The following is a 57671-nucleotide window of genomic DNA, read 5'->3' on the forward strand; positions in this document are numbered from 1 at the left end:
ACCCTCAGCTGGCCTTCTTTGTTTAATGCGGACGGCTATGAGATCGAATTTGATAAGGAAGTTACCGTCCTTGGCAGTGAACCTGGGTTTACCAAGGGGGGGCTTAGTCCGGGAACTGAGCATTTCTACCGTATCCGGGCAATCAGCGGAGACATCAAAGGGGAGTGGTCGATAGCTTCATCTTATTGGACCTTACCGGCTGCACCGCTGAATATTCAAATGAAGGCAACAAGCCATACCATTACTCTCGAATGGGAGCCGGTAACCGGAGCCTCCAGTTATGAAATAGAGGTTAATAACAGCACGAAGAATATAGGAGCCGTGCTAACTTATCAGGAGACTGATCTGAATCCGAACATGCCTAAGGTATTCCGCATCAGAGCGGTGAACAGCAGCGGAGCAGGGGCATGGAGCGAATTGGTTACGAAGACTACTCTGGTTGGAGTGCCTTCCAAGCTGCAGGGAACGGCAGACGAGCAGTCTGTTCATCTGCACTGGGATGCTGTATCAGGAGCCGCCTCCTATGATTTGGAGGTAGACGGAGTTGTTAGTAATAACATCATGGATAATTCGTATATACATGACAACCTGCAATCTAACAGCAAGCACAGCTATCGTGTACGAGCTAAGAACAATGATGGAATCAGTGAATGGAGCAATACCATCACCGTGCATACTCTGCCTGGAGTTCCGCAGAATCTTACAGCACAAGTGGAAGGAAGCTCTGTACATGTGGCTTGGGACCCGGTTACCGGAGCAACGGGGTATGACATCGAGGTAGATGGAGACGTTCTTGATAATGAATTGAAGCTAGAATTCACACATTCACAGCTAGCATTGAATTCAGAGCATACCTACAGAGTGCGGGCGAGGAATGAAGAGAGAGTCGGAAGCTGGACCCAAACGATGGTTTACTCCACTCATGCGGGTGTTCCTGCTAATATTCAGACTTCGGCGAAAAGCAACGAAATTACAATAACTTGGGACATAGTTGCAGGTGCGTTAAGTTACGATATTGAATTGGATGGGGCAACGATACGTAATATTTCGGATAACCTCTACATCCACAAGAAGCTGGAACCCTTCTCCACCCACAAATATAGGGTAAGAGCTGTAAATGCGGCGGGAGCTGCCGAGTGGAGCAAATACGTATCTGCAACCACTACCTTCGGCAAACCCTCTAATCTGAAGGCCTTAGCCAAGAATACAAGTATTGAACTTACGTGGGATAAGGTAGAGAGTGCGACTGGCTATGATCTCCTGGTAGATGGCGAAGTTCTGAATAATGAAGAATCGTTATCCTATAAGCATACTGGATTAGAACCCTATTCCTGGCATAATTATCGGGTCAGAGCGAAGCAGGGAAGCTTCCTTGGAGAATGGAGCGAACCGCTGACGATTTCAACCGTGCTCGGGATTCCGGGAAACGTAAAGACAGAGACCAAGAGCAATCAAATCCGATTATCCTGGGATTCTGTTAAGGGAGCCACCGGTTATGAAATTGAAGCTGACGGTACAATGATTGACAATGGCAGCAAGATTGCTTTCACACATACCGGTTTGTTGCCTAACACCAAGCACAATTACCGGATACGTGCCAAGAACACTCAGGTCGTCAGTGATTGGAGTGAATGGACTACGATTATCACTGGGGTCACAGCACCGGAGGTACCTAAGAACCTTAGAGGCGATGTTACTGTGAATTCAGTCCAGCTTGTCTGGGATTCAGTGAATGGTGCATCCGGCTATGATTTGGAAGTAGATGGGCAAATAATTTCGAATTTCAATCTGCTGGAATATACACACAGTGGCCTTGAACCCAATACAATGCACGCTTATCGTGTCCGGGCTAAGAATGCAGGAGCCACCAGCGACTGGTCAGAGCTTTTGAAGAAAACAACCACTCCTGCAGTAACGATCAAGCCGGAAAAGGACTCTCCGCTTAATTTTGTAATGATCATCCCTTATAAAAGTGACAAATCCGAGCGCAGAGTTACAGTCACCTATAATGCCAAGGATCTTGAGGTCATGGATCTGCGTGCAGAGACTCCGGAAATGGAGCTTGGGACTGGCAATATTGCAGGGACACCAATCCATGTAATCCAGTTTGAACCAGGAAAAATAGTCTTCAACGTACAAATGAGCAATAAGGCGGCGATGAACACTATTATCTTCACTGCCCTGACTAATCAATTTACTAAAGTAACCTATACCATAGAGTAGATTTAATATCGGTAGGAGAGGAACTATGAAGGATATGCTGAAAAGATGGATATCTATTTTATGTGTTTTTGTAATGGTTACGTTGATTCTATTCCCAGGGGGATCACAGGTTAAAGCAGCAGGGGAGTCTAATATTATCAGCTTTGCCGATCTTCACTTTGATGGTTTCATAAAAACGGCTGGATATGTTCCGGACATGGGGAATATTGCAGAAATTACGTTGGATATGCCGGGAATTACGGTCAAAAACATACGCTTTGATTTATCTTCAAGAAAAATGAGTTACGATATTGCTTTGGATAAGGCGGCCATTATGACCTCAGGTTCCAGAACCTATTGGTACCCTGACATGCAACGTACTAGATATCTGGACATAGCTGTTTATATGAGTAACTCGAGCAGCAGTTCAAGAGCAGGGTCCTATACGCATAAACGCGTAGAAAACTTGACTACGGGTGAGTCAAATAACAAATTCATAACTAATGAAGGTGATTTAGTTGCCTATCCTAGCTATCCTTGGGAGGAGCCGCTGACTGGTGAAATTCCATCAGAGGTGAGTGTTTTGGTCAGTGCAGGAGATAATCAACACGAAGTGAATGACCCCCCTAATGGATGGAGAAACTCACTATCTGAATATCTCCCAGCACAAAATTTAACCTCCAATGCAGCCCCTACAATTACCATACCCACACCCAACGGTCAGCAAATTGGCCCAAGCTCCCTGTTCATTCCTGTAATAGGGGTATCAGATTCGAACGGTGATGCGCTGGAGCTGAAATATTATATAGATTCAGAGGTAGCTGCAAGGGAAAGTAAGACGATAACCAATACAGCTACAACCCAAAACGTATCTTTTAGTCCATTGAACATAGCAGCTTTAGCTGAAGGCAGTCATACCATCCGCTTTACAGCCAATGACGGAAAAGTCACCACCCAGAATTCGGTAACCATCTTTGTAGATAAATCTCCTCCGGTAATTGGAAATATCAATATTATTTCTTCCGACTCACAGGTTCAGATATCGGGAACAGCCACAGATTCCATATCAGGATTGGATAACGTTCCATATCATTACACAGTCGGAAGCCAGTCGAGCGGCTGGACTACACAGCCAAGCTTTACTGCAACAGGATTAATGCCAAATACTGCATTTTATACCAGGATTGAAGCCAGAGATAAAGTAGGGAATAGTGCGGTCCATGAGCAGAATGTCTATACGAAAGCACAAGCTCCGGCCATATCTGTTCAGCAAAATGGTGAAACATCCTTAATCATGCAGCTTCATGATCAGAATGCAGCTTCAACCCAATATTTGATTCAATTGGGTACTGCATATGTTACTCCTGCCGGCACTCTCAGTTCTTCGCCTGTATGGTTTACCCCGTCTAATAAGACGGTAGTAATTAACGGTTTAACAGCGAATACCTCTTACTCCGTCCAGGTAAAAGCAAGAAATAACGAAGGGGTAGAGACAGGGTTCGGAGGGCCGGCAAGCGGAACAACACTAGCCGCTGCACCGGGCGGAATTACTGCAGAAGCTTCACAGCAATGGATTAAGCTTGCATGGCCTTCATCAGCAGGTGCCTTAGGTTATGAGGTAGAGGCAGGTGGAGCGATTATCAATAATGGAACTTATACTTCCTATACTCATAATGGATTATTACCCAATACTCAACACATCTATAGAGTTAGGATTATCAATCCGGGAGGTACGAGTAGCTGGAGTCAGGCTTTTACTCAAATGACACTGCCTGAACCGCCGGTTTCTCCTGTCAATTTATTGACAGTCCCATCGCAGAAGTTCGTTTCATTAACCTGGGATTTGGTTCCTCATGCTACGCGGTATGAAGTGGAAGCCGATGGAGTTGTGACGGATAACGGCACCCTTAACTCCTTCACGCACAAAGACCTGGAACCTTCAACGGATCATACCTATCGTGTAAGAGCCGGTAACACAGGAGGGGTGAGTGAATGGAGCGCGCCCGCCATACAACAGACCTGGCCTAATCCGCCAGAGACCCCTACGAAGATATCTGCAGTGCAGGATATTCATACGGTAACTGTGAAGTGGGAGGAGATGGAACGGGCCAGCGGCTACGAGATAGAAGTGGACGGGCTAATTATCGACAACAAGCAATTGACCAGCTATACACATGAAGGATTAGGTGCACTTAGCGGTCATACCTATAGAATTCGCGCAGTTAATATAGGAGGCAAAAGTAAGTGGAGCTCTCCTCTGGATGTAACCACTCATCCGGAAATACCGGATGTACCCGCGAACATCATGACAACAGCGGATGAAGGACAGATTACAGCATCCTGGCACAATGTTCCTCATACGGATACTTACGATATTGAAGTGGATGGCGGGACTATAACCACTGTGAAGGAGAACCTGTTCGTGCATGACCAGCTCGCGGCAGATTCCAAACATACCTATAGAATCAGAGCCGCTAATATTAGCGGAACAAGTGAATGGTCCAAACCGATAGCCATGACTACCATGCCTGTTGGAATGAATACAGATTCCTTAACTAATGTGGTAGCGGTAGTGACGAATAAGTCTATTACCCTGTCCTGGGATACGGTTGCCGCGAATGCAAGATATGAAATAGAAGTAGACGGCAAATTATTGGATAACGCTGCGGATACGATTTACAATCATACCGGACTGCAAGCAGAAGAATACCATCTCTATAAAATTAGAGTGAAGCAAGGAAATGAACGTGGAGACTGGGTGGCAGTATTAGCACTCTCTACACTTCCCAACCTGCCTGACTCCCCTTCCAAAATAGATGGATTTGCCCAAAACAACTCGATTGAATTGCGCTGGGAGAAGATGGACGGGGCGAATGGCTACCAGCTTGAAGTAGATGGAAAGACGATTGATGTCGGTAACAATATAACCTATCAGCATAACGAGCTTACTTCGGGAACCACTCATACGTACCGTGTAAGAGCAAAAAATACATCAGGAGTGACGGCCTGGAGCCCTTCTCTACAGAAGAGTACTACCAGTCCGGATTACGTGCTTAAAGTCAAGAAGGATAAGGAAGCAAGTCTGACTCTGCTGGCTCAGAATGTACAGGATTTCAGTGAACTGGAATTTGTGGCGACCTATAATCCGGATGAGCTTGAATTAATCGACTTATATGATTTCACTCCAGCCAGAGATCTTTCTGGCGGAAGGATTGCCGGTTCTAATTTAACTGCTTCATATACCCCTGGGAAAATTACTTATTCTGTCGATCAGAATATTGTCCCCGGAACCTCTTGGTCTGGAGAGATTGCTACGCTCACCTTCAAGTCGAAAATAACGGGCGATAGCAGCGTAAAAGTTACGGTAGATTGAATGATATTGAAGGAGAATGTTCATGATCCGCAAGCGAAAATACAGATATATATCCATAGCAATCATAGTGGCGTTGCTGGCTGAAGCAGCCATTGTGACCTTTCCAAGACTTAACCGGGATTCAGCCGTACAAGAGTCCTCCCGGCAACAAGATGAACAGACAGCGGCTGAGCTCTCTAACCTGAGCGGAGTTGCGGCAGTAAAGATTATGGAAATGAAAAAATCAGGTTCGTCATGGAATGAAATTACGGAGACTCTGAAGCAGCAGCTTCCGGCGAACAATGCGGAAGACAAGCAGGGGCGTTCAAATCTGCTTCATGAGGCTGGTCTGGGTGAGGAATTACTTAAGGAACTTCATCAGAAGGGCTTCCAGGATGACGAGATCATGGAAGCTAAAATGCTCACGGAGAGAACGATGCAGCAGTTAAAAGAAGTTGTCAGCAGTGCAGCATCGATTGTGGAAAAGCCGGAAGCATCCTTAGAACGATCCGGCTCGGCTGAAGAGGATTTACAGTCTGCGTACGTAACAATTAACGAGCAATTTAATGAGGGAGAGGCGGTTACACTCCTGCTTACCTTGCAACAGGAGTTCGGTTCCATGGAGGCCGTAATGAATGAATACTTACTGTCGCTTCAGATTGGGCTGACTCTTAAGGAATATATCACTGACCCCAAAGCGTATCAGGAGAATAAAGAGCAGCAGACGATCACACTCAAAGAGAGCGAGATGGTAACACTGGACGCTCTGGAGAAGCGGATGCTGGAGCAATTACAGCAGGGGAAGGCAGCACCCGATCTTGAAGCTGCAGAGAGGAAACCTGACCCCAATAATATTGTAACCGAAGATAAGGAATCGCTGATTCCGGATATTAACCCGCCTACGGTGCAGGACGTGAGGCCGGAAAATCCGGGTGAAGTGCTCAGACAAGAAATTCAGGCAATGAATCCTAATTACAAATAGAGGAGCTAAGAGGAATGAACAAACGCAAGGTCATTCAAGCTTTTGCTTTAATCATCATTCTGGTATTGGTGTTCCAGGCAGGGGTATTGGCCTATGCCAAAGTGGCTGTTACTCCTAAAGCGGAGACCGGGGACAATCATGGAATGAACGCTGGACCTGTGCAGTCTGAAGTGGTTCAAAGTTCATATGATCAGTTCCTGAAAGAATTCAGTGTTCAAGAGACATACCGTAAGCAGATTGAAGAGTTGGTTGCTGATGGTTATAGCCGTGCTGCGGTATTAACCGCTTATGATTTCTTATACCACAATTTCGGTAATGTGAATGATTGGAACGCAATGCTTGCGGCCAGAAGCGCAGGCAAGTCCTGGGAGACGCTTTTCACAGAATATCGTGAGACACATAAAGAGTTTATCCCCAGATCCTTCGAATCAGAAGAACTAGAGCTGCTAATGCAGGTGCAAGGAGCAACCTCTGACGATATTATGATCGCGGACAGGCTATCTTTCGTAACCGGCAAGCTGTTTGGAGATTTATTGAATGAGAAGCTGAAAAGTGGTAAATGGAGTAGCGTTTTTGAACGGGAAAAGGTATTGTACAGCGGAAATCCATTTCCAAGGGTTCAGATAACAGCGGAAGAAGTTCGTGAATATACTGGGGATGATAAGCTTTCCGAGCAGCAGGTTACACATGCTTTTGTACTGGCACAGAAGCTTGGAGAGTCTGCCAAAGTTGTAGTTACTAGAGTTGCGCAAGGTTTTTCAGATGAAATGATCATGGCCCAGACCTATACGGAAAAGTACGGGCAATAACTAACAGGCAGACGGGGGTAGCTTTGTGAAGAAAGCATGTATCCGAATATCATTGGCTTCTTTTATCTTGATGATGTTTTTCTTACCGGCAGCAAGTGCCGAGACCTTACAGGATCAATTGAACAATCTGGTTGGTCCCAAACAAAAGTACAATACTATGCTCTCACCGGCATATTTAAGAACCAATGAAACGATTGACGAAATTAGCCCTCAGAGTGGTTCACTAACCATCACTCAGACAGATTATGTCCTGCCTGGCAAGAACGGATTAGATCTTGAATTCAAACGAATCTATAAGAATGAAACAGCGAATGTGCAAGAGATGGAAGTGAATTATGTAGACGGAGCCTGGGTAGACAGGGCCTTCTCTTATGCCAAAACCTCCTCCTTCTATGAAGACAGATATAACCTCGGCATGGGTATGCGCTTCTCCTTCCCGAGTATTGAAGTGAAGGTGAATTCGGACGGCTCCAGCCATAGGTTTTTGCATACGGACAGCGGGGATGTATACCGTCTTAAGCCTGCGAATCTGGACGGAGCCTATGTATTTTTGCCAGAGGGCCAGACTGTGAAAGATGTAGTAGTCCGTGAGACTGCCGCTTATCAGAATGGACAAGCAGACGGAACCTCCAAGTATGTAATGACAGGCAAGGATGGGAAGAGTACCTATTTTGCCGAAGACGGCCGGATCTTGGGAATCGTGGACCGGTATGGCAACACTATTAATTTTCAGTATGAGTCATTGAATTACTATATGGATGGTCATTCCATTAACAAAAAGCTGATCTCCAAAATTACGGATTCGGTGGGCCGCGATACAACGATTGAATACAAAGAGGACATCAATTACACAGTAGGCCCGATCAGCATTGATTCTCCTGTAAATGCGAACAACTATTATAACGCATCGCAAAGCCCCAATAATACGGATTCCGGAGATCTAAAGGGTAAGTTCCAAGTGATTGTCCATCTTCCGGGCGATAAAAGTATTGTGTACGACAAGTCAGCGGCGCTCGTTAATGATTCCAAGCATGTTATACGGACCCGGCTGCAAAGAGTATATGACACGGATGCGAAACCGAAATTCATGTTCTGGTATGAGCAGCCTGATCTGGGCTTCACCTACTTCAATAAAGATAAATATTCTGCGTATTCACGTTACGAGAATCTTGTACTGGTAGATGAAGTGAAGAGCAACAAGGCGAAGAGCTATGTATATAACACCTACACCAAACGGCTGAACGAAGGCAGTATGCAGTACAGAAAGATTTTTGAGAGTAAGGATCTGATCAAGAAAGGCTTCGATCCTGCCAAACCCAACTTTCTGGATAAACTCTTAACCGATACCTATAACAAGCAGACCTACACCTATACCAATGAAGCTGACGGGTACGGCACGGCAGACTATAAGCAGGATGATAAGGCCTACCTAAAAGATACATACCGTTATTACACAACCATCACAGATGTTAACGGCAGCACGGTCAAATATACATACAACGGTAATCAGGAAATGATTCTCACTGAGAAGCTGGGCAAAAATCACAAGGAGATCGTTACCAGTGAGCATGATGAACTGAAGCTGGTCAAGAAACAGGAGACGCTTATCTATCAAGTGACTGGCGGGCAGGCTACAGGTGAGCCGGTTCATAGCATTGAGAACTACCGTTATGATGAGTACGGCAATATGACCAGTCATACCGGACCCATTGCTGAACGTGACAGCAAGGGTTATCCGGTGAACAATGAACACACCGAACTATTTACCTATGATATTAATAAATATCATATTCTGACCCAGAAGACCTGGAAGCTGGATCAGAATACATCTGCTCAGACCAACTATGAGCTTGACAGTAAAGGCAATGTAATTAAAGAGAGCAAAGCAACGAATGATCCGGCGAATCCCTGGCTAGTCACAGAGTACGCCTATGATTCCTATGGCAATCTGATCCGTAAAACGGCACATGACCGTTCCCAGGATTTCACCACTCACTATGAATATGGTATCGACGCCAATGGTACAAATACCAAAGGGGCTTACCTGACCAAGCAATATCAGCAGGCGGATGGCAAGACTTCTGCCAAAACCTATGCCTATGATATGCAGACCGGCAATATCCTTAGTGAAATCGATGCGAATGGCAACAAGACATCGTATCAATACGATGCAGTGGGCCGTGTACTCAAGAACATCAGACCAGATAATAAGGCACTCCAGTACGATTATCAGGAGAGTCCGTATGCTAACTTCAAGATTCAGTATACGGATGCGGGGAATTACAAGTATCTGAATGAGTATGATATTCAGGGGAATTTGTTGAGCCATAGCATCAATAGCCAAGGTACATGGAAGAGGTTATCCTCCCTGCAATATGATGCTTTTGGCAATCTGACTAAAGAAATTGATAGTAATGGACATAGCACACGCTATGCCTACGACAGTAATCAGCAGATTGTAGAGAAATCCTTCTATGACAATGATAAGGCGCTTAAGGCAGCAGTGAAAATTGATTATCAGATCAACTCTTCTCCCCAGTTTCCTATGCGTATGACGATTACGAATGAAGAAGGTTATGGTAAAAGGTACTACTATGACCTGGAGAGCCAATTGATTAAGCAAGAGGTTACGCCGGATCGTCAGACGTATTACGCCTCAACCTTCACTTATGACTATGTCGGCAACCTCATAACAGACACTGACGAAGGCAAGCATACTACCCGTTACACTTACGACGCCTTGGGAAGAAAGATTAGCGCCACTGATGCGCTGGGTAACACGACAGAATATGGCTATAACGCGATGGAACAACCTGTCTCCGAGAAGGCTCCCGGCGGGAAAACCACAGAGTGGATCTACGATGGATTGGGTAGAAACACCATTCAAAAAATCTATCAGGCGGGAAGTTCGGATTATTTCTATACAAATAGCCAATATGATGCGGTGAATAACAGGATTAAACTTACGCAAGGGCTGTATTCAGCAGGAGCTAACAAGGATTCTTCAGTAACCTCCTTTTCATATGATTCGCTCAACCAAGTGACAGATCAATATGTCAGCCTGGACGCTGCTACCCGTTCTCACACATCTAACGAATATGATGCAAACGGGAACAAAACTAAAACTGTAGAATACGCAGATTCAACTGGGACAAAACAGATTGTACAGAATTATCAATATGATTTTGCCGGAAACATAACGTCAGAGACAGGATCATCCAAAGAAAAAGGGGAGGACGGATCACTTGTAGAAAGAGGGGCCTATGAGACATTAAATGAATATGACCTCGAAGGAAACCTTCTGAAGATGAGGCGATTCAATGGTACGGGTTATGATACTGAGGAGAATACGTACAACTATAGAAATCTTAAGGTATCTACCTCCAAGCCTTTTAATGACAAGGGGCCTAGAATCAGCCGTTATCAATACGACAAGTCCGGCAATCTGATTGCTGAGACGTCAGTAATTGATGGAACAGAGCGGACAACCTCTTATACTTACGATGGATTAGGTTTTGCAATAGGGACAACTGATCCTTTGGGGAATTCAAGCCGTTATCAGTATGATACGATGGGCAATTTGTTAAAAACTGTGGATTCAAGATATTCTGCTCTTGCTATGGAACAGGCTCCTGGCATTGAGAATATGTATGATGCAGAGAACCGGTTAATAAAGACTATTGCCTTTGACGGAACCAATCGTGAGGTCATTGCTTACAAGGAATATGATGGTAGGGACAACCTTGTTAAGGATGTCGATGGAGAAGGGTATAATGCTACTCATCCAGAGCAGTCTATAGGTCTGTTATATCAATATAATGTTATTGATAAGCCTGTTGAGATTATCTCAGCCCAGGCTGCGTATGATAACAAACAACAGGGCATCCGAAAAATCAGCAAACAGCTTATCTATGATGGTTCTGGTAATGTAGTGAGCGAGACTGACGGGCTTGTTCATACTACTTCATATCTCTATGATCTTGGAGGCCGTTTGAAGCAAACAACCTATGCTGACGGCTCACGTACGACAGTTGACTATGATCTTACAGGTAAATGGGTCACTATAAACACAGATAAGTCAGGCCAACAGACCAAAAGCTACAATACTATTTTTGGCTCTCCTTATCTAATAGAATATCCAGACGGCACTTCTGAGTCCTTCCGTTATTCATCGCAAGGCGAATTGCTGGAAAGCACAGACCAGAATGGGAAGTCTATTTACTACGGTTACGATTTAGCGGGTAATCAAATATCCAAAAAAGAATATATTCGTGCGGATCAAACCAATACGTATTACCGGTTTACCCTAATGAAGTATGATGAAGCTGCTAAATTACTCTCGACAGAAACCTTTCAACTCATTGTCTCTAATAAAAATGGAGCCGTAACTCAGACCAGCATGGGGGATCTTACTCAGCAGATCTATGATAAGGGCGGAAGAGTTATTCAGATTACAGGACCGTTTGGCAGAGAGAGTAAACAGGATTACGACCGTGCCGGGAATGTGATTACGACTTATCAAAAGAGTAGCGATAATAACTATGATATTACACGGAACAGCTATGACTCCAGATCACGGCTTACCAAAAGTGCTTTACTGGTTAAGACTGCAGATATCAGTGCAGGTTTTTTACCGGGGGCTGTTTTTGACAATGAATATGTGGATCGTCTGGAGGCAGCAACAACCTATACCTATTCTAAGAATGATCAATTGTTAAGCCAGAGCGATGCCAAGGGGAACACAACTTCATTCGAATATAATTATGATAAGCAGCTGCTGAAGAAGACGGATGCTATGAAAGGTTCAACACTATATCAATATGATGCTGCGGGCAATGTACTAACCGAGACCAATTCCATTGGAATGCAAACCCGCTATGAATATGATGCACTTGATCGTGTGCTGCGTAAAAGTCTGCCCGCTGCAGACGGCGGATTGGCTGTAACACGATACATCTATGACTTAAGTGGTAATCTGATTCGGGAAATCTCACCTAATCAATACAAGAAAGAGCTGGATAGTACCAATCAGGTCTTGAGTATGAAGGGGATGTCGTATACGTACGACAAGATGAACCGCAGACTATCCACAGTATCTCCTGAAGGGACGGTCGTGGAATACCTCGAATATGATGCTAAGGGACAGATGTCCAAAAAAGTGGATGGTCTCAGGTACTCAGGCAATATTGGCTCTTCCAAAGGTACAACCTATTTATATGATGGGCTTGGCCGGCTGATTAAAGAAACCAATGTTCTGGGCGACAGTAAACGGTATGAATATGATGTGCTTGATCATTTGCTGGCTCGAACGGATGAACGGGGCAACACGACTTCATATGAAGTCAATCCTGACGGAACACCTGCTAAAATTATTTATGCAGATGGCGGGTTTTTCGAGTATACCTTTGATAAGCAGGGCAGAAAGACTTCCGAGACCAATCCGCTTGGAGCAGTAACTACTACCAGCTACACTTCATTTGGCAAAGAAAAAGTTGTAAAAGACCCCTACGGGTATACAGTTGAAAACAAATATGATCTTAACGGGAATCTGGTGTCGGTAAAAGATCAAGCAGACAGCATAACCCTGTTCAACTATGATGCCGGAAACAGGCTCATCGAAAAGAAATCACCTCTTGCACTCGATGAGAGCAGAAACGTGATTTACGCTGTAGAGAGCTTCCATTATGATGCAGCAGGAAATATGACTAAGAAGATTGTATCGGGATCCAAAGAAGATTCTGCTAACCGGGAAACTACTTATATCTATTTCGATAACAATCTGCTTAAAGGCGTCATTGACAACAGCGGTGCCAGCTCATCCATGGAGTATGACAAGAATGGTAATCTCATCAAATCAGAAAAGTTGAGAGATTCCGATCTCAAGGATGTGGAGCAGTATGAGTATGATTCCCAGAACCGCATGGTGAAACGGATCGGGTGGCTGGATAAGGCCAGTGTTGAAGGTTATTCAACTCTGCCTAATCTAGCTAATCTAATGGATTCAACCTATCCGGATAGAATCATGCAGATTACAACTTACAGCTATGATGTGCTAGGCAACAAAATTCAAGAAGCAGATCCTAGAGCGAACGGATTTTTGTCCACTGATTCAGCTAACCGCAAGGCATACACTGTAAATTATACCTATGATGCTATGAACCGTGTGGAAAAGGTGATTCGTGCTCAAGGTTCAACAGAGCTCGTAAGACAGTTCGCCTATGATACAGCAGGGAATAGAGTTTCGGATAAGAATGAGAGGGGATTCGTAACACAGTATGCGTATGATCCTGTTAACCGGGTTACTGTAGTTACTGACCCGGAAGGCAACAAATTTACAACAGCTTATGATCTGGCAGGGAATAAAATCGCGGATACCAATGCCAAGGGCTACAGTATGTCATACACCTATGACAAATTAAATAGAGTATCTCTTACCATTGACCCATATGGTACAGTAGTCGGCAAGAAGATTTATGATGCGAAGGGCAATATGGTCAAGAGCATTGATGCTAAAGGCTATGCGGCAGGAGAGACCGATGGCTCCCGGTATGGAATTATTTATCATTATGATTTAGGCAATCGTGTGACTGCTGTTATTGATCCGGTATTAGCAAGTAAAAATGGCACAAGTAACTTCACTACTGTTTATCAGTACAATATTTACGGTAACCTTATTCAAAAAACGGATGCTCTTGGCAACTCTATTCGTTATGAATATGATAATGCTGGACGTTTAACTCAGGTTACTGATGCGCTGGATGTGGAGATCAGCTATAGCTATGACCGTATGGGCAACAAGCAGTCCATGAAAGACGGAAGAGGTAAAGTTACCCAGTACCGCTATGGATCTTTTGGGGTACTGCAATCCGTCACGGATGCTGGCAATGCAACCATCAGTTACACCTATGATCTGGCACTGAACAAGCAGCGTATGATCGACCGTCAGGGAAATAGTACACTATATTTATATAGTAATCAGAATCTGTTAACTGAGATGAGAGTAGCAGAGACTGGGGATAAAATTAACTATAGCTATGACGAAGCTGGAAATCGGACGGGCATGAATGATGAGAGCGGAACGTATAGCTACACTTATAATTCCCAGAATCAGCTGCTCCAGATTAGTAAAGACAGTAAGGTTCAGATCAAATACACTTACGATGTAATTGGAAATGTAGAATCGGTGACAGACACCTTGGGCTACACCACAACTTACCAGTATGACAAGTCCAGCCGGATGGCCTTTGTAGACTATGATGGTAAAGAGACTGCCTATTCCTATGATAAGAATGGCAACCGTACGATGGTACAGTATGAAGATGGTCTCAAGGAGGTCTATACATACGATCTGAACAATCGTCTGCTAACCTTAACAAACAAACGGAACAATGGTTCTGAGATCTCCAGTTACCGTTATACCTATGATGATGCTGGCCGGCAGATTACCAAGACAGATAGTTTTGGATCAACGGCATACAGCTACGATGATGCTGGCCATATTAAGCAGGTAGAAGCACCGGGAAAGACGACTGTCTATGCCTATGACAGGGCAGGAAACCGGCAGTCTATGCTGGAGACCTATACCTCGCTGCAGCCTAGCAGCTATATCTTCCCGGATACCAAGCAAGCACTTCAGTATAAATTGAAGAAGAGTGACTACCTGTATTCTTCAAGTAATCAGTTGATGAAGCTTGAAGAGCGGATGAGCGATACATCAGGGAAGGAGTTGCTGCTCAAAACTGTAGATTATCTTTTTGATAAGAACGGGAATGAGCTTAGCCAACGGACAGCCTATACCCAGCCCCATACAACAGCAATGCACCAGTCTACCGGGGGAGACACTTACGAGGCACAGACTAAAGAAATTAATAGTCTTATCGAAAAAGTAACTCAAGTCTATGACGGGTTCAACCGTTTAACGAAAGCTGTCAAGGTGAAGGCGGGAGATCGCACAACTGTAGATTATGTTTATAATGGAGACGGCTTACGGGTAAAGAAAACGGTAAGCAGTGCTAAAGCAGGGAATATAGCAAAGGAAACGAATTATGTATATGACCGTCAGCATGTGATTCTGGAGCTGGACGGAAGCAGCAAGCTCAGCGTCCGTTACATCCGGGGTATTAACTACATTGCCAGAATGAATCAGGCTAAGGCATATACTTATTATTTGTTCAATGGACACGGAGATGTTGTGCAAACTGTATCATCTGCAGGAGAAGTACAGAACCAATATGACTACGACGTCTTTGGTAATCCTGTGCTAAGCATCGAGTCCTATTCGGAATCCATCCGTTATGCAGGAGAGTATTATGATGGGGAGACAGGGCTGTACTACCTTCGGGCACGTTATTACGATCCGTACATCGGGCGTTTCCTGTCAGAAGACAGCTACTGGGGGGAAGACAATAACCCGCTCAGTCTCAATCTCTACACTTATGCCAATAATGATCCGATTCAGTATATCGATCCGACTGGCCACAAAGCAACGGCAAGCTCCATTCAAAGCCAGATCAACCGAAACGACGCTGCTGCGGACCGCCAAGAGCATCTGTTTCTGGCTAAGCAGAAGGCGTCCACACCGCCTCCAAAACAAGAGCCGCCAGCACCAACGAAGCCTGCACAGAATTTGAAGAAGTCTGCTTCGTCAGCGCCAGCAAATAATAATAAAGCAACTCCACCAGCCACGGTAACAAAGCCGCCGGCAACATCAAAAAGTGGCTCAACTAGTAGCTCACGTCCATCAGCAGCAGGAAGTGCAGCCGCCGCTGCAATATCAAAGTTGCAGCAGCAAAATACAGTTTTGGCAGCAGATCTAAAAAAAGCAAAGAAAGAAGAACAAGTTGTCCAGGCAGCTAAAACATCTGTTAAGAAAGATCCTGTACCTGTTAAGTCTGCTGCAAAGAGCTCGGGCAGCGGCTCTGTATTTAATTCGATTAAAAATGGAGCGAAGAACTTAGTTGTTAATACGTTTAACCTAATGATAGGCGACGATGCTAAGCTTGCTTTCGGGAAGGACAAAACGTTCCTGCAAAGAAGTGCAGGTTCTGCCAACTTGCTCCTTAACGTTGCTACGTTTGGTGAAGCCGCATTTGTTAAGTCTAGCGTTAAAGGTGCTATCCAAGTAACCGAAAAAATAACAGCAAAAATTGCAGGGAAAGCTGCCACAGCAGCTGTGGTAAAGGATGCAGTTGAAATAGCCGGAAGTAAAACGATCCAGAAAGCAGCACAGCAAACTAGTGCAGCAGTAGGGAATCAGACTGTTCAGGAGATGTTGTCGAGTGGCCCTAACGGGCTGTATAGTAAACTGAAAAGATCTGGACAAGTTCTTCAGCAGGAGATGGAGACAGGTACTTCAAGTAGTATCAATAAGCTTGAAAAGAGCATAGGTCCTGTCAATGAAGGTGGAGGGAGAACTGGAGCGTATAATCCTAATTACTCTGGAGCGACGGAAAAAGGATTAGGGAAACTAGAAGGGATGGAAATTAACGTATCACAAAAAGGGCTTGATATCGTGAAAAACCATATTTCTACTTTTGATCCCTATGCTCCTAATCAAGCTATGATACAACGGATAGAAAGTGCTATGGAAAATGGTAAATCATTGGCAGGAGCTGATGCTAGTTTTTACATGCATGAAGTTTCTGAATTTACAAAAATGAAAAAAGGTATGGACTATGATTCTGCTCATGAATTAGTTTTGCAAAAATATAAAGTTTCTCGATTTAGTGTATATCATCCTGATGTTATTAAATCTATGCCTGAAGAATTCAATTCTTCCTGGTATAAATTTTGGGGGTTAGAAAAGTGAAAATATTTAATGATTTAGGTAAATTTAGAAAAATGGTTTTATGGAAGGATGAGTTGCCTTCAATCTCTATTCAAGAGGTCCAAGAGCTAGAAGTTACATTGCAACTATCTGAACCAGTAGTTTCTGAGGATAAGAAAATGGCTTTGGAATTGAAACTTCCTCGTAATAGCTCATACTATGCATTTTTGGGTGTTGAATTCATATCTAATCAAACATCAGAGTTAATAATAAAAACCGTAATAGGGGATAGTTCCAACTCTATGTTCCATTCAGAATTAGAGATGAGGGAAGAGGAGATTTATTTAGGTATTCCTTCTGAATATGCAGAGATTATTCTTAATTCTGCTAAGGAAACTGCTATTAAATCAAATTGGCATTATTCAGGAAGGATTACATTTGCTTGTGGTGCCCACAGTTTGGTTGGTTCTAGCGAAGCAATTTTTTCAAAAGTAACTAAGTTATTGATGGCTTTATTGCAAAATGAACTAACGGCGGATACTTCTTTAAGTGACGTGTCGGTCATTCTTTTAGAAATAGATAAATAACGATTGTTGTGAATTTTTTTAGAGGCATTCATTAAATGGGTTTGATTATAGTCTTCCACTATAATCGACCCGTTATTCTATTTAATTTTCTTTTTCAATTGAAGTACAGTAACAACGTAATCTTTCCACATAATAGCAAGTAACCAGACACCTCCCTCCAAAAGTCCCCGCCGCAATGTTATATTAGTTGTAGTTATATATAGTTGTAATTGCACAAAAGACAAGGAGAACCCATGAACATTAGAGTGTTGATCGTAGAGGATGACCCGATGGTGGCGAAGTTTAACCGGCATTATCTGGAGCAGGTTGCGGGCTTTGAGTATGCGGGCTGGGCCGCTACAGGGGATGAAGCGATGACTATGCTGGAGAAGGAGCAGGTAGATCTGGTGCTGCTGGATATATATATGCCGCGGGTCAGCGGGCTGCAGCTGCTCTCTGCTCTGCGGGAGCAGGGGAGCAAGGTGGATATCATTGTGATTTCCGCCGCCAGTGACAATGCCAGCATCCGCAAGGCGCTGCAGAACGGGGCCGTGGATTATTTGATCAAGCCGTTTGAGTTTGCCCGCTTCCAGGCGGCCTTGTCGGCGTATCGTGAAAATTATAAGCTGATGCACAAGGAGCATCTCAGCCAGGAGCAGCTGGATAAGCTGCTGCGGCATTCGCTCGGGACGGAAGAGGAGAAGAACGCTGCCCTGCCGCTGCCCAAGGGACTTGCCGAAGGCACATTGGAGAGCATTTGGAGCACGATTAACCGGCTGGAGAGCCCGATATTCTCCACGGAGGATATCAGCAGTCATGCGCCCATCTCGCGGATCTCGGTCCGCAAATATCTGGCTTTTCTGACGGAGGCCGGTATTCTGGAAATGGAGCTTAGCTACGGGGCGGTAGGCAGGCCGGTGTATATGTATAAGGTGAGACCTGAAGGGCATGAACTTATCCGTAAATATCTATAAGCTTTCTCTATAAAATAAAACGGAGTCACGGTGTCCCGAGGCTGCCTCAGGCGTTCCATGACTCCATATAGCCGTCACATTAGCTGTGAAGGTTATTAAGCTATGCCATACATAAGCGTGAGCAGAATCAATCGAAGGCCTGCTGCAGAGCCAGCGGACTGAACTCGTTAATGATTTTATAGGCTACCAGGTGCGGGTTGTTCATGTCATTGTCATAGATAATCATGTGATGCTTGCCCTTCAAAATAATGTCGAACCGCTGCTTCCGGTCGGCCTGGACGATGGTAAGGTAATAGCTGTACTTGTTGTCTGTGCTCACATTGCGGGCGGATTTCATCAGGCGGACACCGGAGAAATCATCGTAGATCCGCTTAATCGCTTCCGGCTCGGTGATCACAATATCCTTCTGTTCACCGGGAACAGAAGACAGGCGGGTAATTTCCAGTGCAGCGATATCTTCCAGACGGATGGTTCGGGCAACTACTCTTTTAAATGAAGTATAGCGGCTTGCAGTGTAGCTCATCAGGGAGACACCGGCTACAGCCAGAACAGCACCGGCCAGCCAATATTTTTCGCTTTTTTCCATAGTTTCTGCTCCTCCTAGTGATACGGTTGTATAAGCTCCAATTATAAATCTATAACCACATTCAAGCAAATTCACTACCTTTATTTACTTTATCATTTCTTTAATTACTAAATATTCTAGTCGGGGCTCCTTCAGGTTATGATGATTGTGAAAATATGCACAATGACAATTGGAGGAGAACAGAATGAACAGAAAGAGATGGGGAAGTCTGCTGAGCAAAGGGTTGCTGCTGGCAAGTCTGGTGGTATTGCCTGCCTGTAACAGCACCAAAGGGGAGTCTACGGACATCGTAATTATCGGCGGCGGCGGAGCGGGGATGACTGCAGCGCTTGAAGCACATAGCCAGGGAGCCAAGGTCATTCTGATTGAGAAAATGCCAATGCTTGGCGGCAACACCGTCCGTGCGGAAGGCGGGCTGAATGCGGCAGGAACACCTTATCAGGCAGCGGCTGGTATCACAGACAGTCCGGAGCTGCATTTCGAGGATACTATGAAGGGCGGCAAGAATCTCAATAACCCGGATCTGGTCAGAAGGCTTACGAACGGTGCGGCGGCTTCCGTGGAGTGGCTGAAGGAGAATGGAGCCGAGCTGTCTGAAGTGGGACGCGCAGGCGGGGCAAGCGTGAACCGGATTCACCGTCCGAAGGGCGGCGAGGCGGCCGGGAACTTCATCGTCGTTGCGCTGAAGAAGAAGCTGCAGGATGAGAAGATTGATGTAAGAATGCAAACGACAGCCAAAGAGATCGTCAAGAATGATGAAGGTGTAGTTACCGGAGTGAAGGTGACCGACAAGGAAGGCAAGGAGTACACGATCAATGCCAAATCCGTGATTCTGGCCGCCGGAGGCTTCGGAGCCAATATGGAGATGATCAAGGGCTACCAGCCGAAGCTGGAAGGGTTCTCCACCACTAACCATCCGGGCGCAACCGGCGATGGTACAACGATGGCAGAGAAGATCGGCGCCAAGCTGGTAGACATGAAGGAGATTCAGATTCATCCGACCACTATCCCGGGTCAAGGCGTGCTGATCACCGAAGGCGTGCGCGGAGACGGGGCAATTCTGGTCAACACCGACGGCAAACGGTTCACGAATGAGCTGCTGACCCGCGATGTCGTGTCCCAGAATATTCTGGCCCAGCCGGGCAAGGTGGCTTATCTGATCTTCAATGATGAGCTGCGTGCGAACCTGAAAGCGACCGAAGTCTACTTTGGAATGGATCTGGTCAAAGAAGCGGCGACTCCTGAAGAATTGGCGGCCCAGATTGGGGTAGACGGCAAAGCACTGGCGGATACACTGAATACGTATAATGGCTTCGTTGCTTCCGGCAAGGATACAGAGTTTGAACGGCCGGATCTGGAGCTTTCTTTTGAACAAGGCAAGTACTATGCAATTCAGATAACACCAGGAATTCACCATACAATGGGCGGCGTAGCGATTAATCCGCAGGCTCAGGTGCTGGATACCAAGGATCAGGTCATTGCCGGACTGTATGCAGCAGGCGAAGTTACAGGCGGGGTTCATGGTGCGAACCGTCTGGGTGGTAATGCTTTGGCAGACATCATCACCTTCGGGCGGATTGCTGCAGATGAAGCTGTGAAGGCACTGAAGAAATAGGAACTTTCAGAAGGAGGAATTACTCATGCAGAAGTGGACAAAAACCTTGCTGTTCTCTGCCCTTGCGGCTGCTACAGTACTTACGGCGGGATGCTCTTCATCTTCCGGCAAGTATGTGGACGGGACATATGATGGAACAGGCAAAGGAGTCAAGAGTGATATTAAAGTGGCGGTAGAAATCAAGGATGAGAAGATCGACGCCATTACCGTAGAAGAGCACAAGGAGACGCAGGCGATGATCGATGCGGCTGTGGAGAATACAATTCCTGAAATTATTGAAAAGCAAACCACAGAAGGCGTAGACGCCCTCTCCGGGGCTTCCGGCTCCAGCGGCGGGATTATTGAAGCGGTGACCCAGGCGCTGGAACAGGCCAAGAAGCAGTAGCTATCATCCAATCAGCAAGCCCAGCCCTCCTGTCTCCGGCAGAACGGCTGGGCTTGCTTCATTCGTCTATCCCCTACGAAGCGATCCTGAGGAGTAGCTTTACAAACTCAGGCTCAACTAATATAGTTCGAAGGGAATAGGATACGAAGGGAGGTCATCACGCAAGTGGCCAGGAAAAAAAGCTACAGTCTGCGCACAATGATCGCCGTCATGGTGTCTGCCGTTGTGCTGCTGGTATTGCTGATTTTATATTTTATTTTCCGCAATCAGATTATTCCGCAGACCCGGCAGGCGCTGGAGGATAAGGCGATTACGATTGCCCGTACCATCGCCTTGATTCCGCTGGTCTCTGAGGGACTCAGTGAGGGCAACAGCAAGGAGATTCAGGACTACACCTCAAGAATCGCCCGCCGCAATGATATTATGTTCGTGGTCGTGACAGATATGAAGGGAATCCGCTATTCCCATCCGGATGCTTCGCTGGTCGGTCTGCCCTTTGCGGGAGGCGGTCAGGAGATATCGCTGCGCGGAGGGGAGAGCATCTCCGAAGGGGCCGGTCCGCTGGGCAGATCCCTGCGCGGCTTCGTGCCGGTCTATAACAACCGGGGGCATCAGGTGGGTGTGGTCATTGCCGGTCTGTCCCTGGAGCGGGTCGAGCGGCTGGTCCTGCTGAATGAGTGGACGATCATTGCGATTCTGGTCTCGGGAGCCTTGCTTGGAGCGGGAGGAGCATTCATTCTGGCGGCCCAGATCAAGCGGATGGTGTTCGGGATGGAGCCGGAGGATATCTCCAAGCTGCTCCAGGAACGCAGTGCGATGCTGGAATCCACGCGGGAGGGAATTATTGCCGTAGACCAGCAGGCGCGGATTACCATCCTTAATATGGAGGCGCAGCGGCTTTTGCGGGCAGCGGGGATTGGCGGGAGCGCCATGAACCGGCAGATTGCCGAGTTTTGGCCGGAGCTGGGGCTGGAGCGGGTATTGGCTGAGGGAGAGGGGATACAGGACCAGGAGCTGGAGCTGGGAGACAGTTCTCTTTTGGTGAACAGCCTGCCAGTCCGGGTGAACGGGAATATCGTTGGCGCGATTGCCACCTTCCGGGATGAGACCGAGCTGGCTGTGCTGGCGGAGAAGCTGTCGGGAGTCTCGGTCTATGCAGAAGCGCTGCGCTCCGGTGCCCATGAGTTCATGAACAAGCTGCATGTCATTATGGGCATGACGCATATGGGCCTGTATGATGAGCTGCAGCAATATATTCTGGGGACGGTAAGCAATTACCAGAAGGAGATTGGGGCGATCACGAGACAGATCAAGGACCCGGTGCTGGCCGGATTTCTGCTGGGGAAGCTGAGCCGGGCGCGCGAAGCAGGGATGGAGCTGGTGCTGACTGGAGACAGTTTTTTGCCGGAGCCGGCCGATCCGCAGGTGATTCATGAGCTGATTACGATTGCCGGCAATCTGCTGGATAATGCATTGGAGGCACTGGAGGAGCTCTGCGGGCAACCCGTGAAGCGGGTGGAGCTTGCTTTTCAATATGAAGAGGGGCGGCTGCTATGCGAGGTAAGCGACAACGGTCCGGGAATTCCGGCAGGCCTGGGGGAGAAAATCTTCGCTCAGGGCTACTCCTCCAAGGGGGAACAACGGGGAATCGGCCTATATCTGGTGAAGAAAAGTGTAGACAAACTTGGCGGTCATCTTGAGCTTGCCGCCGGCTGCGGGCCGGGAGCGCATTTTATCGTGGATGTGCCTTATGAGGTGAAGGAGGAGGAGGGTATGTGAACATTTAAGGTCCGCATGCCCGCTTACTTTAGTTACAAAACTCTTTAATAACTTACGGAAGGTTCCATAAACTGCTTCTTTGGCGCTATGATAATTGTGAAAATATGCACAAGGGGGCACAACTCACATGAATAAGAGATTAACAGCGGCGCTGATCCTCATTCTCTCCGTGATGCTGGTCATTGCAGGCTGCGGAAACAACAATGCAGGCGGCAGCAAGAATGAGAGCAAGGAAGCGGGCAGCGCGGCCACAGAGCCGGCAGCAACCGCTGTACCTACAGAGAAGGCAGAGGCCGTGTCGGGAGCATCCGAAGCGAGCTATACTCCGTACGATCAGTTAAAAGATAAATATGATATCGTCATCGTCGGCGCAGGCGGTGCAGGAATGTCTGCTGCCCTGGAAGCCAAAGCGGCCGGCATGAACCCGGTTATCTTAGAGAAAATGCCGGTAGCCGGCGGCAATACAACCAAATCCTCCTCAGGGATGAATGCCTCGCAGACCAAGTTCCAGAAGGAGCAGGGCATCGAAGACAGCAACGAACTGTTCTATGAAGAGACCCTTAAGGGCGGACATGATACGAACAATAAGGAGCTGCTGCACTTCTTCGTGGATCAATCCGCAGGTGCCATTGACTGGCTCGATTCCATCGGAATCCGCCTGAACAATATTACAATTACCGGCGGTATGAAGGAGAAGCGTACCCATCGTCCGGAGGACGGCTCGGCCGTGGGACAATATCTTGTAGCCGGACTTGTCCGCAATGTTCAGGAGCAGGGCATTCCGCTGTTCGTCAATGCGGATGTGAAGGAGCTTACGGTACAGGACGGGAAGGTGAACGGCGTGAAGGTGCTGTTCAACCAGGCCGATGACAAAACGATCAGCGCAGCAGCGGTTATCGTAACCACCGGCGGCTTCGGGGCCAACAAAGAGCTGATTGCCAAGGTTCGCCCGGATCTGCAAGGGCTGGTAACGACCAATCAGATTGGCAGCACCGGCGACGGCATTACCATGATTGAGAAGGTTGGCGGAACTACCGTAGACCTGGACCAGATTCAGGTTCACCCGACTGTACAGCAGGAGAAATCCTACCTGATCGGTGAAGCGGTCCGGGGCGAAGGAGCCATTCTTGTATCTGCTGAGGGCAAGCGCTTCGGCAATGAGATGGATACCCGTGACAAGGTGACGGCTTCCATTAATACACTTCCTGAGAAATCCGCTTATCTCGTGTTCGACGCCGGAGTGAAATCCCGTGTCAAGGCGGTAGATCAATACATCAAGATGGGTGTGGTCAAGACCGCAGATACCATCGAAGCACTGGCGGATCAGATGAAGGTTCCGGCCGCTGCACTTAAGACCACCGTGGATACATGGAACAGTGCGGTGAAGAGTAAGTCGGATGCCGAGTTCGGCAGAGCTACCGGTATGGATAATGATCTGTCCGGTGCTCCATATTATGCGATTCAGATCGGCCCTGGAATTCACTATACGATGGGCGGAGTGGTGATCAACACCAACACTGAGGTCTTGAACAAAGACGGCAAAGCGATTACCGGCCTGTTCGCGGCAGGAGAAGTGGTCGGCGGGCTGCACGGCGAGAACCGCATCGGCGGTAACTCGGTAGCCGAGATTATTATCTTCGGACGGCAGGCAGGGATCAAGTCGGCTGAATTTGTAAAAGCGCAATAAGCTATTATTCCATATTGTTCTTATGTAAAAGGGGATGCTCCGCAGCCATCAGGCTATGCGGGCATCCCTTTCTGTGTTGCAGCTCTCTCTGATGCAGCTGCCTTCCTGAACAAGTTGTCCTTAAGACTGTATCGCCGGGGAGGGCGCAGGCTTCGGCGACCGGGTCAGCGAGAACAGCTCCAGCTCCGGGCGGCTCTTGCCGGCCAGGGTATCTGCAAGCAGCCCGGCGGCAATCATGCTGTAGACCGTGCCGTTACCGCCATAGCCTTCAATGAAGTAGCAGTGCGGGAACTCCGGGTGCGGTCCCATATAAGGCAGTCCGTCATGGGTGGAGCCGAAGACCGCTCCCCATGAATATTCAGCCTTGATTCCCTGCAGTTCCGGGAACAGGGCTGTAACCTCCTCGACCAGACGTTCACACTGGGAGAGGACTCTTACCTCACGCCGCTCCACGCTGGTAAGCTGCTCATCCTTGCCGCCGGCGATGATGCGTCCGTCCGGAGTGGTCCGGAAGTACAGATAAGGCCGTGCCGTTTCCCAGAGCAGGCTCTGCTCATGCCATTTTGGAAGATGAGGCAGAGGCTCGGTCATAATAGCATAGGTGTTGATCAGCTCTGCTCCCCGGTCCTTCTTCATCTCCTGGGTCTCGTATCCCATGGCGAAGACCACATTCTTCGCGAAGATCCGGCCGTTCGCGGTATGACAGATTACGCCGTCTTCATTGTACTCATAATGAAGGGCTTCGGTATGCTCATAGACCCTTACCCCGCCGGAGTGCGCCTTATGAATCAGGCTGTGTACCGTCCGCAGCGGATTCGTCTCTGCATCTCCCCTTGAATACAGTGCACCTGGCTTGGAGAAGGCGTAATGGGCGCGGATCGTCTCTTCCTCCCAGAATTCCGAATCGAAGCCGTGCTTCACCAGATTCTCATTCTCCAGCTTCAGCATAGCAACATCTTCCGGCGTACTGGCATACAGCAGACTGCTGCGCTCAATAATCTGCGGATCGATGTCCAGCTTGCCGGGCAACTCCAGAATCGCGCGCATGGCCTGCTGGCAAAGTCTGTAGAACAGCACGCCGTTCTCTTCCCCGAAGGTATTCATGCAGGCAGTCAGTGATTTGTCATTGGCGATTTGCAGCAGTCCCGTATTGGCATGGGAGCTCCCGGTGCCGACTGTTCTTTTATCGATAAGAACAGTATCTGCTCCACTGAGGGACATGCGGTAGGACATCATCGCTCCGCCCATCCCGCCGCCTATAATCAGGCAGTCACAGGTAATGTCTTCCGCAAGTACCGGATATACCGGAGGTTCAGGCAATGTGTGTTCCCAGGGCAGTTGCCCGCTGACGAGTTTCATAGATCTGTTCGCTCCTTTATGTCATTCAGAGTGGTATTATTTGCGCTATTGCAGAGTCTCATGCGTCAAGACCCTAAGGATTATTCATTAATTGTGAGCTTGCTGAATGTACCTTCCGGCACATAAACAGCCTCCCCCGGAAGCATACTAAGGAACGCTTGAACAACCAGAAGGAGGGACTACCGAACATGCAATCTAACCAGATGCAGGCACTTAGCGGAAAAGAATTGGAATACATTGCCGATTCCATTTCCAATGAGGATTTGCTGATTAAGCAGCTAGCGGCTACAGCCGGAACCACTCAGAATTCAACCGTACAGGGGATCTGCATCCAGCAGATTCAGAGTCATACCCATCACATGGATATGCTGGTCCAGCTGCTCCATCAGCATCAGCAGTACGCACCATCGCAGCCGCAATAACAGCCAGAACCCACAAACTTTAAAGGAGGTTTTACTGTGTACGCACAGAATGGAACGCCGTTTATGGCGGATGAAGATTTACTCTACACGATTTTGGCCGATTTGAAGCGGACAGTCCGCGAGTACACCACAGCAGCTACAGAATCGAATTGTCCGGCCGTTAGACGGGTATTCAATGATTTGACTATGGATACCCTCAGAATTCAGGGAGAACTGTACATGCAGATGTCGCAAATGAACATGTACACCCCTCCGGGCAAAGCGTTGCGCCAGGATCTGGACAAGCAGATTCAGAGTGCCCAGCAGACCCAGCAGAAGCTGCAGCAGTTCGTGCGTGAGAAGACAGGCGGGGCAGGAGCCTATAACCAGCATTCGAATGTTTCACAGCATCAGCCGAATGTACAGCAGCATCATAACGGTTCCTATTATATGTAACCCTGGCGACGGCCCTGTGAAGCATTAGAGCGCTTACCCGGCCATGCAGGAGAAAATACAAAAGGAATGCAGCCAGATAGCCCCGCCCCGGCGGGGTTATTTTGTTTGCAGAACGGTACTTTTCATGTCATATTAATACTAAACTCTTTTTTGCAGGAGGCTCTGAGAATGAATGAATTGAAAAGGAAAGTGCTGGAACTGCTCAAGGAGGACGCGCGTAGCTCCACGGCATTAATGGCGACCCTGCTTGGTGCGGAGGAAGAAGATGTCAAGACCGTGATCGCCGAAATGGAGCAGGACCATGTCATTGTGAAATACGCGACGGTTGTCAATTGGGACAAAGTCGATGATGAACGGGTGACGGCACTGATCGAGGTACAGATTACACCGGAACGGGGCCGCGGCTTCGAGGGGATTGCCGAACGGATCTATCTGTATCCGCAGGTTAAATCCGTCTATCTGATGTCCGGTGCTTACGATCTGCTGGTGGAAGTGGAAGGCCGCAATCTGCGCGAAGTCGCTAACTTTGTGTCTGAGAAGCTGTCGCCGATTGATGCAGTGCTCTCTACGAAGACTAATTTTACGCTCAAAAAATACAAACAGGACGGTATCATCTTTGAAGAGCATGAGGAAGACAACCGTCTGATGATATCTCCGTGAAGGATGTAATGTCATGATCATTAATAACGCACAGCACACAGGAGATAAAGGCAAGTCGATGAACTCTTATTTGGCCCCGCTGGTCCAGCAGATTCAGCCTTCGGGCATCCGCAAGTTTTTTGATCTGGCGGCAGGCAGCAAGGATATTATCTCGCTGGGTGTCGGCGAGCCGGATTTCAAGACACCCTGGCATGTCAGAGAGGCCTGCGTCTATTCACTCGAACGCGGCTTCACCGGCTACACCTCCAATGCCGGAATGCCTGAGCTGCGCGAGGGGATTGCCGAGTACCTGGAGACCCGCTTCGCCGTGAAGTATGATCCGGCGAATCAGATTATCGCCACGGTTGGCGGCAGCGAGGCCATCGATTTGGCTCTGCGTGCCCTGATCTCTCCGGGAGACGAGATTCTGATTCCCGAGCCATGCTACATCTCTTATTCTCCGATTACGGCTATCGGAGGCGGGATTCCCGTAGGCATTGAGACCTTCGGGAAGAACAACTTCAAGCTGACTGCCGAAGATCTGGAGGCCAAGATCACTCCGCGCTCGAAGATTCTGATTCTTTGCTATCCAAGCAATCCGACAGGCGCGATCATGAGCCGTGAGGATTGGGAGCCGATTGCCAAGGTGGTCGAGAAGCATGATCTTATCGTCATCTCCGATGAGATTTATGCCGAGCTTACGTATGGAAGCAATCATGTCAGCTTCGCTTCGCTGCCGGGAATGCTTGACCGGACGATCCTGGTCAGCGGGTTCTCCAAGGCCTTCGCCATGACCGGCTGGCGGATGGGCTATGCCTGCGGCCACCCGGATCTGATCTCTGCCATGCTGAAGATTCACCAGTATACCGTCATGTGCGCGCCTTCGATGGGCCAAGTGGCTGCACTGGAGGCACTTACCAACGGAATGGAAGAGAAGGACCGCATGACAGACTCGTATAACCAGCGCCGCAGGCTGATTGTCAAGGGGCTGCGGGAGGCGGGACTGGAGTGTCATGAGCCGCAGGGTGCCTTCTATGCATTTCCGAGTATCCAGGCCACCGGCCTGACCTCCGACCAGTTCGCCCAGCGTCTGCTGCTTGAATATAAGGTCGCTGCTGTTCCGGGAAGTGTCTTCGGTCTGGGCGGGGAAGGTTATCTGCGCTGCTCCTATGCCACCTCGGTGTCCCAGCTGAATGAAGCGGTTGAGCGAATTGGGGCATTTGTCTCACAGCTGTCCCGGGAAGGGGCCTGACCAGGCCCGACAAAGAAGTAAATCGAACTATAGCCGATCACCTTCTGATATGGTATTATTTTACTCTAAGGACAAGAAACACCTGTAATACACTTACATGGACCTCTTATTCCGGAATAAAGGCGCTTCATATCTGGTCGACGCGCAATACTACATCAGGAAGGGTGATTGTGCTGAGCGCAGATTATTACTTATCCTCCTATGGCGGCAAGTGTGGTTCCGGAAGCGGGCTGCCTCGCGCCTCAGGAGATGCGAATGCACGCAGGCTCTCGCTGGAAGATGAAATTCAGATGCTCCGCAGCAGAATGGAACAGCTCTTTATGCAGGAGAAGTCCTTTACCTCGGATAATGTAATAGCAATCAGCAGCTTGCTGGATCTCAAGATTAATGAGTATATGAGAAGCCGTCACCGCAAGAGCAATTAATACAGCAGAATTATACGAAGCGGATGCCTTCCTTTGGGGAGATGTCCGTTTTTTTGTTCATTAGGAAATTATGAATTTCTTTTGTTATGGATATGTTGTCTATGAAAACCGGACCCAAGGTGCCAAATGTATGTGGAAACCGAACAATTGGTGCTGCTGCGATGAGAGATGGGCCCCATACTCCTAAGCCCGTAACACTGTATAGAAATCCTGCAAAATGTGCAACAATACCGCCTTATAGAAGCGCCCGATGCTGAAATTCTGCATGAAATGCAACAAAGCCAGCGCTAAACAGCACTAAACACCGGAATTCCTGCAAATGATGCAACAATACACCGCAGCTCTTAACACTTTTAGAGAAATACTGCAAAATGTGCAACAATGAGTCTAGCTAATTCTAAAATGATCCTGTGCTTCATGAAGTAAGATTAATAAAAATTCGCCAAGGCGGAAAGGCAGGGGTTTTCTTTGATCAAGGTATTCAAAAGCGAGGCCGGCAAAGAACAGGTTCTAAGGTCCTATAACCAGCTTCTTGACGCGTGGGGGACGGAATTTCAGGAGCTTGATGTGGAGACCCCTTATGGGACAACCCATTGTATAACAGCGGGAGAGCCGGAGTTACCGCCTTTGCTTCTGTTCCATGGGGTAGGCGATAATTCGGCCGTGATGTGGCTGCTGAATATGAAGGAGCTGTCCCGTCATTTCCGCTGCATTGCGGTAGATACGCTGGGAGGACCGGGGAAGAGTGTTCCAGGTGAGAAGTTCCATAAACGGACCTTTGACCAGGTGGATTGGATCAACAAGGTTGCTGACGGGCTGAAGCTTGAACAATTCTGTGTGGCAGGTGTGTCGAATGGAGCGTATATGGCCTTCAATTACACGGTGAACGGGCCGGGAAGAGTGCTCAGGGCTGTCTGTATGGAGGGAGGAATGGTTACGGCTCCAATTAAAAGCATGATACATACGCTGATGATGATGTTCCCGGAGATTCTTATCCCTACACGCAGCAATCTGCTCAGGGCGGCCCGCAAGCTCAGCTCGCCGGCCTCAGGCCTGTTCGACAAGCACCCTGAAGTCGGGGAGCATCTGGTGTTGTTAATGCAGAATCATAACCAGCAGGCGATGTTCGCCCATAAGCTTCAGCCTTACGAACAAGAGAAAGCGGTTACGTTCCGGGATCAGATATACTTCCTGCTGGGAGATTATAAGCTGAAGCAGAAGCGGGAGCTTACTAGTACACTGGACGCTGGCGGGTTCCGCTATACGGTCATCCCGGACGCCGGTCACGGCGTGAATCACGAGCAGCCGGAGCGGGTCAACCGCGAGCTGGTGGCTTTTTTGAAGGGGAGTGAGGGGAGCGAATGATTATATAAAATAACCCCCTGTGTCCAAAGGGACTTATCGGGGGGTTATACATGCATGTTAGTTTACCTTGAACGCGGCCACGGCCTGCTGCAGCCCATCGGCCATCTTCGCCAGCTCGGTAGAGGCTGCGGCTACCTCTTCCATAGAGGCGAGCTGCTCCTCGGAGGCTGCGGCAGCGCTCTGGGAACGCTCTGCGGCCTGCCTGGCCACTTCTGCCATCTCTGCCACTGAAGAGGTCAGCTCCTCGGTTCCGGCCAGTAGCTGCTCGGAGGAGGCAGACATCTCATGAACCTGGGTGTTAATCTCACCGATACCGCCGAGAATATCCGTGAACAGACGCCCGGCCTCGCCAACCATCCGTGAGCCTTCCTGTACAGCACCGGCATTCGCCAGCACCGCGTCTGATGCTGCCCGGTTGCCTTGCTGGATCTCAAGAATCAGGGTGCTGATAGACCCTGCGGCTTCGGCTGTCTGCTCGGACAGCTTCTTGACCTCACCGGCCACCACGGAGAAGCCCCGTCCGTATTCGCCCGCTCTGGCAGCCTCAATCGCCGCGTTTAAGGCCAGCATGCCGGTCTGATCGCTGATGCCTTTGATCAGACCGATAATGTTGCCGATCTGCTGGGACTGTGCGCTAAGAGAGGTAATCATGCTGGAAGCATCTGCGGCGGTCCGCTCCATCTCTTCCATCCGGTCCACGGCCTCCGTAATGATGGAATGCCCGTTCTGAGCCTGGCCTGCCGCCCGCCCGGCCGCTGCGGCGGTGTCCATCGAGGCCTCTGCGATCCGCTGCACACCGGCGGCCATCTCCTCCATCGCTCTTGCAGACTCGCGGGTGGACTGAAGCTGCTGATCCGCTCCGGCTGACAGATCCTGAATATTCTCTACAATAGCCTCTGTGGTGTGATTGGTCTGGTTGGCACTCGACATTAATTCCTCCGAGGTCGAGGCCACCTGAAGCGAGTGATCGGCAATGGTCCCCAGGAGTCTGCTCAGATTGGTAATCATCTGGTTCAAATGCCCGGCCATATTGCCGAATTCATCCTCGCTGTCTACCTCCAGCTTCCCGGTGAAGTCACCGGCAGCCATCTGCTGGGACATCTCATTGACCCGGGTCAGCTTACGGGTAATATAGCGGCTATACAGATATACGGCTGCTACCGTCAGGATAAGACCCGCACAGCTAACCAGCAGAATAGACCTTAGCAGCCCTTTAAGCGGCGCATACAGTTCCTGTTCCGGCATGGCGAGACCCACGGTCCAGCCGGTATCCGGCAGCTTTTCATAATACATCTGGATGGTCACGCCGGAATCGGCATAGGTTACCATCCCCTGATTCTGCTGAAGCATTTCTGCTCCCGCTGCGGACAGACTTGCGTTTTTTTCATCTGTTATTTTCAGCTGCATGTTCTTCCCGGCATCCGGCCCTGCAATGTAATTCCCCTGCTTGTCCAGCAGGAAGGCCCAGCCTGTATTCCCGACCTTGGTCTGCTCGATCCTGCTCTGCAGCGTCTTCAGATCGATATCGCCGGCCATCACCCCCAGCAAGGTATTCGCGGTATCCCGGAAAGGAACAGCAAACGTAGCCATCGTTGTCCCTGTAATGGTGTCGTAGAATGGATCTGTAAACGCTGCATGGTCTCTGCCGATGGTGTACCAGTTCTGCCCGTGATAATTATATTCGGGGTCATTGTACTGCTCGGTTGTCACAATTTTGCCGCCGTCCCGGTGGGCATAGGTGGAGAAGTACTTCAGCTTGCTGTCATACCGTCCGGGTTCAAAATAAATACCCACACCATATGTATCAGGATTAGCCTTCAGCGCACTTGACAGCATCGTACGGTATTGATCCAGTGTGAATTCCGCAGCATGACTTTCCAGCGTACGCGCCAGAACCTCGGGAACCTTGCTGTGCACACTTAAGTTCGCATTAATCTCGTTAGAAATATCCGATATTTGCACATTCATTTTTTGTTTAACCTCGCGCTGGATAATGCTTTTGGAATACATGTACGACAACAGAGCGACCAGCACCAGCGTGATCAGAAAGATGGGCAGGATGAATGCAAATGTTCTCATACGTATGCTTTTGAACCGGAGCCTGGAAATCCCCTTGTGAGCAATATTAGCCATGTTAATCCTCCCCCATTAGATAAGAAGCTATTTTTACTTATATTCAATATCATCGGCTGAAGAGCTGATTTTGTTGTTACTTTTTGTCGAAAAAAATATAAAAATGTCGTAATTTCTAAGTCTCCAGGTTAAGACTAAAGGCGGAGACGGCGGCAGACCCTGGCCTGATGCCCGCTTTCAGCTGTAGGCATATAATGAATATTCACGAACATCACAGCGTACGGGCTGGAACTGTACGATGTCAGGAAAGAGGGAATATACATGCTGCAAGCACAGCTGCTAAGGGACCCGAATACATATGAAGAGCTTAAGCTGGAGGGCACGGGGGCGGTCAATCCGGCGAATGGACGGCAATATCCGTGGAAGCACGGGTATTTGGCTTTTATGGAGGAAGCAGATGCAGCAGAGAGGCTGCCTTTTCAGGACAACAGCTTTGACAGTGTGTACCATGTAGGCGGAATTAATGTTTTCAGTGATCCGCATGCTGCGGTACTGGAGATGATCCGGGTGGCGAAGCCGGGTACCCGGCTGATGATTGCCGATGAGACGCATAAGCTGGTGAAGGGGACGTACGGGAAGGTGCCGGTGGTTAAAGGGTATTTTGCAGAGGGAGCGGACCTGCCGGAGATGCTTGGGCTGATTCCGCCGGAGATGCTGGAGGTAGTGTACAAGGAAGTGTGCAAGGGCCTGATGTATTGCATTACTTTTCGTAAGCCATGAAGCGGGTGGAGCAAGTGACAATTAAGGCTTCCTCTTAAGGGAGTTATTTACATGGCGCAAACTGTGATCTTTGTTTGCCACCCTACCTAAGAACGATTACACTATGAATATGTGATTTTGCAACTTAGGAGGGAAATATCATGGCGATCTATACGCGTACGGGGGATAAGGGCGAGACCTCGGTGATTGGCGGCCGGGTAGGCAAGGACGATGTCCGCGTCGAGGCTTACGGCACCATTGACGAGCTGAACTGCTTCGTTGGACAGGCACGGAGCTTGATGGAGGATGAGCGGTTTCTGGATGTCCGCGAGCAGCTGCTGGAGATTCAGCATGAGCTGTTCGACTGCGGATCGGATCTTGCATTCGTGAAGCTGAGTGAGAACCGCTATAAGGTGAAAAGCGAGATGGCCACGCGCCTGGAAGGCTGGATCGATGCGCTTCAGGCCGAGAATCCGGAGCTGGAGCGCTTCATTCTGCCCGGCGGAAGCCAGCTGTCCTCGGTGCTGCATGTCTGCCGGACGGTCTGCCGCCGGGCCGAGCGCCGGGCAGTGACGCTGGGCCGAAGTGCGGAGATTAACCCTGAGGCGGTAATCTATCTGAACCGGCTGTCCGACTATTTCTTCGCTCTGGCCCGTGCCGCCAACACCCGGCTGGAGATTGCTGAAGTAGAATATCTGCGCAGCAAAAAGGTGTTCCGGAACAAATGACCAGCTATTATCCGCCCATCTCCTATATAGTGCCGCCGCTTGAAGACGGCTGGCTGCTCAAAACCATCCTGCAAAAGCGGATGGATGTCTCCCGCAAGCTGCTCTCCCGGCTCAAAATGACAGACCTCGGCATTACCCTGAACGGAGAGCGGGTCTATATCAGCGTCAAGGTGAGCAGTGGCGATCAGGTCCAGATCCGGATGGAGGAGGAAACGTCCGAGGATATTTTGCCGCAGCCGATTCCCTTCGAGATTCTGTATGAGGACGGGCATCTGCTTGTGGTAAGCAAGGCCGCAGGAATGATTGTCCATCCGACCCACGGCCATTATACCGAGACCCTGGCGAACGGAGTGGTTCATTACTGGGCAGAGAAAGGCGAGCGGGTCCGCTTCCGCCCTGTACACCGGCTGGATCAGGAGACCTCCGGGGTACTGGTGATTGCCAAGAACCCTTACAGCCACCAGCACATCTCCGAGCAGATGATCGCCGGCACGGTGGACAAGCGGTATACCGCGTTCGTGCACGGGGTTCCGCCTCTGCCAAGCGGCGATATCGACGGTCCGATCGACCGCGACCCGCTGGAGCCGCACCGGCGGATTGTGACGCCGGACGGTTATCCCTCCTTGACCCGGTATGAGGTCAAGGAGGTCTATGGCAGCGCCGCTTCACGCGTCGAGCTGAAGCTGGAGAGCGGGCGCACCCACCAGATCCGGGTGCATATGGGGTCTATCGGCTGCCCGCTGATCGGTGACGGGATGTACCGTCACCCGCTGTATGGGCAGGCGGCTGGCGGCCGGGCGGAGGCGTCAGCGCCAGGCGAGGAGCGGCGTGCGGGAGAGCAGGCGGTGACCGCAGGCGGCGAGAAGCAGCAGGCGCTGTCGCCGGGCGAAGCCGCCCGGCTCGCGCAGATCGCGGAGCTGGACGCGGCCATTCCGCGCCAGGCGCTGCATGCGGTGCGGCTGGCCTTCCGGCATCCGGTGACGCATGCCGAGCTGGTCTTCGAAGCTCCGCTGCCGCCGGATATGGCGCTGCTGCAGGAGAAGCTCCGGCAGTCGGCACGGTAAGGAAGTGCCGGACCTATCCGGGACTCAGCTTCCCGTTGCTACAGCATGCAGCTTGCCTGGCTACAATCGGAGGAAGATGCTAAGCAGCATACTGCTTTTACCTGCTCCGACCGCTCACAGAGTAACCTTTCTGCCGCCACTGGAGTACGCCAGCAGGCAAATAAGTGCCAGGCTGCACTTATTTCCAGCTATATGAAGGCTCTGCGGCAAGCAAGTGGAAAAAGTACAACTAAACTTTCCCCACACTCCGCAAAGTAACGATTTTTCCGAATTTAAATGCCGGAAATCCAACTATTTCCTCCCGCGATGCGGATTTGGAAGGAAGAGTTGTACAATTTCCAGCTATTGATGCCGGGCGTAATGCCGGGCGTGATGCCGATCGTAAGGCCGGCCGGGCAAAAGCCGCCGCTATGCAGAATAATCCAACAAAATAAGCAGCAGTGACGATCTGTAAGACTAGCATCACTTCTGCACTTTATAATAGAAGGAGAAGCCGATGAGTAACTTGAAGGTGTATCAATATCCGAAATGCAGCACCTGCCGCAGCGCAGTGAAATGGCTGAAGGAAGCGGGGCACGAGCTGGAGCTGCAGCATATCGCAGAGCAGCCGCCAACCGTGGAGGAGCTGCGTGTGCTGGTGAAGCACAGCGGCCTGTCGCTGAAGAAGTTTTTTAATACGAGTGGTGAGGTCTACCGGGAGCTTGGCCTGAAGGATACCCTTGCAGATTTAAGCGAAGACGAGCAGCTTGCGCTGCTGTCCGCACATGGGATGCTGATTAAGCGTCCGGTAGTCACTGACGGCAAGAAGGTTACCGTAGGCTACAAGGAAGACCAGTACGCCGCAGCTTGGAGCAACGCCTAAATGAAGGAATACAAGGAGAGGTTACACATGAGCACAGCAACAGAAATCAAGGGCCGGGTCATGATTGTCGATGGAATGGCTCTGCTGTTCCGCGCTTTTTATGCTACCTCTTATGGTGGATATATCCGCAAGACCCGCGCCGGGCTGCCGACGAATGCGGTGTATGGATTTTTGCAGTATTTTTTCGACGCGGTGAGTACGTTTGAGCCTTCGCATGTGGTCTGCTGCTGGGATATGGGCAAGGGCACGTTCCGCTCGGAGAAGTACGAAGGCTACAAATCGAACCGGATTGACGCTCCGCTGGAGCTGATCCCGCAGTTCGACCTCGTGAAGGAGGTTGTGGCGGAGCTGGGCGTGCCAAATATCGGGCTGGCCGGGTATGAGGCAGATGACTGCATCGGTACACTGGCTTCGTGCTACAGCGGGGAGTCGGAGGTCTATATTCTGACCGGGGATCATGACATGCTCCAACTGGTGAATGACAGCGTCAAGGTCGTGATTATGAAAAAAGGCCGCTCCAACTATAAAGTGTATGATCCGGCTGAGCTTTTGGCAGAACGTGGCCTCACTCCTGCGCAGGTGATTGACCTGAAGGGCTTCATGGGCGACACCAGCGATAATTATCCCGGGGTGAAGGGCATAGGCGAGAAGACGGCCACCAAGCTGCTGACGGAATACGGCACGGTGGAAGGGGTCATCGAGAACCTGCATCTGCTGCCCAAGGGCGTACGCGCCAAGATTGAAGCGGATCTCGACATGCTGCATCTCTCACGGGAACTGGCGGAGATCCGCTGTGATGTGCCGGTGGTATGCGAGCTGGCCGAATGTCTCTGGGAGCTGCAGCGGGATAACGCCGCACGCAAGTTCAATGAGCTGGAGTTCGGCAGCCTGATGCATCTGATCGGCGGAATCGCCGAGGAGCGGGATGACCGGGGAATCGTGCAGATTGAGCTGGGGGATCTGGGCTGAGGCCGGAATAGACAGTAAAACAAACAAGACAGTAGATGCTCACCTATCGTGAATGTGTACTGTCTTGTTTGCGTGTGAAGAGATAGACCGCATTGTCCTCAGAGGGCGGCACTAGCAGGCGGGATAATTCCTCATTCAGCTCCATGCTGAAATGCTTAGCCTTATCATACGCATCGAAATCACCGGTGATCGCCGGGTCTCTTGTGCCGATTACAATGTACAACTCTACAGAATCTGTATTAAAAACATGCTTCTCATACGGGTTGCCGGGCACCGGCCAAGAACAAAGTACAACCTTTGGAGCATATTTGCTCAAGGCGGCTTTGGCATCGGCTTTTTCCACAAAATCGGGGTAGGTGATATAATGCGCCCAGCTATAATCATCGGTTGCCCGGCAGGCTGTGCCGTTATCGTTAAGGAATCTCGTCAAGGTACCGTCACCTGCTCCAATCTCCAGGCACGCCTTATCTCCGATCAGAGCGGACAAGCGCTTGATTAACGAACGGGAGTAGAAGCAATAGATTCCTTGTTTATTGACCAGCGGCATCAGCACTTTGGGGCGGATAATCAGCTTCCAGCATACCCGGAACAGAGGGAGCGATACGGGCTTGCGGACAAGCTTGTCCTTGAACAGGAGCTTCTGCAGAATATAACCGTCCCAGAGATTGAACCGGACAGGCCCGGAGGCTGATTCGGCGGATACCGCGAGTTGCAGCTGTTCGATCAGATAAATGGCGAAGCGGGCTTTAATTATATTAGGAAGAAAAGCGTTAATGGTCGTTTGATTAAAGCCGCTTTTGACAATTTTACTCTTCGCTATTTTGGCGCTGCTTGTATAGCTGGCGAGCAAATGTTGGATCAGATTGGCGCGTTGACGGCCCGATAGGGCATTGATCTCAAGCAGCACCTCTTCTTTGTACTCCGGATATTCTGACAAAAGCGTGCGGGTATCGGTCTCATTCCTCAGAATTTGCTCAGCGGCCGTCCTGCTGAAGGTTAGCGCTCTCGGGTCCCGGCTCAAATGACAATACCCTCGCAGTGATCCACCTCATGCTGGATAACCTGCGCCGTAAATCCGGTAAAGCTATCCCGGTGCTTTTTAAAATTATAATCGAGGTATTCTACCTCAATGTAGTCGTATCGTTTCGCCGGGCGTACGCCTTCAAGCGACAGGCAGCCTTCCTCCGTGTCATAAGGACGGGCACGCTTAACGATCACCGGATTGATCATCGAAATGGTCAATTGCTGCTCCACGCGGATGGCAATGATACGTTTGTTGACGCCAATCATGTCCGCAGCCATGCCGACGCACCGGTCGGAGTTGGCGTTCAGGGTCTCCACAAGATCCATTAACACGGGCAGATCCTTCTCCGTGGCCGGAGCAGATTTCTGGCTAAGCAGCGATATATCTTTACTGATAGGTCTAATCATCATACTCTCCAATTGTGCTGTATTTGTGTGTCCATAATATCATTTTTGACGGGGAAGTGGAATGCGGGAATGCTAGAGGGGGTGCTTAAGATAAAGATTGACGAACCGGAGGAAGCTTGATTATAATGTTAATATAATTGTTAAATGATTAACAAATATATTAACTTAAAGAGGAGCGTTAACTTCCCATGGCAGAACGCATTGTACTGAACACCGACATCCGCAAAGGTAAGATTGACCGCAACATCTACGGACATTTCGCTGAGCATCTTGGACGCTGTATCTATGAAGGCATCTGGGTGGGCGAAGATTCCCCTATTCCGAACACCAAGGGTATCCGCAACGACGTAGTGGAAGCGCTTAAGGAAATGAAAATTCCGGTATTGCGCTGGCCGGGCGGCTGCTTCGCCGATGAATACCACTGGAAGGACGGCATCGGCCCGAGCGAAGAGCGCAAACGGATGATCAACACACACTGGGGCGGCGCGGTAGAGAACAACCATTTCGGTACGCATGAATTCATGCTGCTCTGCGAGATGCTGGGCTGCGAGCCTTACATCAACGGTAACGTAGGCAGCGGAACGGTTCAAGAGATGTCCGAGTGGGTGGAATATCTGACCTTCAACGGAGTCTCGCCAATGGCTGAGCTGCGTCAGAAGAACGGCCAGGAAGATGCCTGGAGCGTCAAGTATTTCGGCGTGGGCAACGAGAACTGGGGCTGCGGCGGTAACATGCGTCCTGAATTCTATGCTGACCTGTACCGCCAATATCAGACGTATGTACGTAACTATGGAGACAACAAGATCCACCGGATCGCCTGCGGGGCGAATGCGGATGACTATAACTGGACAGAAGTACTGATGCGTGAAGCTACCCGCTTCATGGATTCGATAACCCTGCATTACTACACCCTGCCTACTTCGGACTGGAATCATAAGGGCGCGGCTACAGGCTTTGAGACTAACGAATACTTTACGACTTTGAAGAAGGCCCTGTTCATGGATGAGCTGGTTACCCGCCATATTGCTATCATGGACAAATACGATCCTGAGAAAAGAGTCGGCCTTATCGTTGACGAATGGGGCACCTGGTATGATGTTGAGCCGGGTACGAACCCTGGCTTCCTCTACCAGCAGAACACGATCCGCGATGCGCTGGTGGCCGGCTTGACGCTGAATATTTTCCACAAGCACAGTGATCGTGTACGGATGGCGAACATTGCCCAGACTGTGAACGTGCTGCAGGCTGTTATTCTGACCGAAGGCGAGAAAATGCTCCTGACCCCGACCTACCATGTATTCAACATGTACAAGGTGCATCAGGATGCAGAATTGCTGGAGCTGACTGTGGACAGCCCGGTATACAGCTATGAGGGAGTGGACATTCCTGAAGTATCGGCTTCCGCTTCTGTAACCGCAGATGGCGTGATCCATGTCAGCCTGTGCAACCTGAACCATGCGGCATCCGCAACCCTGCCATTGGAGCTGCGCGGACTGGCTGGTCAAGCATTCGTAAGCGGTACTACTCTGGCTGGTGCTTCCATCGATGCTCATAATACTTTTGAGCAGCCGGAAGCTGTAACACCGCAGGCATTCAGCGCCTTCAAGCTTGAAGGGGATACGCTGACTGTAGAACTGCCTCCGATGTCGGTAACCGTTCTGGAAATTACGCCGAAGGCGTAAGGAACGCAGGATGACAACGACTTCAACCTGCAAGGGATGCCGGGAGGAGTACAAGGTGACGGAAGCGCAGATTGCCCGCATTCTGGCCTCCTCCATGTTCAATCCCGGCAATTCAGCTTCCGACGAGGTCTATGCCGAGCGGCTGGCGATCTGCGGGACCTGCCCGAAGCTGCAGGATGGCGTGACCTGCACCGCCTGTGGCTGCATCATTCCTGTCGTGGCCCGGCTGAAGGCCCGCAGCTGTCCGCTGCCGGGCGGCGGAAAGTGGCAGCCGGTGGTGGAATGACGGCTCATACCTGACGCTTAACGGCAAGGACCGGCTAAATAGATAGGCTAGAAGCCGCTCTTGCCATATGAGGCGGATCGATCAACGAAAGCTCCTCGAACCTGCACAATGTGCGGTTGGAGGGGCTTTTTTGCGTTGTGGAGGTGAGAGGAAAGGGGGGGAGAAGGAAATGTGAGAGGGATAAATCCCTCTAATGCGGCGGGAAGTGGGCTGGGTGAGGAAATGAGAGGGATAAATCCCTCTAATGCGGCAGAAAGTTGGCTGGATGAGGAAATGAGAGGGATAAATCCCTCTAATGCGGCGGGAAGTGGACTGGGTGAGGAAATGAGAGGGATAAATCCCTCTAATGCGGCGGGAAGTGGACTGGGTGAGGAAATGAGAGGGATAAATCCCTCTAATGCGGCGGGAAGTGGACTGGGTGAGGAAATGAGAGGGATAAATCCCTCTAATGCGGCGGGAAGTGGACTGGGTGAGGAAATGAGAGGGATAAATCCCTCTAATGCGGCGGGAAATGGACTGGGTGAGGAAATGAGAGGGATAAATCCCTCTAATGCGGCGGGAAGTGGGCTGGGTGAGGAAATGAGAGGGATAAATCCCTCTAATGCGGCGGGAAGTGGGCTGGGTGAGGAAATGAGAGGGATAAATCCCTCTGATGCGGCGCGGGAAGTGGACTGGGTGAGGAAATGAGAGGGATAAATCCCTCTAATGGGGTGGAAAGTGTGCTGGAGGAGGAAATGAGAGGGATAAATCCCATAGGTGGGGGAGAAGTTAGCTGGTTGGCTAATGGGTGGTACACTAATGCACCTGAATCAGCCGAAAGTGGGCGATGAGCGGAAATGAGGAGTATTGGCTCCAAAAGTAGCTGAAACAAAAACCAACCTAATTAGTCTAACTAATCAATCTCCCCTACCTACCTACCTACCTACCTACCTACCTACCTACCTACCTACCTACCTACCTACCTACCTACCTACCTACCTACCTACCTACCTACCTACCTACCTACCTACCTACCTACCTACCTACCTACCTACCTACCTACCTACCTACCTTCTAAACACCCTAAGCAAGCCTTTATATAGAACCCGGCAAATCTGCCACACCATCCGTATAAAACAGCTCAAACACCAGGTCCTCATTGTAATTACCGAAGCCTTTTCCGAACAGGGTGAGACCGCCGATGTGCTCGGCATCCTCCTCGACAGAGAGCCGGAAGGTCCATTGTTTGTTGCGGATGCCAACCTGATCGAGGGTGACCTCCGACAGCTTTTGCCCGTCCATGTAGGTACCCGTCTGCGTAATCCGCAGCTGCTTGAGCAGGCCGTATTGATTGGTGAGTGCGGGCCACCAGGCCGGAGTGTATTTTCCCGGATTATCTCCGTAGTCACCGGGGCTGGTCCAGAAGCCGAGCGATTGTCCGTTCAGCGTGAAGGTAATATCCGACGGCCAGTTGTTGTTGATCGACGGGGCCTCCGAGGCAATCTCCATCGTGATGGCAAGCTCCTCCGGCTGCTGGCTGGACAGCAGGAAATTCGGGATTTTATACTCAACGAACCCCTTGCCGAACCAGAGAATCCCGGCATTCACCCGCTCCTGGTCCCAGAAATAACGGGGATCGTCAAAGTGCCCGATGACCCTCTCCGTCGTAGACAGTCCGCAGGTAGGCTCAATCTGGAAGTCGGAATAATGCCCCACCGGGATATCCTTGCGGTATCCCCTGCGCGGAGTCCGGGCCTGCCTTGGAAAAATAATCTCTGCCCCGTCGGCAGCCAGTGTACAGATCTTCTGCAGTCCGCTTTTGCCTGGAGCCATGTGGCTGCGGATCAGCCCGGCAGCTTCGAGCTTGCGCACATGCATGGTCATAATTGCACTGCTGAGCTTGAGGGCTGCAGCCAGCTCCTTCACGTTCATGGGCTTATCGGACAGCAGCCGCAGCATATGCAGGCGCACGGTACTGGACAAGGCCTCGTACACGGGCAGGGATTGTTCGGTTAGATCGAGTTTCATCGGATGCCTCCACGTTCAGATTGTATAGTTAATAATTATATTACTCAAATAAAATTTCTACAAGCCAAGTTTGTCCGCAGGACAGCTTTTCCAATTTATATCACAGACACGCTGAGCCGGGTCCGTTATGATGTGAGATGAATTAGCGGTGAAACAAGGTGCTCTTGCCGGATGCGGCAAGAGATAACAGGGAATCGGGTGCAAATCCCGAGCGGTCCCGCCACTGTATGGAAGAGCTGCACTTCATGAGGTCACTCGGGAAGCCCCGGGGAAGACGAAGCCTGCGGCGTTTGCATTCCAAGCCAGGAGACCTACCTTGTCTACGCACACCACGACTCTACGCGGATAGGAGCGGTGTACGGATAGGTTAATGAGAAGAGGCGTTCTGCCCTGATGGACCGGAGGAATCTTGAGTGTAGAGAGGATCACCGGTTTATAGCTGCTGGATACAAGGATTCGTCCCATAGTGATGGTACGATGAGAAGCGCCTTGTATCGTTTGGCAGCGGCTGCGCGTTCTATCGAACTTGCCTGCGTACATACACTCCCACCCTTTAGGGTGGGTTTTTTAGTTTTATTATTTTTAACGGAAATCAACAAACATGGAGGGTGACAAATGAAAAAACACAGAGGGTGGAGCTTTGCGGCTCTGGTTGCCGGATTTACGGTGTATTTTATGCTGAATGAACCGGGTACGGCCCGCGCGATGCACATTATGGAAGGGTTCCTGCCGGTTGGCTGGGCGGTGTTCTGGTGGGCGGCGTTTATCCCGTTCTTTGTGCTGGGAATCTTCAAGCTGAGAGCCATGACCCGGGAGAATCCGGAGCTGAAGCTGCTGCTGGGTCTGGCCGGTGCGTTTACCTTCGTTCTGTCTGCGCTCAAAATGCCTTCCGTGACCGGAAGCAGCTCCCACCCTACCGGAACCGGACTTGGTGCGGTAATGCTGGGACCGATGCCCATGAGCGTGATCGGCTCGATTGTGCTGCTGTTTCAGGCGCTGCTGCTGGCGCACGGCGGGATCACTACGCTTGGAGCCAATGCGTTCTCGATGGCGGTGGCGGGTCCTTTTGCCGGATATGCAGTGTATAAGCTGATGATGAATATGCCGGACCGCGAAAAGCTGGCCCTATTCTGTGCGGCTGCGGCGGCTGATCTGAGTACGTATGTAGTGACTTCCGTTCAACTGGCGGTGGCTTTTCCGGCGGCGGATGGCGGTGTAATGGCTTCTTTTCTTAAATTCGGGGGAATCTTTGCCGTGACGCAAATCCCGCTGGCCATCAGTGAAGGGCTGTTGACGGTACTGCTGTGGAACTGGCTGAAATCGTATAGCCCGAATGAATTGTCGCTGCTGAAACGCAAGGTGAACGGAGGAAGAGCCTAATGAGCAATAAATGGAAAAATGGATTGATGCTGCTGGTCGTTATTCTGCTTGTCATTCTGCCGCTGCTGCTGGTTAACGGGGAATTCGGCGGGGCCGATGATGCGGCTGAAGGTGCGATTACTGAGATTAATCCTGACTATGAGCCGTGGTTCAAGCCGCTGACTGAGCTCCCGGGGGAGACGGAGAGTATGCTGTTTGCATTGCAGGCAGCGATTGGTGCCGGTGTGATCGGCTATACCCTGGGGCTGCTCAAGGGCAAGCAAGGCGGGACGAAGCAGCATAGCAGCAAGTGATCCGGCGGATTGATGTTCTCTCTTACAATAATGCTCTGCGCCAGTTATCCCCGATGTGGAAAAGCTCGTTCGCAGCCCTGATGTTCCTGCTCTCTTACACCGTACATCCGGTACTGCAGGCTGCAATCACCCTATGGATGATGTACTGGTGTGTATTACAGGCCCGTATTCCCTTCCGTGCTTATGGCATGCTGCTCGGCACAGCGCTGCTGTTCTACGCGCTTAGCGTACCGGCGCTGCTCGTGGAATTCGGGCATCCGGCAGCGGGAGAGGCAGGAATATTCCCGCTTCCTGGACTGAACCTGCCGGTATATGTTACAGCGGCCGGGCTTCAGCGGGCCGGAGAGCTGCTGGCCAGAATCTCTGCCTGCATGAGCTGTTTCTTTTTCCTGATGTTCACTACTCCGTTCAGTGAGCTGCTGCAGGTGCTGCGCAGGCTGCGGATGCCGCAGATTGTTCTGGAGCTGATGCTGATTATGTACCGCTTCTTATTCCTGCTGAGTGATGCAGCGCATGGCCTGCTGCTGGCCCGCAGGCTGCGCGGAGGCCGGCGGGGCTACATGGCCAGACTTCGGGAGACTGCGGCTATGGCAGGAGCGCTGTTCGGCAACACGATGCACCGTTATTACGGATTGTCGCAGGGGCTGCTGGCCCGCGGATTCACAGACGAGATTATTCTCCCGCCTTATACGGCGCGTCCTGTGCCGCGGCGGTATACAATCCAGGCTTATGCCGGTATTGCTGTGCTGCTGCTGACTGAAGCGTACTTTATCACTAACACATGAAAGGAGCCGGCCATGGATCAGGAATATAGCTTGGCTTGTGACGGAGTGGTGTTCCATTACCCGGATACGAAGGAGCCTGCGCTGCATGAACTTACGTTCTCCATCCCCGCAGGCAGCAAGACGGCGGTACTCGGTCATAACGGTTCGGGCAAATCGACGCTGTTCCTGCATGCCGTCGGCATCCTGCGCCCGCAGCAGGGTACGGTTCTGCAAGGAGGGAAGGCATTATCCTACTCCAAAAAAGAGCTGGCCGCTCTGCGGCGGAGAGTGGGCCTGGTTTTCCAGGACCCTGAGCAGCAGCTGATCCTCAGCACACCGCTGGAGGATGTATCGTTCGGGCTGCGCGGCAGCGGCATGGCTGAACCGGCTATTGCCGCGCGCTGCCGGGAGGTCATGGAGCTGCTGAATCTGACCGGTCTGGGCGATAAACCGATTCACCAGCTAAGCCTGGGCCAAAAAAAACGCACGGCACTCGCCGGTGTGCTGGCTATGGAGCCGGAGCTGATTCTGCTGGATGAGCCGACCTCGTATCTGGACCCGTTATCGGAAACGCAGATGCTGAAGGGTCTTGAAGCTATACATGATAAAGGAACAACCGTAGTTATGGCTACGCATGATATGGACCTGGCCTACCGTTGGGCGGACTGGATTATTGTGCTGGAGCATGGAAGATGCCGGGCGGCGGGGACGCCGGAGGAGATTTTTGCGGGACGGGAGGAGCTATTGTCCATTGGTCTGGGATTGCCGCTGCTGGCTGATTTATGGTTCAGCCTGCCAGCCGGCCTGACCGCAGGGCAGAGTGCTCCCCGCACCGCCGGCGAATTCAAAGTGAAGCTACATAAGCTGCTTGCGCTTGAAATATAAAAATCTATATGTTTCACATGATGAACGGGGGAAGAGGAATGAACAAACAAGGGAAACTGCTGATTATCGGCTTCGGCCCCGGAGCGCTGGAGCATATTACCGGCCGCGCACTGGCTGCGCTGGATGAGAGCGAGGCGGTCATCGGCTATACCACTTATGTAGATCTGATCCGGCCGCTGCTGCGGCATCAGGAGATTGTCGGCACGGGGATGACCGAGGAGGTCAGCCGGGCCCAGGAGGCCGTCCGCAGAGCAGAAGCGGGTCAGAACATTGCGGTAATCTCCAGCGGCGATGCCGGTGTCTACGGAATGGCCGGTCTGGTCTACGAGGTGCTGATCGAACGCGGCTGGAGCCGCTCAGAGGGGGTGCAGGTGGAGGTGATCCCGGGAATCTCGGCGATCCAGTCCTGTTCCTCACTGCTTGGGGCGCCGATTATGCATGACTCCTGCACGATCAGTCTGAGCGATCATCTTACGCCCTGGGAGAGCATTGCTGCGCGTGTGGAAGCGGCGGGGGCGGCGGATTTCGTCATTGCGTTCTATAATCCGCGCAGCGGCAGACGGACGCGCCAGATTGAAGAAGCGCGCACCATTCTGCTGCGTTACCGTGATCCGGCTACACCGGTAGGCATTGTCAAAAGCGCCTACCGTGACCGCCAGCAGACAGTCGTAACCACACTGCAGGATATGCTGGAGCATGAGATCGGCATGCTCTCAACCGTGGTGGTCGGCAACTCTGCTACCATTGTCTATGAGGACCTTATGATTACGCCGCGCGGATATGAGCGCAAGTACAGTCTCGGGGCACAGACGCAGACGCTGAAGCCGCACGAGCGGCTGCGTACAGCCGCAGAGCCGTGGTCGCTGGCTGCGGCGGAGTCCGGGCAGGCAGAGGGGGCCGCTTGCGCCGGAGCGGCAAAAACTGTCGATGCAGGGAGAGAAGCTGCTGTTGCGGGAAGCGAGGCAGAGCCTGGACAGCGGGAAGCAGCAGATTCTGTCCGGATAGAACGGGCGGTAGCCTGTAGTGAAGCAGGATCAGGGCGGGCGGAAGAGGCGGCTGAGCAGAGCCTGGCTGCTGCTCCGCAGATGGAGCGTCTGCGGAGCTTGTCCGATCACCTGACGGCATCCACCGATTCATCCTTCGAGCTGGAGATTGCTCCCGCAGCCGGCAGCCGCAGCTTCAGCGGCGATCAGATGAAGCTGTTGGCTGAGCTGGCAGGCAGCGAGGGGCAACTGGTCTATACGAAGGACGGGTATTTCCTGCTGCGCGGCAGCCGGAGCGAAGGAACAGAGGCAGGAGCAAGGCTGCTGGAGGCCGGACTGAATGTAAGCACGCCTGGAGATTACGTGAAGGTGAAAACCTGCGGATTCTGTGAGCTGCGCAGAAGCGGAGCGTTAAGTGCTGCTGTTCATCTCCACACCCTGCTGCATGGGATGGCTGTGCCCAGAGAGCTGCACATCAGCGTAGCCGGCTGCGGGATGGCTTGCAGCTCCGCTGTGCTGGATGACATCGGGCTGGTAATGTCGCGCGGCAGCTATGAGCTGTATCTCGGCGGCAAGAAGTCCGGGCGGGGCGCCCATGCAGGGATTTTGGTGCGTGAAGGGATGGACGAAGAGCAAGCGGTAGCCGCTGTAGCTGCGGCAGTTGAGGAATATAGGATTAATGGCCGGGAGCAGGAGCGGTATCATGCGTTCCGGGAACGGATGGACAGTGCATCAGGAAGCGCAGCCCATACTTCCGACAACAATAACAACATAGAAGGAGTACAGACGATGAGAACGGTATTACTGGTGGGACACGGGAGCCGGGTTCAAGCGGGCAATGAGGAGCTGCTGGAATTCACCCGCCTGCTCGCGGCCCGTAAGCCGGAGCTGAAGGTCGAGACCTGCTTCATCGAGCTGGCGTCGCCTTCCATCGCTGGCGGCATTGCCAGATGTATTGAGGGCGGTGCAGCAGAGATATACGTTGTGCCGATTATTTTGTTCGCGGCGGGACATTCCAAGCTCGATATTCCCATGGCCATTGACGAGGCCAAGCAGAGATATCCCGGGGTGAAGTTTATCTACGGACGCCCGCTGGGGGTGCAGGACCGTGCCGTCGATATTCTGCTGGAGCGGATTCAGGAAGCAGAACGCCTTCCGGTGGCGCAGGAGAAGGCGGCTGGCGGAATGGACCTGGAGCTGCGCGGGAACGCTGCATCTACGATAGAGGATAAGGACACCATCGTGCTGCTGATGGGACGCGGGGGCAGTGACCCGGATGCTAACAGCGATCTGTACAAGATAAGCCGGCTGCTCTGGGAGAGAACAGGCTACCGCAGCGTGGAAAGCTGCTTCATTGCCATCGCCAAGCCGTCGCTGCCGGACGGGCTTGAGCGCTGCCTGGCGCTGGGTGCGCGCAGAATTATCGTTCTCCCGTACCTGCTGTTCACCGGAGTGCTAATGCAGCAGTTTGCCGAGAGGGTCGCGCAATTCGCAGCTGAGCATCCCGAACTTGAAGTGCAGATCGGCGGCACACTGGGCGCACATCCGCTGCTGGCGGATATGCTGACAGAGCGGATTGAAGAGACGCTGGAAGGCCATGCCTTCAGCAACTGCGATAACTGCAAATACCGTGATGCAGCTTCTTTGCATCACCACCATCACCATCATGGTGAAGAGGGGCATGGGGAGCATGGGCATGGGCATCACGGGCATGGGCATCACAGTCATGAGGGGCATGGACACGGGCATCACGGGCATCGGGAACATGGGCACGTGCATGAGCACCGCCATGGGAACCATGAGCATGGTCACCATGAGTGTGCGCATCAAGGACATGATGAACATGGGCACACGCATGAGCATCAGCATCACTGCCAAGGGCAGCATGTTCACCACGAGTGCGCGCATCACGGGCATGAGGAACATACGCATGGGAGGCATGGGCAGCATGGGCAGCATGATGTAACGGAGGCGGCGAATCCGGCAGACGGCTTGGCGCTTCGGCAGCCGCGATGATCTTCATGCTATGCGGCACCAGCGACGCCCGCGAGCTGGCACAGAGTCTTACGCGCCAAGGCCTGCCGCTGCAGGCCAGCGTAGTGACGCCCAGCGGGGCAGAACGCCTTACAGCCGCAGGCATCCGCACCAGCATCGGCAGACTGGACCGCGCGGCAATGATCTCTTTGCTGCAAGCGGGCGGGTACCGTGCCGTGGTGGACGGCAGCCATCCATTTGCGCTGGAGGCTCATGCCAATGCGATGGAAGCTGCTGCTGCGCTGGGACTGCCTTACTTCCGCTACGAGCGGCAGAGTCTTATCTATAACAGCCATCCCCGGCTGTTGCTTGTGCATTCCTATGAGGAGGCTGCGCGCAAGGCTAAGGAGCTGAAGGGCTCTGTGATGCTGACTACCGGAGGCAAAACGCTGGAGATTTTTGCGGAGAAGCTGCTGGGAGATCCGGACATCCGTCTGACCGTAAGGCTGCTGCCTTGTCTGGAGAATCTGGAGAAGTGCCAAGCCCTTGGGATTGAGCAGCGGAACATTATTGCGCTTCAGGGCCCTTTTAGCAGAGAACTGAATGAGGCCTTATACAGGCAGTATGGCACCCGGGTGATGATTACCAAGGAGAGCGGAGCCGAAGGCTCGGTGGATGAGAAACTGCATGCTGCGCTGGACATGGGGTTATATGTGATTCTGATTATGCGGCCGGGGCTGCCCTACGGGGATGGCGCAACGGTGTTTGATTCTTTTGACGAGATTACAGCTGCTGTGAAGAATGCGCTGCTGATGACGAGGGAAGAGGGATGAATGTGGATTTCGGGACAGAGTTCAAGCCGGTGACCGTACAGCCGCAGGAGATAGAGGGTTTAAGCTTTCAGATGATTACGGAGGAGCTGGGTGAGCATTCGTTCAGTAGCCTGGAGTACCCGATTGTGCAGCGGATTATTCATGCTTCGGCTGATTTTGAGCTGGGACGCAGTCTTGTGTTTCATCCCGGGGCGATTGAGGCGGGGATTCACGCTATTCTGCAGGGCAAGCCGATTATAGCGGATGTGCGGATGGTGGAGGCAGGCATTGCCAAGGAACGGATTCAACGGTACGGCGGCGAGGTCCGGGTACATATTTCAGATCCTGATGTGGTGGATGAGGCGAAGGCGCTGGGAACCACAAGGGCAATCATCGCAACGCGCAAGGCCTGCGCCCAGGCACCGGGAGGAATCTATGTCATCGGCAACGCGCCGACTGCCCTGCTGGAGCTCATCCGTCTGGTAAAAGCAGGCGAAGCCCAGCCCGGCCTTGTTATCGGCATGCCCGTTGGCTTCGTCTCGGCGGCGGAATCCAAGGATGAGCTGCGCAAGCTGGATATTCCCTACATCACCAATATCGGCCGCAAAGGCGGCAGTACGATCGTGGTCGCCGCAGTGAATGCCCTAAGTCTTCTGGCCGTCCGCCGGGCGGCGGGTGAGCTGGGTTAGCGGATTAGAGAATCACGTAGCTGAAGTGCAGGACTGGTGAGTTGTCTTACTCAGATAAGGTGTAAGCGGTAAGTGAGGGTATGCTTAATCGCACTCTGTACAACTAAAAGCTCTGATTTAGGATCAAATATTTCTTTAGTTGTAAAACGTGCAATTAAACTATTCTATAATGAGTGTACTGCCTTATTTGGGCAGATATAGTTGTACAGATTGCAGTTAGATGAGGAAAACCTCCCTTTTTACGGATTTTAGATGTACGGAATACAACTATCTCAAATTATTAATTCTTTAGTTCTAATTGTATTCTGTGCAACAGAATTCGTGATTTTATAGTTGAAATCCGGTTCTGTTGTAGTTCATACACTTGATTTCTGGATAAAGTCTCCACAACCTCTCCCTTACCAAATTCTAATGTACAAAATGCAGCAGACTCACGGTTTTGGCGGATATGGGGTTCAACTGATGTACAAAGTGCAATGGAGCCAGAAAGACTAGAAAAATTTGTATGTAAATCTCCTGATTTGCTTAGAAGCAGCAGTATAATCAGGTTATATAGAGAGTAAGACAGGTTACCTGCCCAGGGCAAACGCTCAGAGGATAGGCTTCAGTTATGTGCAGATTGTTCAGTTTGGGAGGATGTATTCTTAGACCATCAGCAAAGAGGGATTGCCATGACCAAGGAAATACCCGGTCAAGCCGTCAGGCAGAACCGGCGCCAAGAAAGCAGAGCAGGGGCGGGGAAAGCAGAGCAGGTAGAGGACGCAGCCGATACTGAATACGATCAGGCAGCTGAGCGGTTGGAGCCAGTAGGCGGCCCCGAATCCACTGAGGCAGCTGAGCGGCTGGAGCAAGCAAGCAGACCCGAGATCGGGCAGATGGCTGTGCAGATACAGCAGGCTACCGAACCCGGATTGCCCGGATTCGCACAGGCAACTGAAGTGTTCGCACATGCACCGGGCCCCGGATTGCCCATTCCCAAATCGGCAGAGGCAACGCCAACTCCCCCGCTGCGCAGAGGCTACACGACAGGGGCTTGTGCCGCAGCGGCAGCCGCAGGTGCGGCAACCCTGCTCCTTACAGGGGAGCGACTGCCTGCGGTAGAGATCGATCTGCCAGCCGGATTCCGGCATACCTTTGAGCTGACCGGCTGGCAGCGTACAGGATCACACTCGGCAAGCTGTGCCACGGTCAAGGATGCCGGAGACGACCCGGATGCGACACATCTGGCGCGGATCGAGGCGGCGGTGAGCTGGCGGGATCAGCCGGGCGTGGAGATTGACGGGGGCCACGGTGTCGGCCGGGTAACAAAGCCGGGCCTGCCAGTTGGCGTGGGAGAGGCGGCAATTAATCCTGTGCCCCGGAGGATGATTCAGGAGGCGGTAACCGCCGTGCTGGACGAGCATGGTGCAGCGCGGGGGGTGAGGGTAGTCATCAGCGTGCCGGAAGGCGAGAGCATTGCGCTTAAGACGCTGAATCCCCGGCTGGGTATTCTGGGCGGCATTTCGATCCTGGGCACGCGTGGGGTGGTGACGCCGTTCTCCACCGAAGCCTATAAAGCGAGCGTGGTTCAGGCCATCTCGGTGGCGGCTGCGGCGGGGAACCGGCAGGTTGTGCTCACTACAGGCGGCAGCAGCGAGAAATACGCCATCGCGATGTTCGCGGAGCTTCCGGAGGAAGCTTTTATCCAGATGGGGGAATATGTAGGCTTCTCGCTGGAGCATGCCAAGAGTTACGGGATTCGGAAGGTTACCTTCGTCGGAATGGCCGGCAAATTCTCTAAGGTGGCTCAGGGGGCCATGCTGATTCACTCCAAGAACGCGCCCGTCGATTTCGGATTCCTGGCCTCCGTAGCAAGCCGTGCGGGAGCGTCTCCGGAGCAGGTGCGGGAGATTGCCGCCGCCAATACAGCCTCACAGGTCGTGGATATGATGACTGAGGCGGGGAATCACATTTTTTTTGAGCAGCTGTGCAGGCATGCCTGTGAACAGAGCCTGGCGCATATGAACGGAGGCATGATTGTAGAAATGGTGCTTATTACAATGAAGGGCCGGGTGCTGGGAAGGGCGGAGATTCATGGATAACCTGATTTATGTAATCGGGATCGGTGAGGATGGCGCCGGCGGCCTGACACCGGATAGCTTAAGTATTGTGAACAACAGTGAGGTGCTGCTGGGCGGCGAGCGGCAATTGAATTTTTTCGGCCGGTATAGAGGGGAGAAAATCGTGCTGCAAGGCGGGCTGAAGCCTTTTACAGACAAGCTGGAGGAGCTGTGGCGCGAGCGGCGGACGGTGGTGCTGGCCTCGGGGGACCCGTTCTTTTTTGGGATTGCCGGGTATCTCGTCCGCAGGTTCGGGCCGGAGCATGTGGAGGTAATCCCCCATTACAGCAGCGTGCAGCTTGCGTTTGCGAGGCTGGGAGACAGCTGGCAGGATGCGGAGCTGATCAGTCTGCACGGGCGTCCCATTCAGGGACTGGCCCAGCGGATCGACGGCAAGCACAAAATCGCCCTGCTGACAGACGGGAACAACACCCCTGCGGTCATTGCTGCTTATTTGCAGGAGTTTGGGATGACGGAATATGAGGCGTTTATCTGTGAGCGGCTTGGCGGGGCGGAGGAAGTCTGCCGGTTCTGGACGCTGGAGGAGATGGTGAAGAGGGAGTTCGCACCGCTTAATGTCGTGATTCTGCGCCATAAGCAGGAGGTTTCTGCTCCTGTACGGCGCGGATTCGCTTACCCGGACGAGGCGTTCCGGCAGCGTAAGCCGGAGAAAGGCCTGATTACGAAGCGCGAGGTCCGCGCTCTGGTGCTGTCGGAGCTGAACCTGTCCGAGGATGCAGTCGTGTGGGATATCGGCTCCGGCTCGGGTGCGGTGGCTGCGGAATGTGCGCGGATTGCCAGACTCGGGAAGGTCTACGCACTGGAGAAAAGTGCCGAGAACCTGCCGAACATGGCAGCGAACCGTCTCAAGTTTCGGGCGGATTTCCAGATCATACAGGAGAAGGCACCGCTTGGCTTAGCGGCTCTGCCTGACCCGGATGCCGTCTTCATCGGCGGCAGCGGCGGGGAATTAGCGGACATTATTGCGCACAGCGCCGCCAGACTGCGGCCGGAGGGGCGGATTGTGGTTGGGGCGATTACGGTAGAGACGCTGCATGGCAGCATGGAGGCGCTTAAAGCCGCCGGACTGGCCTGTGAGGTCACGATGCTTCAGGCATCGCGCGGCAAGCCGATTCTCGGCATGACCCGGTTCGAAGGAATGAATCCCGTCTATGTGGTCAGCGGCCGGAGGCTTCATTAATCATCAGACAATAACGAAGGAGGAACCCGCAATGAAGACCGATGTAACTGAGCCGCGTGGGCAGGCTGCGGACGGACAGGAAATATCCTCAGGAGAAGCGGCCGGGACGCTGTGGACCGAAGCAGCGATGCAGGCGGCCAGTGCGTTATTTGACCCGCTGGATAGTGAAGAGCTGGAGCTGGAGGAAAGACTGACTCCCCGGGCTATCGGAACGTTATACGGCGTAGGCGTCGGCCCCGGCGACCCGGAGCTGATCACGCTTAAGGCTTGCCGTCTGCTGCGGGAATGTCCGGTGATTGCTTATCCGGCTACCAAGAAGGGCGGCAATTCCTACGCCTACGAAATCATCGAGCTGCATGTAGACCCGCAGGACAAAATCATGCTCGGACTGGTCTTTCCGATGACCAAGGACCCGGAGCTGCTGGCTGGCGGCTGGACCCGCACGGTAGAGCTGTGCTGGGCAGAGCTGAGACAGGGGCGGGATGTGGCTTTTGTGACTGAAGGCGATCCTAATCTCTTCAGCACGTTCATCCATCTGTCCCGGCTGATGCAGGAGCTGCATCCCGGTGTGCCGGTCGTCTCGGTTCCGGGAATTTCCTCCGTGCTGGGCGCGGCGGCTGCGCTGGAGCAGCCCCTGGCAGACGGCAATCAGCGGGTGGGGATCATCCCGGCAACGGACGACAGGGAGGCGCTTCGGGAAGCGCTGCTGCATCATGATACGGTGGTGTTCCTTAAGGTGGCCAAGGTGCTGGATCTGGTGCTGGAGGTGGTGGATGAGCTGGGCTTGTCCGGCCGCGCCTCGGTAGTAACTAAGGTCACCTCCCCCTATGAGACCGTCTGGCGTGATGCACGGGACCTGCGGGGCAAGGAAGTCGAGTACCTGAGTCTGATGGTGGTGAGCAAATGACGAAGCTTGTGCCAAAGGTATACATTGTAGGTGCCGGACCTGGCGACCCTGAGCTTATTACGGTAAAAGGCAGCCGGATTCTGCGCTCGGCAGATCTGGTGCTCTATGCGGATTCGCTGGTCAGCGAGGAGCTGATCCGCAGCGCTAAGCCCGGTGCTCAGGTGCTTCAGAGCTCGGGCATGGATCTGGAGCAGCAGGTGGAGCTGATGACGCTTGCCGTGCAGTCCGGTAAAAGCGTAGCCCGCGTCCACACCGGCGACCCCGCCATGTACGGTGCGATTCTGGAGCAAATGTCGCTGCTGAAGCTCTGCGGCGTCGCTTGCGAGATTGTGCCGGGCGTCAGCTCGGTTTTTGCCTCTGCGGCGGCGGTTGGCGCAGAGCTGACCGTGCCGGATCTGACGCAGACGGTCATTCTGACCCGTGCGGAAGGGCGCACGCCCGTACCGGAACGTGAGCAGCTGCGCAAGCTGGCGGAGCATCACTGCACGGTGGCGCTGTTTCTAAGTGCGTCACTGGCCGGTCATGTGAGCCGTGAATTCCTGGCCGCAGGCTGGAGCCCGGAGACCCCGGTGGCTGTCGTGAAGCGGGCCACCTGGCCGGATCAGCAGATTTTGCGGACAACGGTTGAGAAGCTGGAAGGAGACCTGCGTGATGCAGGCATCACTATGCATGCCATGATCCTGGCCGGCTGGGCGCTGGACCCCGGGCTGACGGACCGAGATCAGCACCGCTCCAAGCTGTACGACAAGAATTTTACCCATGGCTGCCGGGAAGGGATTGGCTCCGGTGAGTAAGCGGTATGCGGCTGTTGCGATTACACGCAGCGGGATAGAGCTGGCTGTGAAGCTTGGTGCGCAGCTTGGCGGGACTGAGGTCTTTGTCTATGGTAAGTATAGCGGCGGGCTGGAGACGCGGAGCGGAGAGATCACTGTTTTTGACGGACCGGTCAGAGAGTTGCTTCCTGAGCTCTTCGGGAGCTATGAGGCGGTCATTCTGTTCTTCTCGCTGGGGGCGGCTGTCCGGCTGAGCGCTCCGCTGCTGCGGGATAAAAGAACCGACCCTGCTGTCATCGTCATCGATGAGCGCGGGGAGCATGTCATCAGCATGCTCTCCGGCCATCTCGGCGGAGCGAACAGGCTGACACTGGAGATTGCGGGGCTGCTGGGGAGCCATCCGGTGATCACCACAGCTTCGGATGTGCAGGGCACCTTCGCTGTCGATCTGCTGGGCCGGGAGTACGGCTGGCACGCTGACAGCTTCACCCCCATGAAGGGGGTTAGTGCTGCACTCGTTAACGGGGAGCCGGTGGCTTTTGTACAGGAGAGCGGGGAACGTGACTGGCTGCCGCCGGGTGCTGAGGTGCCGGAGCATGTCTCTATGTTCGTAAGCAGGGCGGAGCTTCGGCATAGCGGACGCAGCTTCAGCGCAGCGATTGTGGTAAGCGACCGGCTTGAGGAGGAACCGGGGGAGGGCGTACCGGCAAGTCCTGCTCTGGCCGAATACACTGTAGTGTATCGCCCGCGCAGTCTGGTGCTTGGACTCGGCTGCAACCGCGGGACGTCTGCGGAAGAGCTGGAAGCCGTGATCCTGCACATGCTGAATGAGCTTCATCTGTCGCTCCATAGTGTGCGGAATGTGGCGACAGCCGGAATCAAGGGGGATGAAGCCGGGCTGCTGGCCTTGTGCGCCAAATACAGCTGGGAGCTGGTTCTGTACACCCCGGAGCAGCTAAATACAGTTAAGCTGGACCATCCTTCTGAGGTGGTATTCAGGGCAACGGGGGCTTACGGTGTCTGTGAACCTGCTGCGCTGCTGTCTTCAGGTGCGCATTCGCTCCTGCTGCCTAAGCACAAGAGCGGCAATGTGACCATCGCTATAGCCCGGGTTGTCTATCCCGGAGAGAAGGAGGGGAGCGGCGGTGAATGAGCCGATGATTACAGCCGGATATGAACAAGAGCCTGGATCAGCCCCCCGGGAGCGGCAGACGCGTCCCCGTCTGGTTATCGCAGGCACAGGCAGCGGCTCGGGCAAAACCACAGTCACGCTGGGGCTGATGCGCGCTTTTGCCCGGCGGGGCCTCAAGGTCCAGGGCTTCAAATGCGGCCCTGACTACATCGATCCCGCCTATCACACTGCGGTCACAGGCCGTCCCTCACGCAACTTGGACTCCTGGATGACTTCAAGTGATTATCTGCAGGAGTACTTCCTGCAGGCTTCGGCAGAGGCCGACTTGTCCGTCATTGAGGGTGTCATGGGCCTGTATGACGGCAAGGAGGATACGGCACTGACCGGATCAACGGCGGAGATCGCCATCCTGACCGCCAGCCCTGTGCTGCTGGTGGTCGATGTCCGCAGCATGGGCCGCAGTGCTGCGGCGATTGTGCTGGGCTTCCGTCAGCTGGAGCCGCAGGTGCGGATTGCCGCCGTTCTGGTGAACCGCTGCGGCAGCGAGGCTCACTACCGGTTAGTTAAGGCTGCTATTGAAGCGGCCTGCGGGATTCCCGTGATCGGCTGGCTCTCCCGCGACAGCGGGCTGGACATCCCGGAGCGGCATCTGGGCTTGCTGCCCGCTGTGGAGCGCGGGGAGCTTGCGCCCTTGTTCGAGCGTGCCGCCGACATGCTGGAGCAAGGCACGGATCTGGAGCGGCTGCTGGAGCTTGCTGCGGCCGCTCCGGCTCTGAGGGCGCTGCCTGCGGCGGCGGAGCCAGAAGCTTTGCCTGCCTGCGATCAGAAGCCGGAACAGCAAGTTCGCCCGCTTACATATGAGGCTGAACTTTGTAAATCAGCTGCGCCGGCGATACATAAGACACAGATTGGCCGGGCGGAGCCAGGTCCGGTTATTGCCGTAGCCCGGGACGCAGCGTTCAACTTCTACTACGCAGATAATCTGGAGCTGCTCGCACGTGAAGGTGCTGAGCTGGTTTACTTCAGCCCGCTCAGCGGTGAAGGCATCCCGCCGGAAGCGGGCGGCATCTATATCGGCGGCGGCTTCCCGGAGGAATTCGCCGCGGTGATTGCCGCGAATCAGCCGTTCCTCGGCGGACTGAGGTCTGCCGCAGCCGCCGGAATGCCGCTGTATGCGGAGTGCGGCGGCTACATGGTGCTGGCCCGCAGTCTGACCGACCGCAACGGCACGGTGCATAAGATGGCCGGAATCGTTCCGGCACACACCGTGATGCAGGAGCGCCGGGCGGCCCTCGGCTACCGTGAAGTTACGGCACTG

General features: G+C 52.0%; 43 protein-coding genes, 2 pseudogenes and 1 riboswitch (2 of these 46 running past the window's edge). Of the genes and pseudogenes, 39 read left to right on the forward strand and 6 right to left on the reverse strand.

Annotation, left to right across the window (positions count from 1 at the left end; translation table 11 throughout):
- From MKX63_RS21135 to MKX63_RS21165, 7 genes are all read left to right on the forward strand, one after another.
- On the forward strand, window positions 1–2223 hold the 3' portion of the coding sequence (locus tag MKX63_RS21135) for a fibronectin type III domain-containing protein (protein ID WP_341019823.1). Its footprint begins 1254 nt before the window's first position; 2223 of the gene's 3477 nt are visible here — the last part of the coding sequence; the start codon falls outside the window, past its left edge; its stop codon occupies window positions 2221–2223.
- Window positions 2224–2248: 25 nt separating this feature from the next.
- Window positions 2249–5575: a fibronectin type III domain-containing protein gene (locus tag MKX63_RS21140; RefSeq protein WP_341019825.1), complete on the forward strand. Its 3327-nt coding sequence runs from the start codon at window positions 2249–2251 to the stop codon at window positions 5573–5575.
- Window positions 5576–5597: 22 nt separating this feature from the next.
- Window positions 5598–6536, forward strand: a complete 939-nt coding sequence (locus tag MKX63_RS21145; RefSeq protein ID WP_341019826.1) for a hypothetical protein — start codon at window positions 5598–5600, stop codon at window positions 6534–6536.
- 14 nt (window positions 6537–6550) lie between these two features.
- Entirely contained in the window at window positions 6551–7345 is a 795-nt protein-coding gene (locus tag MKX63_RS21150) for a hypothetical protein (RefSeq protein WP_341019828.1), read from the forward strand.
- Between the two features lie 25 nt (window positions 7346–7370).
- The gene (locus tag MKX63_RS21155; RefSeq protein WP_341019830.1) at window positions 7371–17153 is read left to right on the forward strand and encodes an RHS repeat-associated core domain-containing protein; all 9783 of its coding nucleotides are present in this window, start codon (window positions 7371–7373) and stop codon (window positions 17151–17153) included.
- Window positions 17150–17698, forward strand: a complete 549-nt coding sequence (locus MKX63_RS21160) for a hypothetical protein (RefSeq protein WP_341019831.1) — start codon at window positions 17150–17152, stop codon at window positions 17696–17698. Before MKX63_RS21155 ends, MKX63_RS21160 begins: the two co-directional genes overlap by 4 nt.
- A 233-nt stretch (window positions 17699–17931) precedes the next feature.
- Complete coding sequence (locus MKX63_RS21165; RefSeq protein ID WP_341019832.1) at window positions 17932–18651, forward strand: response regulator; 720 nt, start codon at window positions 17932–17934, stop codon at window positions 18649–18651.
- Between the two features lie 127 nt (window positions 18652–18778).
- Here MKX63_RS21165 and MKX63_RS21170 read toward each other — a convergent pair whose 3' ends face one another.
- Complete coding sequence (locus MKX63_RS21170; protein WP_341019836.1) at window positions 18779–19237, reverse strand: hypothetical protein; 459 nt, start codon at window positions 19235–19237, stop codon at window positions 18779–18781.
- A gap of 184 nt (window positions 19238–19421) precedes the next feature.
- On the opposite strand from MKX63_RS21170, the gene MKX63_RS21175 reads away from it, so the two are divergent.
- The 4 genes from MKX63_RS21175 to MKX63_RS21190 all read left to right on the forward strand — a co-directional run bounded on the left by MKX63_RS21175 (window position 19422) and on the right by MKX63_RS21190 (window position 24703).
- A complete protein-coding gene (locus tag MKX63_RS21175; protein ID WP_341019837.1) occupies window positions 19422–20852 on the forward strand; it encodes a flavocytochrome c in 1431 nt (476 codons plus the stop codon).
- Between the two features lie 25 nt (window positions 20853–20877).
- A complete protein-coding gene (locus MKX63_RS21180) occupies window positions 20878–21237 on the forward strand; it encodes an FMN-binding protein (RefSeq protein WP_341019839.1) in 360 nt (119 codons plus the stop codon).
- 165 nt (window positions 21238–21402) lie between these two features.
- Entirely contained in the window at window positions 21403–23016 is a 1614-nt protein-coding gene (gene dcuS, locus MKX63_RS21185; RefSeq protein WP_341019841.1) for a DcuS/MalK family sensor histidine kinase, read from the forward strand.
- Between the two features lie 127 nt (window positions 23017–23143).
- Window positions 23144–24703 carry a flavocytochrome c gene (locus MKX63_RS21190; protein WP_341019842.1) on the forward strand — a complete coding sequence of 520 codons (1560 nt, stop codon included), beginning with the start codon at window positions 23144–23146 and terminating at the stop codon, window positions 24701–24703.
- 120 nt (window positions 24704–24823) lie between these two features.
- Here MKX63_RS21190 and MKX63_RS21195 read toward each other — a convergent pair whose 3' ends face one another.
- Window positions 24824–26062 carry an NAD(P)/FAD-dependent oxidoreductase gene (locus MKX63_RS21195; protein WP_341019843.1) on the reverse strand — a complete coding sequence of 413 codons (1239 nt, stop codon included), beginning with the start codon at window positions 26060–26062 and terminating at the stop codon, window positions 24824–24826.
- A 188-nt stretch (window positions 26063–26250) separates the two neighbouring features.
- Between MKX63_RS21195 and MKX63_RS21200 the strand changes: the two genes are divergently transcribed.
- The 6 genes from MKX63_RS21200 (at window position 26251) to MKX63_RS21225 (ending at window position 30600) form a co-directional block, all read left to right on the forward strand.
- A complete protein-coding gene (locus tag MKX63_RS21200; protein ID WP_076158855.1) occupies window positions 26251–26484 on the forward strand; it encodes a hypothetical protein in 234 nt (77 codons plus the stop codon).
- A gap of 36 nt (window positions 26485–26520) precedes the next feature.
- Window positions 26521–26919, forward strand: a complete 399-nt coding sequence (locus tag MKX63_RS21205) for a spore coat protein (protein ID WP_341019844.1) — start codon at window positions 26521–26523, stop codon at window positions 26917–26919.
- Between the two features lie 168 nt (window positions 26920–27087).
- Window positions 27088–27579 carry an Lrp/AsnC family transcriptional regulator gene (locus MKX63_RS21210; RefSeq protein ID WP_036696743.1) on the forward strand — a complete coding sequence of 164 codons (492 nt, stop codon included), beginning with the start codon at window positions 27088–27090 and terminating at the stop codon, window positions 27577–27579.
- 13 nt (window positions 27580–27592) lie between these two features.
- Window positions 27593–28810 carry an aminotransferase class I/II-fold pyridoxal phosphate-dependent enzyme gene (locus MKX63_RS21215; RefSeq protein WP_341019845.1) on the forward strand — a complete coding sequence of 406 codons (1218 nt, stop codon included), beginning with the start codon at window positions 27593–27595 and terminating at the stop codon, window positions 28808–28810.
- Between the two features lie 230 nt (window positions 28811–29040).
- Window positions 29041–29235 (forward strand): aspartyl-phosphate phosphatase Spo0E family protein, encoded by a 195-nt coding sequence (locus tag MKX63_RS21220; RefSeq protein WP_341023172.1) that lies wholly within the window; start codon window positions 29041–29043, stop codon window positions 29233–29235.
- A gap of 468 nt (window positions 29236–29703) precedes the next feature.
- Window positions 29704–30600, forward strand: coding sequence for an alpha/beta fold hydrolase (locus MKX63_RS21225; RefSeq protein WP_341019846.1), 897 nt, complete (start codon window positions 29704–29706; stop codon window positions 30598–30600).
- 57 nt (window positions 30601–30657) lie between these two features.
- Here the strand turns inward: MKX63_RS21225 and MKX63_RS21230 are convergent, their stop codons facing one another.
- A complete protein-coding gene (locus tag MKX63_RS21230) occupies window positions 30658–32679 on the reverse strand; it encodes a methyl-accepting chemotaxis protein (RefSeq protein WP_341019848.1) in 2022 nt (673 codons plus the stop codon).
- A gap of 315 nt (window positions 32680–32994) precedes the next feature.
- On the opposite strand from MKX63_RS21230, the gene MKX63_RS21235 reads away from it, so the two are divergent.
- The 5 genes from MKX63_RS21235 (at window position 32995) to MKX63_RS21255 (ending at window position 37055) form a co-directional block, all read left to right on the forward strand.
- Window positions 32995–33453 carry a class I SAM-dependent methyltransferase gene (locus tag MKX63_RS21235; RefSeq protein ID WP_341019849.1) on the forward strand — a complete coding sequence of 153 codons (459 nt, stop codon included), beginning with the start codon at window positions 32995–32997 and terminating at the stop codon, window positions 33451–33453.
- Between the two features lie 140 nt (window positions 33454–33593).
- The gene (locus MKX63_RS21240; protein WP_341019851.1) at window positions 33594–34160 is read left to right on the forward strand and encodes a cob(I)yrinic acid a,c-diamide adenosyltransferase; all 567 of its coding nucleotides are present in this window, start codon (window positions 33594–33596) and stop codon (window positions 34158–34160) included.
- A complete protein-coding gene (locus MKX63_RS21245; RefSeq protein ID WP_341019852.1) occupies window positions 34157–35224 on the forward strand; it encodes an RluA family pseudouridine synthase in 1068 nt (355 codons plus the stop codon). Before MKX63_RS21240 ends, MKX63_RS21245 begins: the two co-directional genes overlap by 4 nt.
- A 496-nt stretch (window positions 35225–35720) precedes the next feature.
- Entirely contained in the window at window positions 35721–36086 is a 366-nt protein-coding gene (locus tag MKX63_RS21250) for an arsenate reductase family protein (protein ID WP_341019853.1), read from the forward strand.
- 27 nt (window positions 36087–36113) lie between these two features.
- Window positions 36114–37055, forward strand: coding sequence for a 5'-3' exonuclease (locus MKX63_RS21255; RefSeq protein ID WP_341019854.1), 942 nt, complete (start codon window positions 36114–36116; stop codon window positions 37053–37055).
- Between the two features lie 43 nt (window positions 37056–37098).
- On the opposite strand, the gene MKX63_RS21260 is transcribed toward MKX63_RS21255, so the two are convergent.
- Both MKX63_RS21260 and MKX63_RS21265 read right to left on the reverse strand, forming a co-directional pair.
- Window positions 37099–38076, reverse strand: a complete 978-nt coding sequence (locus MKX63_RS21260) for a hypothetical protein (protein WP_341019857.1) — start codon at window positions 38074–38076, stop codon at window positions 37099–37101.
- Window positions 38073–38486 carry a peptide deformylase gene (locus tag MKX63_RS21265; RefSeq protein WP_341019859.1) on the reverse strand — a complete coding sequence of 138 codons (414 nt, stop codon included), beginning with the start codon at window positions 38484–38486 and terminating at the stop codon, window positions 38073–38075. The genes MKX63_RS21260 and MKX63_RS21265 overlap by 4 nt, the downstream gene beginning before the upstream one ends.
- A 188-nt stretch (window positions 38487–38674) precedes the next feature.
- Between MKX63_RS21265 and MKX63_RS21270 the strand changes: the two genes are divergently transcribed.
- The 3 genes from MKX63_RS21270 to MKX63_RS21280 all read left to right on the forward strand — a co-directional run bounded on the left by MKX63_RS21270 (window position 38675) and on the right by MKX63_RS21280 (window position 41141).
- A complete protein-coding gene (locus MKX63_RS21270; RefSeq protein WP_341019861.1) occupies window positions 38675–40168 on the forward strand; it encodes an alpha-N-arabinofuranosidase in 1494 nt (497 codons plus the stop codon).
- A gap of 10 nt (window positions 40169–40178) precedes the next feature.
- Window positions 40179–40454: a DUF6171 family protein gene (locus MKX63_RS21275; protein WP_341019863.1), complete on the forward strand. Its 276-nt coding sequence runs from the start codon at window positions 40179–40181 to the stop codon at window positions 40452–40454.
- 171 nt (window positions 40455–40625) lie between these two features.
- Window positions 40626–41141, forward strand: coding sequence for a hypothetical protein (locus MKX63_RS21280; RefSeq protein WP_341019865.1), 516 nt, complete (start codon window positions 40626–40628; stop codon window positions 41139–41141).
- A gap of 387 nt (window positions 41142–41528) precedes the next feature.
- Here the strand turns inward: MKX63_RS21280 and MKX63_RS21285 are convergent, their stop codons facing one another.
- Window positions 41529–42461: an ArsR/SmtB family transcription factor gene (locus tag MKX63_RS21285; protein WP_341019867.1), complete on the reverse strand. Its 933-nt coding sequence runs from the start codon at window positions 42459–42461 to the stop codon at window positions 41529–41531.
- A gap of 139 nt (window positions 42462–42600) precedes the next feature.
- A riboswitch (cobalamin riboswitch) is annotated at window positions 42601–42794 on the forward strand.
- 282 nt (window positions 42795–43076) lie between these two features.
- Between MKX63_RS21285 and MKX63_RS21290 the strand changes: the two genes are divergently transcribed.
- The 14 genes and pseudogenes from MKX63_RS21290 to MKX63_RS21350 all read left to right on the forward strand — a co-directional run.
- On the forward strand, window positions 43077–43841 hold the full coding sequence (locus MKX63_RS21290) for an energy-coupling factor ABC transporter permease (protein ID WP_341019868.1): 765 nt from the start codon (window positions 43077–43079) through the stop codon (window positions 43839–43841).
- Complete coding sequence (locus tag MKX63_RS21295; protein WP_341019870.1) at window positions 43841–44134, forward strand: energy-coupling factor ABC transporter substrate-binding protein; 294 nt, start codon at window positions 43841–43843, stop codon at window positions 44132–44134. The genes MKX63_RS21290 and MKX63_RS21295 overlap by 1 nt, the downstream gene beginning before the upstream one ends.
- On the forward strand, window positions 44131–44919 hold the full coding sequence (gene cbiQ, locus MKX63_RS21300; RefSeq protein WP_341019871.1) for a cobalt ECF transporter T component CbiQ: 789 nt from the start codon (window positions 44131–44133) through the stop codon (window positions 44917–44919). The genes MKX63_RS21295 and cbiQ overlap by 4 nt, the downstream gene beginning before the upstream one ends.
- Before the next feature lie 12 nt (window positions 44920–44931).
- Window positions 44932–45783: an energy-coupling factor ABC transporter ATP-binding protein gene (locus tag MKX63_RS21305; protein ID WP_341019873.1), complete on the forward strand. Its 852-nt coding sequence runs from the start codon at window positions 44932–44934 to the stop codon at window positions 45781–45783.
- A 38-nt stretch (window positions 45784–45821) separates the two neighbouring features.
- A pseudogene (cobJ, locus tag MKX63_RS32595) lies at window positions 45822–47504 on the forward strand (precorrin-3B C(17)-methyltransferase); the annotation flags it as partial.
- A gap of 87 nt (window positions 47505–47591) precedes the next feature.
- Window positions 47592–48782, forward strand: a pseudogene (locus tag MKX63_RS32600) (sirohydrochlorin chelatase); the annotation flags it as partial.
- On the forward strand, window positions 48779–49573 hold the full coding sequence (cobK, locus tag MKX63_RS21315; RefSeq protein ID WP_341019876.1) for a precorrin-6A reductase: 795 nt from the start codon (window positions 48779–48781) through the stop codon (window positions 49571–49573). The pseudogene MKX63_RS32600 and the gene cobK, both read left to right, overlap by 4 nt.
- 2 nt (window positions 49574–49575) lie before the next feature.
- A complete protein-coding gene (locus tag MKX63_RS21320) occupies window positions 49576–50241 on the forward strand; it encodes a precorrin-8X methylmutase (RefSeq protein WP_341019878.1) in 666 nt (221 codons plus the stop codon).
- 875 nt (window positions 50242–51116) lie between these two features.
- Complete coding sequence (locus tag MKX63_RS21325) at window positions 51117–52322, forward strand: cobalt-precorrin-5B (C(1))-methyltransferase (RefSeq protein ID WP_445323562.1); 1206 nt, start codon at window positions 51117–51119, stop codon at window positions 52320–52322.
- Window positions 52315–53541 carry a precorrin-6y C5,15-methyltransferase (decarboxylating) subunit CbiE gene (gene cbiE, locus MKX63_RS21330; protein WP_341019879.1) on the forward strand — a complete coding sequence of 409 codons (1227 nt, stop codon included), beginning with the start codon at window positions 52315–52317 and terminating at the stop codon, window positions 53539–53541. The genes MKX63_RS21325 and cbiE overlap by 8 nt, the downstream gene beginning before the upstream one ends.
- A 31-nt stretch (window positions 53542–53572) precedes the next feature.
- Complete coding sequence (gene cobI, locus MKX63_RS21335; RefSeq protein ID WP_341019881.1) at window positions 53573–54448, forward strand: precorrin-2 C(20)-methyltransferase; 876 nt, start codon at window positions 53573–53575, stop codon at window positions 54446–54448.
- A complete protein-coding gene (gene cobM / locus MKX63_RS21340) occupies window positions 54445–55242 on the forward strand; it encodes a precorrin-4 C(11)-methyltransferase (RefSeq protein ID WP_341019882.1) in 798 nt (265 codons plus the stop codon). Before cobI ends, cobM begins: the two co-directional genes overlap by 4 nt.
- Window positions 55235–56374 carry a cobalt-precorrin 5A hydrolase gene (locus MKX63_RS21345; RefSeq protein WP_341019883.1) on the forward strand — a complete coding sequence of 380 codons (1140 nt, stop codon included), beginning with the start codon at window positions 55235–55237 and terminating at the stop codon, window positions 56372–56374. Before cobM ends, MKX63_RS21345 begins: the two co-directional genes overlap by 8 nt.
- Before the next feature lie 4 nt (window positions 56375–56378).
- Window positions 56379–57671: the 5' portion of a cobyrinate a,c-diamide synthase gene (locus tag MKX63_RS21350; RefSeq protein ID WP_341023176.1), read on the forward strand. It continues 288 nt past the right edge of the window; 1293 of the gene's 1581 nt are visible here — the first part of the coding sequence; it begins with the start codon at window positions 56379–56381; its stop codon lies off the right edge, out of view.

The sequence above is a fragment of the Paenibacillus sp. FSL R7-0179 genome (genome assembly GCF_038002265.1).
Taxonomy (GTDB): Bacteria; Bacillota; Bacilli; order Paenibacillales; family Paenibacillaceae; genus Paenibacillus_AQ.

What these genes read in the sequence shown, in the direction of transcription:
- MKX63_RS21150 (WP_341019828.1), top strand. Translation starts at nt 6,551, where the DNA reads ATGAACAAACGCAAGGTCATTCAAGCTTTTGCTTTAATCATCATTCTG.
- MKX63_RS21190 (WP_341019842.1), top strand. Translation starts at nt 23,144, where the DNA reads ATGAATAAGAGATTAACAGCGGCGCTGATCCTCATTCTCTCCGTGATG.
- MKX63_RS21245 (WP_341019852.1), top strand. Translation starts at nt 34,157, where the DNA reads ATGACCAGCTATTATCCGCCCATCTCCTATATAGTGCCGCCGCTTGAA.
- MKX63_RS21255 (WP_341019854.1), top strand. Translation starts at nt 36,114, where the DNA reads ATGAGCACAGCAACAGAAATCAAGGGCCGGGTCATGATTGTCGATGGA.
- MKX63_RS21200 (WP_076158855.1), top strand. Translation starts at nt 26,251, where the DNA reads ATGCAATCTAACCAGATGCAGGCACTTAGCGGAAAAGAATTGGAATAC.
- MKX63_RS21240 (WP_341019851.1), top strand. Translation starts at nt 33,594, where the DNA reads ATGGCGATCTATACGCGTACGGGGGATAAGGGCGAGACCTCGGTGATT.
- MKX63_RS21295 (WP_341019870.1), top strand. Translation starts at nt 43,841, where the DNA reads ATGAGCAATAAATGGAAAAATGGATTGATGCTGCTGGTCGTTATTCTG.
- cobI (WP_341019881.1), top strand. Translation starts at nt 53,573, where the DNA reads ATGAAGACCGATGTAACTGAGCCGCGTGGGCAGGCTGCGGACGGACAG.
- MKX63_RS21145 (WP_341019826.1), top strand. Translation starts at nt 5,598, where the DNA reads ATGATCCGCAAGCGAAAATACAGATATATATCCATAGCAATCATAGTG.
- MKX63_RS21170 (WP_341019836.1), bottom strand. Translation starts at nt 19,237, where the DNA reads ATGGAAAAAAGCGAAAAATATTGGCTGGCCGGTGCTGTTCTGGCTGTA.
- MKX63_RS21250 (WP_341019853.1), top strand. Translation starts at nt 35,721, where the DNA reads ATGAGTAACTTGAAGGTGTATCAATATCCGAAATGCAGCACCTGCCGC.
- cbiE (WP_341019879.1), top strand. Translation starts at nt 52,315, where the DNA reads ATGGATAACCTGATTTATGTAATCGGGATCGGTGAGGATGGCGCCGGC.
- cobM (WP_341019882.1), top strand. Translation starts at nt 54,445, where the DNA reads ATGACGAAGCTTGTGCCAAAGGTATACATTGTAGGTGCCGGACCTGGC.
- MKX63_RS21305 (WP_341019873.1), top strand. Translation starts at nt 44,932, where the DNA reads ATGGATCAGGAATATAGCTTGGCTTGTGACGGAGTGGTGTTCCATTAC.
- MKX63_RS21325 (WP_445323562.1), top strand. Translation starts at nt 51,117, where the DNA reads ATGGCTGTGCAGATACAGCAGGCTACCGAACCCGGATTGCCCGGATTC.
- MKX63_RS21195 (WP_341019843.1), bottom strand. Translation starts at nt 26,062, where the DNA reads ATGAAACTCGTCAGCGGGCAACTGCCCTGGGAACACACATTGCCTGAA.
- MKX63_RS21165 (WP_341019832.1), top strand. Translation starts at nt 17,932, where the DNA reads ATGAACATTAGAGTGTTGATCGTAGAGGATGACCCGATGGTGGCGAAG.
- MKX63_RS21275 (WP_341019863.1), top strand. Translation starts at nt 40,179, where the DNA reads ATGACAACGACTTCAACCTGCAAGGGATGCCGGGAGGAGTACAAGGTG.
- MKX63_RS21180 (WP_341019839.1), top strand. Translation starts at nt 20,878, where the DNA reads ATGCAGAAGTGGACAAAAACCTTGCTGTTCTCTGCCCTTGCGGCTGCT.
- MKX63_RS21175 (WP_341019837.1), top strand. Translation starts at nt 19,422, where the DNA reads ATGAACAGAAAGAGATGGGGAAGTCTGCTGAGCAAAGGGTTGCTGCTG.
- MKX63_RS21230 (WP_341019848.1), bottom strand. Translation starts at nt 32,679, where the DNA reads ATGAGAACATTTGCATTCATCCTGCCCATCTTTCTGATCACGCTGGTG.
- cobK (WP_341019876.1), top strand. Translation starts at nt 48,779, where the DNA reads ATGATCTTCATGCTATGCGGCACCAGCGACGCCCGCGAGCTGGCACAG.
- MKX63_RS21215 (WP_341019845.1), top strand. Translation starts at nt 27,593, where the DNA reads ATGATCATTAATAACGCACAGCACACAGGAGATAAAGGCAAGTCGATG.
- MKX63_RS21140 (WP_341019825.1), top strand. Translation starts at nt 2,249, where the DNA reads ATGAAGGATATGCTGAAAAGATGGATATCTATTTTATGTGTTTTTGTA.
- MKX63_RS21210 (WP_036696743.1), top strand. Translation starts at nt 27,088, where the DNA reads ATGAATGAATTGAAAAGGAAAGTGCTGGAACTGCTCAAGGAGGACGCG.
- MKX63_RS21285 (WP_341019867.1), bottom strand. Translation starts at nt 42,461, where the DNA reads ATGAAACTCGATCTAACCGAACAATCCCTGCCCGTGTACGAGGCCTTG.
- MKX63_RS21270 (WP_341019861.1), top strand. Translation starts at nt 38,675, where the DNA reads ATGGCAGAACGCATTGTACTGAACACCGACATCCGCAAAGGTAAGATT.
- MKX63_RS21235 (WP_341019849.1), top strand. Translation starts at nt 32,995, where the DNA reads ATGCTGCAAGCACAGCTGCTAAGGGACCCGAATACATATGAAGAGCTT.
- MKX63_RS21290 (WP_341019868.1), top strand. Translation starts at nt 43,077, where the DNA reads ATGAAAAAACACAGAGGGTGGAGCTTTGCGGCTCTGGTTGCCGGATTT.
- MKX63_RS21265 (WP_341019859.1), bottom strand. Translation starts at nt 38,486, where the DNA reads ATGATTAGACCTATCAGTAAAGATATATCGCTGCTTAGCCAGAAATCT.